This window comes from Burkholderia sp. AU30280, from assembly GCF_020420125.1.
Taxonomy (GTDB): domain Bacteria; phylum Pseudomonadota; class Gammaproteobacteria; order Burkholderiales; family Burkholderiaceae; genus Burkholderia.
In genome coordinates, this window is the sequence record NZ_JAIZRY010000007.1 from 286,506 (window position 1) to 344,033 (window position 57,528).

Below are 57,528 nucleotides of genomic sequence, written 5' to 3' on the forward strand. Positions count from 1 at the left end.
GCCGGCGGCGTGGCTGGGCGTTACGGTTCGAGCAGCCGCTGCAGCCGCAGTTCCTCGAAATCGAGTTCCGATTCGATCCGGTGCAGCACGGCGTCGTCGACCTTGCCGTCGCGATGCAGGTCGAGCAGCGCACGGCGCGACACGCCGACGAGTCCGAGTTCGACCCGCAGCATGCGCGCACGCACGTTGGCCGGTTCGGCGCCGTGGCGATGCGCGCGTTCGTTGAAGGTGACGCGGTTCCGGTATTCGGCGAGCAGGCGCTCGAGCGACGGCCGCTCGAGGGTCGACCCGCGCTTGTCGAGCGCGTCGAGTTCGGCGAGCGCCGCGCCGAACGCATGCGCACGCACCGCATGCTCGGACATCGTGTGCCGCGCGGCCGGGCGCAGCTTCAGCACGCGGATCAGCGGCGCGAGCGTGCCGCCCTGCACGACGAGCGTGGCGATGATCAACAGGAACGTGCTGAACAGGATCAGGTCGCGGCCGGGGAATTGGGCGGGCAGCGCGATCGCGGCCGCGAGGCTCACGACACCGCGCATGCCCGACCAGCCGAGCACGACGGCCTCGCGCCACGACCACGGTGCGTGGCCGGCGCGCGGCGCGCGCAGGCGGCCCGGCAGCCACATCGCGACGAACACCCACACGATGCGCGCGGCGATCGCGGCGGCGGTGGCGGGCAGCGCGACGCGCAGGCCGGCCATCAGCACCGCGCCTTCATGGTTCACGCGTGCGAGGATCGCGTGCAGCGCGAGGCCGATCAGGATGAACACGAGTGCGTCGAGCACGAACACGATCGCTTCCCACGTCGCCTTCGCCTTGATCCGCATGTCGGCGTCGAACACGCGATGCTGGCGCACGCCGAGCACGAGGCCGCAGGTGACGACCGACAGCACGCCCGAGCCTTCGACGGCTTCCGCGATCCCATAGCTGCCCCACGCCATCGCGAAGGTCACGACGATGCCGAGCATCGGGTCGCGCAGGCGCGGAAGTACCCAGCTCATCGCATGGCCGCACGCGAGGCCGACCGCGATGCCGATCAGCGTGAGCGAGAAGAACAGGCCGGTGGCGCTCGCGGCCGTGATCGACACGGCGAGCGCGGCCGACACGGCCATCTGGTACAGCAGCAGGCCCGACGCATCGTTGACGAGGCTTTCGCCTTCGAGCACCGCGACGAGCCGTGAGGGCAGCGGGTGGCGCTGCAGGATCGCCTTCGCGGCGACCGCGTCAGGCGGCGACACGATCGCGCCGAGCGTGAAGCATGCGGCCCATGGCAGCGCCGGGTTCGCCGCATGCACGGCGAGTGCGACCGCGACGGTGGTGAATACCACCGCGCCGAGCGCGAGCGACGCGATCGGCGCAAGCTCCTGCCGGAATTCCTTCCATGCGGTGTAGAACCCGCTCGACATCAGCAGCGGCGGCAGCACGGCCGCGAGCAGCAGCGCCGGGTCCATGTCGGGTACGCGCTTGCCGGCAACCGCGACCACACATCCGCCGAGCAGCAGCACGACGGCCGGCGGAATCGAAATCCGCTCGGCGAGCCACGTGAGTGCACCCGCACCGCAGATCAACAGCAGCAGGTAATGAAACAGCTCGACGTTGGTCATGCGTGGCCGGCGGCGAACGATTGCGTCATGACGGCTTGCGATCGTTCGTGGTGCCGCCGGGCAGCGCGCCGAACATGTGCCGGCTGCATTGTGCATCGCGCCAAGCGGCGGTCAGGCGATGGCCCGCGAACATCCGGCGCGCGACGGGCAGGATCTGTTCGCCGGCCAGCATGCCAAGCAGGCCGGTGAGCGCGATGAGCGGCGGCGCCGGCGAATTCACGCGGAGCGCGCCGTAGATGGCACCGGCGAGGATGCCGGCAAGCAGCGACAGGCAATACGGTTTCATGGCGGGCGACCCGGGATGGCAGGCGAGCGGCGCGGTGCGCGCCGTCAAGATTGCGAAAGCGTATCGGGTTTGCGCGAAGAAAAAAAGCGCGGGGAGCCCCGAACCGGCATCGATTCCGTTTCCCGGGTGTTTGCGCCGTGCGTTTGCGGATTAAATATTTCGAGCTGGATGACGATCCGGCGCTGACATACCTCCGGCTCCTGCCGTTTCGACGGTCGCGGCAGGCCCGTCTTTTTTTCGTTCACGGGACACCTTGCGCCATGAGCAATCCGAAGCGCGTGTGCAGGTGCTCGCGTATTCCGACGAGATGCTGATCGTGCGCTGCGCTCGGGCCGCTGCGTGCTGTCCGGCGAGAAGATCATTTGCGGCGACGCCGTTTTCAGCCCGCGCGGGCGGGCGCCGTTCGAACCGAATGCGATGATCCTGGCGGCGGTGCTCGACCGTCCGCGCGCGTCGACGGTCTGCCCGCACGGTCAGGTGCTCGCGCGTTCGGCCCAGTTGCTGGTCGTACGCTGGTTCGAACCGGGCCGCGCGCACTTTGGCGAGCAGCACTGGAAACCCGGGCGGGCACGGCAGGCCGGGGTCTGCGTGCTGTCCGGCGCACGGATCCGCGTGCGGGGACGACGTATTCCGCCCGAGTGGTCGGCCGATGCCGCCGAATGCACGCGCGATGATTCTGGCCATCGCACTCGATGGCGCCGGGCCGAAGTACGGCGGGTGACGCGGCGCGCACGTGCTTGCGTTCGCGTTTATGCCATGACAAAGGGCGGCCGAAGCCGCCCCTTGCCGTGTCGTGGCCGGCAACGCACTCGCCGGTGCGTTGCCGCGTCGCTCCGCCGTTACAGGTTCGGCGACAGTTGCAGCGCGTTCGTCAGGTCGCCCATCGGCTGCCCGCCGTTCGCCTTCAACGCGTCGTCGCGCTGTTGCAGGCCCGCGAGGCGCGGCAGCGAGAAGCGGCGCGTGATGAAGCGCAGGATCGACGCGGTGTCGTATTGCGTGTGGTCGACGAAGCCCTTTTTCGAGAACGGCGACACGATGAGTGCCGGAATCCGCGTGCCCGGGCCCCAGCGGTCGCCCTTCGGCGGCGCCACGTGATCCCAGAAGCCGCCGTTTTCGTCGTACGTGACGACCACGACCATGTTCTTCCACTGCGGGCTTGCCTGCAGGTGGGCGAGCACGTTCGCGATATGCTGGTCGCCGCTCGCGACGTCCGTGTAACCCGGGTGCTCGTTCAGGTTGCCCTGCGGCTTGTAGAACGCGACCTGCGGCAGCGTGCCCGCGTCGATCGCCTTGATGAATTCGCTGCCGTCGGTGCCGCCGTCGAGCAGGTGCTGCGCGCGGTTCGCGCTGCCCGGCGCCTGGTTCGCGTAGTAGTTGAACGGCTGGTGGTGCGGCTGGAAGTTCGGCGCCGTCATGTTCGGGCCGTAGATCACGTTCGCCGTGCCGCTCTGTGCGGCTTGCAGCGCCTGGTTCCACGCACCGCCGTACCATGCCCACGACACGCCCGCGTTGGTCAGCAGGTCGCCGATGTTCTGTTGCGACTGCGGCGGCAGCGTCGTCGCGGCCGACGGATCGGCGAGGTTCGGGTCGCCGCCCGATGCGGCCTTGTTGCCGCTCGGCTGGTACGGCGGCTGCATCGTGTTGATCGCGTAGAAGTCCGGCGTCAGGTTGCCCGAATTCACGAACTTCGGCACGCCGTCGAGCGCCGAGGCCGGCGAGTTGCTCGCGAGCTGCAGCGACTTGCCGTCCGCGGCGACGGCCGAGATCGACCCGGCCGCGGGGCTCTTGTTCGCGTTCGCGTAGAACGGCGCGCACGCGCAGATCAGGTACTGGTGGTTCAGGAACGAACCGCCGAACGCACCCATGAAGAAGTTGTCGGCGAGCGTGAACTGCTGCGCGATCTTCCACAGCGGCAGCTTCGTCGCGTCGGGCGTGTAGTGGCCCATCACGAGGCCGCCCGAGTCGGCCCACGCGGCGAACATGTCGTTCTTGCCGCCGTTGATCTGCATCTGGTTCTCGTAGAAGCGGTGATACAGGTCGCGCGTCGTCACGCTCATCGGCGTGTTGAAGCCTTTCGGGTCGTCGATCGCGAACGGCGCGTTCGGCAGGTTGGCCGTCATCGCTTCGGTCACGGCCGGCGTGACGCCCTTCGCCGTCAGGCCGCCCCAGGCCTTCGGCAGCGTCGCGAGCGGCTGGCCGTTGCGGTCCTTCTGCTGCGCGCTTGCCGCAGTCACATTCTGCAGGCCGTTCGCGCCCGGGAAGTTGCCGTACAGGTTGTCGAAGCTGCGGTTTTCCGCATAGATCACGACGACGTTCTTCACCGTCGACAGGCCTTGCTGCTGCACGTCGTCGCCGCCGCAGGCGGTCAGGGCGGCGGCCGCGGCAACGGCGATCGGTGTAAAGCGAATCCAGGCGTGGTTTTTCATCCGTTGTACTCTCTATCTCTCTTGTCGCGTGGGAAACCGGCGCATTCGTGTACCGCCGGTTCGCGAGGGGAACCGTGGCATGTCCGGCTGTAAGCATTTTGAGGGGGCGATTTGACAGCCGGGTGTAGGCGTCCTTTCGATTGCCTGTCGATCGGCCGTCATGTAACGGTCATGCGGCTGACATAAACTCCGGCCGCTCCTGAACCCACTTCCCGACGAATCGATGAAGCCTCGCCAACCGACAGCCGGCGCGTTCGCGCGTTCGTGGCTGCACCTGACCGGCGCATTCGCGCTGGCCACCACGCTTGCAACCCTTGCCGGCTGTGACGGACAGCCGGGGGCGGGTGCGCCGCCCGCGCAGTCCGCGCGCGCGGCGAGTGCGCCGGGCGCCGCGAACGTGGTTGCGTCCGCAACGGTTGCCGCCAGCGGCGCGGTGGTCGAGACGAACCGGCCGCAGACGCGGGCACAAGTTTACGAAGGCGTGCGCCGGATGACGGCGCTCGGCAAGCAACTTTTCTTCGACCCTGCGCTGTCAGGTTCCGGCAAGCTCGCGTGCGCGTCGTGCCACAGCCCCGATCACGCGTTCGGTCCACCCAACGCGCTGGCCGTGCAGTTCGGCGGCGACGACATGAAGCGCCCCGGTTTTCGCGCGGTGCCGTCGCTGAAGTACCTGCAGGGCGTGCCGCAGTTCACCGAGCATTTCCACGATTCCGACGACGAAGGCGACGAGAGCGTCGATGCGGGCCCGACGGGCGGCCTCACGTGGGACGGCCGGGTCGACACGGGCGCTGAGCAGGCGCGCATTCCGCTTACGTCACCGTTCGAGATGAACAGCTCGCCCGCGAAGGTGGCGCAGGCCGTGAAGGCCGCGCCGTATGCGGAGGAGTTCCGCGCGGTGTTCGGCGTGAAGGTGCTCGATGACGACGCTGCCGCGTTCAAGGCCGTGCTGCGCGCGCTCGAGACCTTCGAGCAGACGCCCGAACTGTTCTCGCCGTACACGAGCAAGTACGACGCGTATCTTGCCGGCCATGCGCAGCTCACGCCGGCCGAATTGCGCGGCCTGCAGTTGTTCAACGACGAGAAGAAGGGCAATTGCGCGAGCTGCCACATCAGCCAGCGCGCGCTCGACGGCACGCCGCCGCAGTTCAGCGATTTCGGGCTGATCGCGATCGCGGTGCCGCGCAATCGCGCGTTGCCCGTCAATCGCGACCCGCGTTTCCACGATCTCGGCGCGTGCGGCCCCGAGCGTACCGACCTGAAGGGCCGCGACGAATTCTGCGGGCTGTTCCGCACGCCGTCGCTGCGCAACGTCGCGCTGCGCAAGACGTTCTTCCACAACGGCGTGTATCACACGCTGGATGACGTGATGCGCTTCTACGTCGAGCGCGACATCCATCCGGAGAAGTTCTATCCGGTCGTGCACGGCAAGGTGCAGATCTACGACGACCTGCCCAGGCGCTACTGGCCGAACATCAACCGCGAGGCGCCGTTCGATCGCAAGCGCGGCGAGCAGCCGGCGCTGAACGCGGCCGAGATCAAGGACGTGATCGCATTCCTGGGTACGCTGACCGACGGATACCAGCAAACGGCCGCGCCGGCCGGCCACTAGCGCCAGCGCAAGCCCGTCATTCGCGTGAACAGGCCCTAGCAGGCGGCGCGAACGGCACGCATGCTATCCTCGCTCGCTGACAGGCGCAGTGTGCGTGCCGGTTCGCCGGCATGCACGGCGCCGTTCGATCGAACATCCAAGGAGAACAACATGTCGATGCGTGCATCCCTTTCCGTCGTCACGCGCGTGCTGGCCGGTGCCGCGTGCGCAGCAGCGATGCTGCCCGCCCATGCGCAGAACAACCTGAACTTCCTGAACGACACGCCGCTCAGCTACTTCAGCAAGACCGACCGCGCGTCGCTTTCCAAGGCGGTCGTGCAGGTGCGCGACGAAGGCAAGGACGGCGAGACCACGACGTGGCAGAGCACCGGCCGCGGCACGCAGATCGATGCGAAGCTCACGCCGACCACGACCGAGACGGACGGCAAGACCTGCCGTGAAATCGCCACCGAAATCACCGCGAAGGGCCAGACGATGACGCTCAAGCCCGTCTACTGCAAGAGCGACGCGGGCAAGTGGCAGCTGCAGAAACGCTGAGCGCGCGCGTGATGAAGCGGGGCGGCGCGGCGCGCACGGTGTCGTGCGGCGTCGTGATCCTCGATGGGGCCGGTCGCGTGTTCCTCGCCCACGCGACGGATACCACCCACTGGGACATCCCGAAGGGGCAGGGCGAGCCGGGAGAGTCGCCGGTCGACGCGGCGCTGCGTGAACTGCTCGAGGAAACGGGCATCGCATTCGCGCCGGCCCGGTTGCTCGATCTCGGGCGTTTTGCTTACCGGCACGACAAGGACTTGCACCTGTTCGCGGTGCAGGTGGCCGACGGCGAGATCGATCCCGCGCAGTGCATGTGCACGTCGCTGTTTCCGAGCCGTCGCGACGGCTCGATGATTCCCGAGATGGATGCGTATCGCTGGACCGTGCCCGGCGACATCGACGCATATGCAAGCCGCAGCCTCGCGCGGCTGTTTCGCACGAAGCTGTCGCTGGTGGCGTTGCATCGGCGGTTGACGGGCGGGTGAGTGAGCGCGGCGGCTTGCGCTGCGTCATGACGGCGCTTTCGCTTCGCAGCACGCAATAAAAAACCGGCCCTGGGGCCGGTTTTTTTATGGTCACGCGACGGCGGCTTGCGAAGCCGCGCGCGGAGCATGCCGTTACGCCGGCTTGCCCCAGCTGTCACGCAGCCCGACGATCCGGTTGAACACGGGCTGGCCCGGCTTCGAATCGACCCGGTCGGCCACGAAGTAGCCGTGACGCTCGAACTGCAGGCGCGTTTCCGGTGCGATGTCGCCGTTGCCCGGCTCGAGGTACGCCTGCACGATCTTCTTCGAATCGGGGTTCAGCGCCTCGAGGAAGTTCGCGCCGCCCGCGTCCGGATGCGGCTCCTTGAACAGGCGGTCGTAGATCCGCACTTCGGCCGGCTGCGCATGCTTCGCGCTGACCCAGTGGATGTTGCCCTTGACCTTGTACGCGTTCGCGCCTTCGGTGCCCGACTTGCTGTCCGGGAAGTAGTTGCAGTGCACGGCCGTCACGTTGCCTTCGGCGTCCTTGTCGAAGCCCGTGCACTCGATCACGTAGCCGTAGCGCAGGCGCACCTTGTTGCCCGGGAACAGGCGGAAATAGCCCTTCGGCGGGTTCTCGACGAAGTCCTCGCGCTCGATCCACAGCTCGCGCGAGATCGGGAACGTGCGCACGCCGCGATCCGGGTGGTGCGGATGCACGGGCGCCGTGCACGCTTCTTCGAGATCTTCCGGGTAGTTGTCGATCACGAGCTTCAGCGGATCGAGCACGGCGACCGTGCGCGCGGCCTTGTCGTCGAGGTCGTCGCGCAGCGCGCCTTCGAAGATGCTCATGTCGATCCACGAGTCGATCTTCGTCACGCCGATCCGCTCGCAGAACAGGTGGATGCTCTCCGGCGTGAAGCCGCGGCGGCGCACGCCGACGATCGTCGGCATCCGCGGGTCGTCCCAGCCGTCGACGTGGCCTTCGGTGACGAGCTGCAGCAGCTTGCGCTTGCTGGTGATCGCGTACGTGAGGTTCAGTCGCGAGAATTCGATCTGTTGCGGCAGCGGACGCGTGAACACGCCGGCTTCTGCGAGTTCGTTCAGCACCCAGTCGTACAGCGGCCGGTGATCCTCGAATTCGAGCGTGCACAGCGAATGCGTGATGCCTTCGAGCGCATCCGAGATGCAGTGCGTGTAGTCGTACATCGGGTACACGCACCATGCGTCGCCGGTGCGGTAGTGGTGCGCGTAGCGGATCCGGTAGATCACCGGGTCGCGCATGTTCATGTTCGGCGAAGCCATGTCGATCTTCGCGCGCAGCACGTGCTCGCCTTCCTTGAACTCGCCGGCCTTCATGCGGCGGAACAGGTCGAGGTTTTCTTCCGGCGTGCGATCGCGGAACGGCGACGGCTTGCCGCCTTCCGTCAGCGAGCCGCGGTTCGCGCGCATTTCATCGGCGCTCTGGCTGTCGACATACGCCTTGCCGCGCTGGATCAGCAGCTCGGCGAACTCGTACAGCTTGTCGTAGTAGTCGCTCGCGAAGTACTGGTGATCGACCGCGTCCTTGCGCCAGTCGAAGCCGAGCCAGCGCACCGCGTCGACGATCGAGTCGACGTACTCGACGCTTTCCTTTTCCGGGTTGGTGTCGTCGAAGCGCAGGTGGCACACGCCGCCGTAGTCGCGCGCGACGCTGAAGTTCAGGCAGATGCTCTTGGCATGGCCGATGTGCAGATAGCCGTTCGGCTCGGGCGGAAAGCGCGTCTCGACGCGGCCGCCCCATTTGCCGGTGCGGTTGTCGTCGTCGATGATGTTGCGGATGAAATTGGAAGCCGCGGGGGCGTCGTTGCGTTCGGTGCTCATGCGGATAGCGTCAGGTTGTGTCGGCGCGTCGCGCCGGTTTAATCCCGTGATTCTACCTGACCGGGGTCCGTCCCGCGCGGCTTGCGGCATGGCGGGGGCGGGTTTCGAGCGATTATCTCGATATTGTGTCGGCTGTAACACGACGTAAATCGGATTGCCCGGGCCGTTTGGCGTTGCCTATGATGGCTGCACCGATTCAATGCCGCCGCTCGGATTCCCGCGCGGCGGGAGGAAACCAAAAATCATGATGAAGAAGACCACGTTTATCGTTCGTACCGCCGTGATCGTCGCGGCCCTGTCGCAACTCGGCGCATGCGCGATGACGCATACGCAGCGCAATGCCGGCATCGGCGCGGCCGCGGGCGGCGCACTCGGCTATCTCGTGACGGGCGGCCCGCTCGGCACGGTTGCGGGCGCCGCGGCGGGCGGCATCGTCGGCGCGAACGTGCGCTGACCGACAGACATGACGCGAGCCGCCTGCAACGCGGCTTGCCGTCCGGTCGCGACGCCGCGCTCAGCGCGTCCCGACCCCACGCACATCCTTCCGGTATTAGACAGGCGGCATCAGGGAGGAACGGGTGTGCGACACTGCGTCGACGCAACATAACGATTTCACGCGTCGACGCACTTTCCATGAGCCGATTCTCCGTTCGATTCCCCGTTCTCGTCCTGCCGGGCTACGCCAATTCCGGCCCGCTCCACTGGCAGAGCCGCTGGGAGCGTGCCGATGCACGTTTCTCGCGCGTCGCGATGCCCGACTGGGACCGGGCGTTCCGCAACGGCTGGTGCCTCGCGCTCGATCGGGCTGTTGAAGCCGCTCGCGGGCCGGTGCTGCTTGCCGGCCACAGTCTCGGTACGCTGACCGCCGCGTGGTGGGCGACGCGCTATGCACGCCCGGCCGCGCTCGCGAAAGTGCGCGGCGCGTTGCTGGTCGCGCTGCCCGATCCCGACGGTCCCGCGTTCCCGGCCGATGCACACGGCTTCGGGCCCGTGCCGTACGAACGGCTGCCGTTTCCGACCTGCGTCGTCGCCAGCAGCGACGATCCTTATGGCTCGCTCGCGTTCGCCCGCACCTGTGCGAACGCGTGGGGCAGTGCGTTCCACGATATCGGCCCGCGCGGCCACATCAACGCGGACGGCGGGCTCGGCGACTGGCCCGAGGCGCGCGCCTGGCTCGACGCGCTCGCCCACCGCGATTGACGACGCGGGGTGGTGGTCGAGGCCGCCGCCACGCGCCTGCCCGCACACGCGCCGGCCACCGCTTTCAGATTGCCTGTTTCGCCCGCAGCGCGGCGATCCTCGCATCGTCGTAGCCGAGCATGTCGCGCAGCACGTCGTCGGTCTGCGCGCCGAGCAGCGGCGGGGCCGTGCGCGCCTCGGGCGGCGTCGCGCTCATCCGGATCGGGTTGCGCACGAGCTTCGCGTCCGCGCCGCACGGGTGCGGTAGCGACACCTGCATCCCGCGCGCGACGACCTGCTCGTTGTCGAATACCTCGTCGAGATCGTTGATCGGCCCGCACGGCACGCCGGCCGCTTCGAGCGCACCGATCCAGTCGGCCTTGCCGCGCGTCTTCACCATCTCCGCGAGGATCGGCACCAGCGTGTCGCGGTGGCGCACGCGCGCCGGGTTCGTCGCGAAACGCTCGTCGTCGGCCAGCCCGGGCCGGCCGCCGGCCTCGACGAACTTGCGGAACTGGCCGTCGTTGCCGACCGCGACGATGATCCAGCCGTCGCGCGTCTGGAACGTCTGGTACGGCACGATGTTCGGATGCGCGTTGCCCCAGCGCACCGGCGGCTTGCCGCTCGCGAGGTAGTTGGTGTTCATGTTCGCGAGCAGCGCGACCTGCACGTCGAGCAGCGCCATGTCGATGTACTGGCCTTCGCCCGTCCGGTCGCGGTGTGCGAGCGCGGCGAGCACCGCGATCGTCGAGTAGAGGCCGGTCGCGAGGTCGGCGATCGCGACGCCGGCCTTCTGCGGGCCGCCGCCCGGCTCGCCGTCGCGCTCGCCGGTGATGCTCATGAAGCCGCCGATCCCCTGGACGATGAAGTCGTAGCCCGCGCGGTGCGCGTACGGGCCGGTCTGGCCGAAGCCCGTGACCGAGCAGTAGACGAGGTCGGGCTTCACCGCGCGCAGCGAGTCGTAGTCGAGCCCGTATTTCTTCAACTGGCCGACCTTGTAGTTCTCGAGCACGACGTCGCTCTGCGCGGCGAGCTCGCGCACGATCTGCTGGCCTTCGGGCGTCGCGATGTCGACCGTCACCGAGCGCTTGTTGCGGTTCGCCGCGAGGTAGTACGCGGCCTCGGCGGTATCCGCGCCGTCCGCGTCCTTCAGGTACGGCGGCCCCCAGTGGCGCGTGTCGTCGCCGGCGCCGGGGCGCTCGACCTTGATCACGTCCGCGCCGAAATCGGCAAGGGTCTGCGCGCACCACGGGCCCGCGAGCACGCGGGTGAGGTCCAGCACGCGGATATGGCTCAGGGCACCCATCGTCGAATCGTCTCCTTTCATGGCCGGCCTTGTCGGGCACGGCCGGTTGGCATGCCGAGCATCTTAAGGCGAATCGGCCCGGCGGGTGGCCCGGCCGGGCCGGCCGGATGGCCGAGCCGCTTTCCGGCGCTTTGCCCGGAAGCCGGCCCCGATCCCGTATAATCGATCGTTTCCGAATCCATGCCGCCGCGCGCTCCGCCAAGGGCGCCGGCGTTTGAAGCCGTCTTTGCCAGACTGTCCCCGCACGCCATGAAAGCTGCCGAAATCCGCGAGAAATTCCTCAAATTCTTCGAATCGAAGGGCCACACGATCGTCCGCTCGTCGAGCCTCGTGCCCGGTAACGACCCTACGCTGATGTTCACGAACTCGGGCATGGTCCAGTTCAAGGACGTGTTCCTCGGTACGGACCCGCGTCCGTACTCGCGCGCCACGACGGCGCAGCGCAGCGTGCGCGCGGGCGGCAAGCACAACGACCTCGAGAACGTCGGCTACACGGCGCGCCACCACACGTTCTTCGAGATGCTCGGCAACTTCTCGTTCGGCGACTACTTCAAGCACGACGCGATCAAGTTCGCGTGGGAACTGCTGACCACGGTCTACCAGCTGCCGAAGGAAAAGCTGTGGGTCACCGTGTACCAGGAAGACGACGAGGCATACGACATCTGGGCGAAGGAAGTCGGCGTGCCGACCGAGCGCATCATCCGCATCGGCGACAACAAGGGCGCGCGCTACGCGTCGGACAACTTCTGGACGATGGGCGACACCGGCCCGTGCGGCCCGTGCACCGAAATCTTCTACGACCACGGCCCGGACGTGTGGGGCGGCCCGCCGGGATCGCCTGAAGAAGACGGCGATCGCTACATCGAGATCTGGAACCTCGTGTTCATGCAGTTCAACCGCGACGCGCAGGGCAACATGACGCGCCTGCCGAAGCAGTCGGTCGACACCGGCATGGGCCTCGAGCGTCTCGCCGCGGTGCTGCAGCACGTGCACAGCAACTACGAGATCGACCTGTTCCAGAACCTGATCAAGGCCGCCGCGCGCGTGACCGAGATCAGCGACCTCACGAACAACTCGCTGAAGGTGATCGCCGATCACATCCGTGCGTGCTCGTTCCTGATCGTCGACGGCGTGATTCCCGGCAACGAAGGCCGCGGCTACGTGCTGCGCCGGATCGTGCGCCGCGCGATCCGCCACGGCTACAAGCTCGGCCGCAAGGGTTCGTTCTTCCACAAGCTGGTGGCCGACCTCGTCGCCGAGATGGGCGTCGCGTATCCGGAGCTGAAGGAAGCCGAACAGCGCGTGACCGACGTGCTGCGCCAGGAAGAGGAGCGCTTCTTCGAGACGATCGAGCACGGCATGTCGATCCTCGAAGCCGCGCTGGCCGACGTCGAAGCGAAGGGCGGCAAGGTGCTCGACGGCGAACTCGCGTTCAAGCTGCACGATACCTACGGCTTCCCGCTGGATCTGACGGCCGACGTGTGCCGCGAGCGCGGGATGACGGTCGACGAGCCGGCATTCGACGACGCAATGGCGCGCCAGCGCGAGCAGGCGCGCGCGGCCGGCAAGTTCAAGGCCGCGCAGGGCCTCGAATACACGGGCGCGAAGACCACGTTCCACGGCTATGAGGAAATCGCGTTCGACGATGCGAAGGTCGTCGCGCTGTACGTCGACGGTTCGTCCGTCAACGAAGTGAAGACCGGCCAGGACGCGGTGGTCGTGCTCGACCACACGCCGTTCTATGCGGAATCGGGCGGCCAGGTCGGCGACCAGGGCGTGCTCGCGAATGCCGCGACGCGCTTTGCGGTGGCCGACACGCTGAAGGTGCAGGCCGACGTGATCGGCCACCACGGCACGCTGGAGCAGGGCACGCTGAAGGTCGGCGACGTGCTGCGCGCGGAAATCGACGCGCATCGCCGTGCCCGCACGCAGCGCAACCACTCGGCCACCCACCTGATGCACAAGGCGCTGCGCGAAGTGCTCGGCGCGCACGTGCAGCAGAAGGGTTCGCTGGTCGACGCGGAAAAGACCCGTTTCGACTTCGCGCACAACGCGCCGATGACCGACGACGAAATCCGTCGCGTCGAGCAGATCGTCAACGACGAAATCCTCGCGAACGCGCCGGGCATCGTGCGCGTGATGCCGTACGACGAAGCGGTGAAGGGCGGCGCGATGGCGCTGTTCGGCGAGAAGTACGGCGATGAAGTGCGCGTGCTCGACCTCGGCTTCTCGCGCGAACTGTGCGGCGGCACGCACGTGCATCGCACCGGCGACATCGGCTTCTTCAAGATCGTCGTCGAAGGCGGCGTCGCGGCCGGCATCCGCCGTGTCGAGGCGATCACCGGCGACAACGCGGTGCGGTACGTGCAGGAGCTCGACGCCCGCGTGAACGAAGCCGCGGCCGCGCTGAAGGCGCAGCCGTCCGAACTCACGCAGCGTATCGCGCAGGTGCAGGACCAGGTGAAGTCGCTCGAGAAGGAGCTGGGCGCGCTGAAGTCGAAGCTCGCATCGAGCCAGGGCGACGAGCTCGCGCAGCAGGCCGTCGAGATCGGCGGCGTATACGTGCTGGCCGCGACGCTCGACGGCGCCGACGCGAAGACGTTGCGCGAAACGGTCGACAAGCTGAAGGACAAGCTGAAGAGCGCGGCGATCGTGCTGGCGGCCGTCGAAGGCGGCAAGGTCAGCCTGATCGCGGGCGTCACGCCTGACGCGAGCAAGAAGGTCAAGGCCGGCGAGCTCGTGAACTTCGTCGCGCAGCAGGTCGGCGGCAAGGGCGGCGGCCGTCCGGACATGGCGCAGGCAGGCGGCACCGAGCCGGCGAACCTGCCGGGTGCGCTGGCTGGCGTGAAGGGCTGGATCGAAGCGCGGCTCTGATCGTCCCGACCGAGGCGATGCCGTCTCGTTGCGGCATCGCGTGAAATGAAAAAGACCCGATCGGCTTGCGCCGGTCGGGTCTTTTTGTTGGTACGCCGGGACACCGTGTGCCGGCTGCCTGACGATTCAGGCCGGCGTGGCGACCGGCGGCTTCGCCGTCCCGTCCGGCTGTCGTGCGGCCTCGGTGAGCATGTCGCGCAACGCGGCCAACGCGGCCGACGCATAACCCTGCCGCCACGCGAGCAGCGTTTCGATGCCTTCCAGTGCGGGGATCACGTGCGCGGTGATGTTGCCGGTCTCGGGCTGCAGGTCGAGCACCGAACGCGGCGCGACCGCGATGCCCGCACCTGCCGCGACGCACGCGACGATCGCATGATACGACCCGAGTTCGAGCACGCGCGCCGGCTTGACGCCGTGCGCCGCGTACCACTGTTCGACGTACTTGCGATACGAGCAGCCGCGCTCGAACGCGATCAGCGTCGGCAGGATCACGTCGCGCGGCGTGCGCACCGGCGGGTGGCCGCGTGGCGTGAGCAGCGCCAGGTCCTCGCGGAAGATCGGCACCGTCTCGAACGTGTCGGGCAGCGTGTCCGGCGCGGGCGGGCGCGCGAACAGCGCGGCGTCGATCTCGAAGTCGCGCACGCGGTCGATCAGGCAGCCCGTCGTGCCCGTCAGCAGTTCGAGCGACACGTCGGGCCACGCATGGTGATAGCGCGCGAGCACGGTCGGCAGGCGGCTCGCGGCCGTGCTTTCCATCGTGCCGAGCCGCAGCCGCCCGCGCGGCGTGTCCTCGCGTACCGCGTCGCGCGCCTCGTCGGCGAGCGCGAGCAGGCGCTCCGCATACGGCAGCAGCGTGTGCCCGGCCGGCGTCAGTACGAGCCGGCGGCCGTCGCGCACGAACAGCGCCGCGCCGAGTTCCTCCTCGAGTTGCTTGATGCGCGTCGTGACGTTCGACTGCACGCGATTGAGCTTGGCCGCCGCGCGCGTCACGCCGTTCTCGCGCACCACGGCCCGGAAAATCGCCAGCGCCGCCAGATCCATGATTCTCTCCGAGCGATGAATGGATTCTTAATTATTCATTTTTCAAGAACGTTTGGTCAAGCTAGGATGAATCCATTCCGATTGCCGATCCGGCCGGCGCGTTGAACGCCGGCCCATGCCGCCATGTCACGCTCCGATGCCCCGACCGCCGCCGCCGGCGCGCCTCCCGCCGATCAAGCCGACCGCCGCGCCCGCACGGCCGCACTGGCCTGCATGGTCGGCCTCGCGGTCGTGCTCGGCGTCGGCCGCTTTGCGTTCACGCCCTTGTTGCCGCTGATGCTCGCGGACGGCTCGATCGGCCTGAAGGCCGGTGGCTGGCTCGCATCGGCGAACTACGCGGGCTACTTCGTCGGCGCGGTCAGTTGCGCGGCGCTGCGTGCGGCGCCCGCACGCATGGTGCGCTTCGGGCTCGTGGCCACCGTGCTGCTCACCGCCGCGATGGGCGTCGGCCACCTGCTGCCCGTGTGGCTCGCGGTGCGCTTCGTCGCGGGCGTCGTCAGCGCATGGACGTTCGTGTTCGTGTCGCAATGGGGGCTGCGGCGCTTGGCCGAACTGCATGCGCCGGAGTGGAGCGGGGTGATCTACGCCGGGCCCGGCGTCGGCATCGTGGTGACGGGGCTGATCGGCAGCGCGCTGGCCGGCCGGCACGCGGCGGCAGGCTGGCTCGGTTTCGCGGCGCTGTCGGCCGTGCTGTCGGTCGCGATCTGGCGCACGTTTGCAACGGCCCCGGCGCAAGCCGGCGCGCCGGGCGGCGGCGCGCCGCACGCGGCCGCCGCAACCGCGGCGACGCCGGCCGATACGCACCGCCATCGCGCGGACGCCGCATGGCTCGTCGTGCTGTACGGCCTGCCGGGCTTCGGCTACATCATCACCGCGACGTTCCTGCCCGTGATCGCGCGCGCCGCGCTGCCGGCCGGTTCGCCGTGGCCCGACCTGTTCTGGCCGATGTTCGGCGCGGCGCTGATCGTCGGCGCGATCACCGCCGCGCGGCTGCCCGGGCACTGGGACAATCGGCTGCTGCTGGCCGCCGGTTGCGCGACGCAGGCGCTCGGCATTGCCGCCGGGATCGTGTGGCCGAACGCGGCCGGCTTCTCGGCCGGCAGTGCGCTGCTCGGCTTGCCGTTCACCGCGATCACGCTGTTCGCGATGCGCGAGGCGCGGCGTTTGCACGGCGAGCGGGCCGCCGGGCTGATGGGCTATGCGACCGCGTCGTACGGGGTCGGGCAGATTCTCGGCCCGCTTGTCGCGGCGCCGCTGGCCGCGCGCTTCGGGTCGTTTTCCCCCGCGCTGTGGGGCGCGGCGGCCGCGCTGCTGCTCGGCGCCGCCGGCTTCGCGGCGACGGCCGCACGAGGGCGCCTGCAACCGTGATATCGGCGGGGCCGGATCGTCTGCGGCACGGGCAAACTCGCTAGAATGAAGCCTTTCCCGCGCCGAGCGGGTGCGCGGGCAGCCGGCAGGCGGCCGTCCGGCGCCTGCCAGATCCCCATCGATGACCACCGCCGATTACCGCTTTTGCCCGCGCTGCGCGAGCCCGCTCGCCGAGCGCGCCGATCCCGACCATGAAGGCGGCCGCATTCGCCAGGCGTGCCCCGACGACAGCTGCGGCTATGTCCACTGGAACAACCCGCTGCCCGTCGTCGCCGCGATCGTCGAGCTCGACGGCAAGATCCTGCTCGCGCGCAACGCGGCCTGGCCCGAAGGCATGTTCGCGCTGATCACCGGCTTCCTCGAGAGCGGCGAGACGCCCGAGGACGGCATCGCGCGCGAGGTGTTCGAGGAAACGGCGCTGAAGGCCGAGCAAGTGTCGCTCGTCGGCGTCTACGAATTCATCCGCAAGAACGAGCTGATCATCGCGTACCACGTGCGTGCGTCGGGCACGGTTGCGCTGTCACCGGAACTGCTCGAATACAAGCTCGTCGATCCGCCGTTGCTGCGCCCGTGGCGCGCCGGCACGGGCGTCGCGCTCGCCGACTGGATGCGCGCGCGCGGCCTCGATTTCGAGTTCGTCGACCGGCCGGGGCAGTGAAGGGCCGGCCCGTCGGCAGGGTTGCATCCGCCGTGCCGCGAGCGATCGTGGCGCGGCGCTCCGCTTCTTGCCGGTGCGCCGTGTTCCGCGGCCGCCGCGCGTCGTCCTCGTCGCTTCCATCGTCCTGACCGCCATCGCCATGTCCGACAAACCGCAACCGCGTCCGCGCGACGCCTATCGCCACTTCCTGCCGATCACGACCCGCTGGATGGATAACGATGTCTACGGGCACGTGAACAACGTCGTCTACTACAGCTACTTCGACACCGTCGTGAACGAATACCTGATCCGCGCCGGTGTGCTCGATGTCGAGCACGGGCAGACGATCGGCCTCGTGGTCGAGACGCAGTGCAACTACTTCGCGCCGCTCGTGTTTCCGCAATCGGTCGATGCCGGGCTGCGGGTCGTGAAGCTCGGCACGTCGAGCGTGCGCTACGAGGTCGGGCTGTTCGCGCAGGGCGACGCGGCGCCCGCCGCGCAGGGGCACTTCGTGCACGTGTACGTCGATCGCGGCACGCGCCGGCCGGTGCCGCTGCCCGACGCGCTGCGCGCCGCGCTCGAGCCGCTCGCGGCCTGACTGCGCGGTGCACGCGTTCGCGCTCCAGGCCTTCAACGGCCTCAGCTACGGCTTGCTGCTGTTCATGCTGTCGGCCGGACTCACGCTGATCTTCAGCGTGCAGGGCGTGCTCAACTTCGCGCACGCGAGCTTCTACATGCTCGGCGCGTATGTCGGCTACAGCATCGCGGCCAGCGCGGGTTTCTGGCCCGCGCTGGTGCTCGCGCCGCTCGCGGTCGGGCTGCTCGGGGCGGGCTGCGAGCGCACGATGTTGCGCCGCGTGCAGGCGCGCGGCCATACGAGCGAGCTGCTGCTGACCTTCGGCCTTGCCTACCTGATCGGCGAGGGCGCGAAACTCGTGTGGGGGCTCGCGCCGCTGCCGGCACCCGTGCCGGCGCTGTTCGATGGCGCGCCCGTGACCGTATTCGGCCTCGCGCTGCCGCGCTACCGGCTGTTCATGATGGGGATGTCCACGGCGATGCTGGTCGCGCTCGGCGCACTGCTGCGCGCGTCGCGCATCGGGCTCGTCGTGCGCGCGGCGCTCACGCACCGCGCGGCCGTCGAGGCGCTCGGCTACGACGTGCCGCGCGTGATGACGGCGCTGTTCGGTGCGGGCACCGCGCTCGCGGCGCTGGCCGGCGTGATCGGCGCGCCGCTCGCCGTCATCGAACCCGCGCTGGCTGAAACCGTCGGGTCGGTCGTGTTCGCGGTCGTCGTGATCGGCGGGCTCGGCTCGCTCGGCGGCGCGTTCGCGGCGTCGCTCGCGGTCGGCTTCGCGCAGACCTTCGCGGCTGCGAGCGACACGTCGCTGCGCGACCTCACGGAATGGGCCGGCATCGCGCTGCCCGACAGCGTGGCCGCGGTGTCGATCGCGCAGCTGGCGCCGCTGGTGCCGTACCTGCTGCTCGTCGTGGTGCTGGTCGCGCGGCCGCGCGGGTTGTTCGGCGAGCGTGCCGATGCGTAACCGTACGCTCGCCGGCGTCGCGCGCGGGTCCCTGTTCGCCGCGTGCGTCGTGCTGCCCGCGTGGCTGTGGCCGCATGGCGCGGTGCTCGGCTATCTCGCGCAGACGGCCGCGCTCGTCGTGCTCGCCCTGTCGTACAACCTGCAGCTCGGCACGACCGGGCTGCTGTCGTTCGGACACGCGGCGTTCGCGGGCGTCGGTGCGTTCGCGGCCGCGCACTGGTTCAACCATTTTGGCGGCCCGCTGCCGCTGTTGCCGCTCGTCGGCGGCGTGGCCGGCGCCGGTTTCGGCTTCGCCGCCGGGCTGCTCGCGACGCGCCGTGCGGGCACCGCGTTCGCGATGATCACGCTCGGGCTCGGCGAATGCGTCGCCGCCGCCGCGTGGAGCGTGCCTGTCTGGTTCGGCGGGATCGGCGGCGTGCCGATCGATCGCGCGAGCGGGACGCCATGGGGCGGCTGGCATTTCGGCGCACCGGTCCAGGCGTATGCGGTGATCGCGGCCTGGTGCCTCGCGTCGGCGTGGGCGATGCACGCGCTGACGCGCACGCCGCTCGCACGGCTCGCGAATGCGGTGCGCGACAACCCCGTGCGCGTCGCCGCGCTCGGCACCGATCCGCGCCGCGTACGTCTTGCGATGGTCACCTGCGCGTCGTTCTTCGCCGGCGTCGCCGGCACGCTGACGTTGATCGACGTCGAAATCGCGACGCCCGACAGCGTATCGATGGCGCGCTCGGCGACCGTGCTGATCGCCGCGGTGATCGGCGGCACCGGCGCGTTCTTCGGGCCGGCGGCCGGTGCGGCGGTGCTGACCGCGCTGAGCATCGTCGTCGCGGGCGTGTCGCGCGCGTGGGCGCTGTATCTCGGCGTGCTGTTCGTCGTGATCGTCATGGCCGCGCCGCGCGGCATCGCCGGGATCGTGCCAGCGCTCGCGCATGTGTTGCGGCGCGGCGCGCCGGCGGCCGAACGGTGGCGCATGCTGTGCGCGGTCGGCGCGTGCGTGTTCTGGGGCGTCGCGCTCGTCTGCGCGGCCGAGCTCGGCTATGCGTGGCGCTTCGCGCAGGACGACGGCGCGGGCTTCGCGTTCGGTGCCTGGCGCATCGACGCCGATACGCCGGCCGGCTGGGCCGTCGCGTGCTCCGCGTTCGGCATCGGCACGCTGCTGTGGGGCTGGCGCGCGCGGCTCATGCCGGCCGGCAAGCGGGAGGACGGGCGATGAACGGCAACGCGATCGCGCTTCACGGGGTAGTGCAGCGCTTCGGCGCGCAGACGGTGCTCGACGGCGTCGAGCTGAGCATCGCGGCCGGCGAGCGTCATGCGCTGATCGGGCCGAACGGCGCGGGCAAGTCGACGCTGTTCGGCGTGATCGCCGGTGCGGTGCGGCCCACGCGCGGGCGCGTCGTGCTGCACGGCGTCGAGTTGCGCGGGCGCGGCCCGGTCGTGGCGAGCCGGCTCGGCATCGGTCGCAGTTTCCAGCAGACGAGCGCGTTCGCGCGGCTGACCGTGTTCGACAACCTGCGCTGCGCGGCGCTGCATGCTCCGGCCGAGCGGCGGCGCTGGTGGAACCGGCTGCGCGAATCGGCGTCGGTCGATCTCGCGGCCGAGCGCGTGCTGCACGACGTCGGCCTCGATGCGCACCGCGATACGCCGGCCGCCGAGCTGAGCTACGCGGAACAGCGCGCGCTCGAGCTCGGGATCGCCCTCGCGAGCGGCGCACGCACGCTGCTGCTCGACGAGCCGACGGCCGGCATGAGCCGCGAGCAGGCGGCGCGGATGATCGCGCTGATTCGTGCGACGACGCAGGGGCGCACGGTACTGCTGATCGAACACGACATGGATGCGGTGTTTGGCTTCGCCGAACGCATCACGGTGCTCGTGCGCGGCGCGGTGGTCGCGACCGGCGCGCCCGATGCGATCCGCGCCGATCCGGCCGTGCGTGCCGCCTACCTGGGCGAGGGCGGCCCATGAGCGCGTTGCTCGACATTCGCGACCTGCGCGCAGGGTACGGGCTGCAACCCGTGCTCGACGGCGTCGATCTCGCGCTGGCGCCCGGCGAGACGCTCGCGCTGCTCGGCCGCAACGGCTCGGGGCGCTCGACGCTCGCGAAGGCCGTGATGGGGCTCGTGCGCACGGCCGGCTCGGTGCGCATTGCCGGCGCCGAATGCGTGGGGGCGCGCACGTTCGAGATCGCGCGACGCGGCGTCGCTTACGTCGCCGAAAGCCGCGATGTGTTTCCGCTGCTGACGGTGCGCGACAACCTGAAGCTCGGGCTGCGCGGCGCCCGCGGTGCGGCCGAGCGCGCGGCGCTCGAGCGGCTGTTCGAGCGCTTTCCGTTGCTGGCCGCGCGTGCGGACGTCAAGGCGGGGCGGCTGTCGGGCGGCGAGCAGCAGGTGCTCGCGCTGGTGCGGGCGCTGGCCGGCCGCCCGCGCGTGCTGATCGTCGACGAACCGGCCGAAGGGCTCGCGCCGCTCGCGGTCGATGAGGTTGGCGCGTGCCTCGCCGCATTGCAGGCCGACGGTGTCGCGATCATGCTGATCGAGCAGCGGCTGCAGTTCGCGCCGCGGCTCGCGCGGCGCGTCGCGGTCATGGGGCGCGGACGGATCGTCTACGACGGCACGCTCGAAGGCCTGGGCGGCGAGGTCGCGAACGCATGGTTGAGCGCCGGCTGACAGCGCGCGCGATTGTTCGGAAAACGCCGCCAGTCAATTCGTGTCGAGCCGCTTTATTGCTGCCGCACCGCACAGTAAATTGCCAGTCATGCCGGGTGCGCATCGACGCAACGACGCATCGACGTGGCGTCCGGCACCATCCATCAAGCGTCTTCTGACTGAGGAATGAAATCATGAGCAAGCTGGCAAACAAGGTAGCGATCGTCACGGGCGGATCGAAGGGCATCGGCGCGGCGATCGCGAAGGCACTGGCCGCGGAAGGCGCGTCGGTGGTCGTCAACTACGCGAGCAGCAAGGCGGGCGCCGACGCGGTCGTCGGCGCGATCGTCGAAGCCGGCGGCCGTGCGGTCGCGGTCGGCGGCGACGTGTCGAAGGCGGCGGATGCGCAGCGCATCGTCGATACGGCGATCGACACGTATGGCCGTCTCGACGTGCTCGTCAACAATTCCGGCGTGTACGAATTCGCGCCGATCGAAGCGATTACCGAAGAGCACTACCGCCGGCAGTTCGACACGAACGTGTTCGGCGTGCTGCTGACCACGCAGGCCGCGGTCAAGCATCTCGGCGAAGGCGCGAGCATCATCAACATCAGCTCGGTGGTGACCAGCATCACGCCGCCGGCCAGCGCCGTGTACAGCGGCACGAAGGGCGCGGTCGACGCGATCACCGGCGTGCTCGCGCTCGAACTCGGCCCGCGCAAGATTCGCGTGAACGCGATCAACCCGGGGATGATCGTGACCGAAGGCACGCACAGCGCGGGCATCATCGGTTCGGATCTCGACAAGCAGGTGCGCAGCGAGACGCCGCTCGGCCGCCTCGGCGAGCCGGACGACATCGCGTCGGTCGCCGTGTTCCTCGCGTCGGACGATGCGCGCTGGATGACCGGCGAGCATCTCGTCGTGAGCGGCGGGTTGAACTGACCGGATCACGCCGCGCCGCAAGCAGGGGCGGCGAAATCCGGCGGACGCTGCGGCCGCACCGCGATGCCGATGGCGTTCAACGGGTTCCTGGGCATCGGCTTCTTCGGCTTCAGCCAATGGCTGCCGACGCTGCTCGCCGCTCAGCGCGCAACGGTTGCTACGTGCTCATCGCCAGCGCGTTCGCGCCGACGTGCCACCGCAGACACTCGACGACGAGCGCATGATCGCGCGCGTCGTCGAGCCCCGCGATCGTCATCGCGCCGACGATGCCGGTTCCGGCGAGCCGCAACGGCACGCCGCCGCCGTCGAGCGCATAGTCGTCGTCCGACAGCCCCTGCGACTGCAGCGACCAGCCGGCGCGGCGAAAGCGCTCGCCGACCGCGAGCGAACTCAGGCCGAAGCGCAATACCGTGTTCTGCCGCCGGCGGATCGCGTCGCTGTCGCCGGCGTCGCTGCCGTCGAGCGCGCAGTAGAACAGCGGCACCCGCTCGCCGACGATGCTCACCGCGATCGGCAGCCCGCGGCGCGAGGCAAGGTTGACTGCAATTTCACCGATCCGGCGCGCGATGGCCGCATCGAAGCGCGGCAGCGCCGGGTTCGACGCGTCGTCGTCGAAGGGATGGGGTTCGAGGCGAAAGAGGGTCGTCACCATGGCGGCTCCGTGGCGTCGCCGGCTCTGGGTGCGCGTGCCGGGCGTCGCATCGTCACGGGCCGCGCGCGGGCCCGTCTTTCCATCAGCGCTGCGGTGCGTCGAGCATCCACTCGTGCGCGGGATCGTTCTTGAACGCCCATGCGCGGCTCGGCCCGGCCATCACGTTCAGGTAGTACAGGTTGTAGCCGTGCGGCGCGACGACCGGATGGTAGCCGCGCGGCACCATCACGACGTCGTGGTTTTCCACCGCGCACGCTTCGTCGAGACTGCGGTCGTCCGTGTACACCCGCTGGAACGCGAAACCCTGCGGCGGATCGATCCGGTGGTAATAGGTTTCCTCGAGCGACGTCTCGTCGGGCGCCGCGTCGCGGTCGTGCTTGTGCGGCGGATAGCTGCTCGAATGGCTGGCCGGCGTGACGACCTCGACCACGAGCAGCCGGTCGGCCGCCGGGTTGTCGCCCATCAGGATGTCGCACACGTAGCGCGTGTTGGTGCCTTGCCCGCGTACCGAGCGGCGCATCCGCTCGCCGTCGAGGCGCTGCACGGGCTTGTCGCCGCTCGCGTACGGCGCGGTGCACAGCGCGATTTCCGCATCGCGCGTCGCGACCAGCGTGACCGTCTTGCCGCCCGGCACGTACAGCGCGTCCGGCGACACGTCCTCGAATACGCTGTCGCGCTTGCCGAGCGCATCGTAGGTCGTGCCGTCGACCTCCGCGCGCACCGTGCCGGTGAGCACGACGACGCACAGCTCGCGCGCGCCGGTGTCGAGCGTTTCGGCGTCGCCGGCCTTCAGGCGCAGCGCACGGAAGCCGACATGCTTCCAGCCGGCCGACTCGGGCGTGACGTTGCAGATTTCGCGGTCGGCAGAGGCTTTGACCAGCAGGGGAGAAATCGTCATGGGGTGGGGCTCCGCAATAGGGTAGGGCTCACGCGCTCAACCGGTCGACGATCGCGCGCAGCGATTCGTAGCCCTTCTTCGCATACGCATAGCTCGGCGCGACGGCCGGATCCTGCTCGGCCTCGACGACGAGCCAGCCTTCGTAGCCGGCGTCCTTCAGCGTGCGCAGCGTCGCCTCGTAGTCGAGCGCGCCGTCGCCCGGCACCGTGAAGGTGCCGTTGATCACGCCGTTCAGGAAGCTCCAGCCGTCGTTGCGCGCCTGCGTGACGACCTGCGGCCGCACGTCCTTGCAATGCACGTGAACGACGCGCGACACATGCTTCTTCAGCAGCGTCACCGGGTCGGCCGCGCCGCCGAAATACGCGTGGCCGGTATCGAACAGCAGGAACACCTTCGCCGGGTCGGTCAGCGCCATCAGCCGGTCGACGTCGTCGGGCGACTCGACGTATGCGCCCATGTGGTGATGGTAGGCGAGCTTGATGCCGTACGCGTCGAGCAGGTGCGCGCCGAACGCGTCGAGGCGTGCCGCGTAGCGCCGCCAGGCGGCGTCGTCGACGAAGCGCGGCCGCTTCGCGACCGGCGTGTCGATGTTGCCCTGGATCGTGCCCGCGCATTCGCCGTAGACCACCACCTTCACGTCGTTGTAATGCAGCTTCGTCATGTGCGCGCGGCAGCGCTCGATTTCCGCGGCGACCGCCTCCGCGTCGCTCATGCCCGGCTCGACCTCGGCGAGGAAACCCGAATACCAGCCGGACACGCACACGAGCCCGAACTCGGCGAGCTTCGCCTTCAGCTCGGGGCCCGTCTTCGGAAACTTGTTGCCGAGCTCGAAGCCCGCGTAGCCGATTTCGGCGCCTTCCTTCAGCGCCGTTTCGAGCGGCGTCTCGCCGCCGAGCGACGGCAGGTCGTCGTTCATCCACGACAGGGGATTGATACCGATGCGGACGTTCCAGCTCATGACGTGCTTCCTTGGTTCGAATAGGTTTTTCGCGGGGAGGGGGCAGTGCGCGCGCTCAGCGCCGCTGCCGGGTCTTCGCATCGAGATACGCGCGGTGCGCCGCGTCGACGCCGGCGCGTTCGGACACCTGCGGCACCGCGACTTCCCACCATGCGCCGCCGTCGTCGGTCGTGCGCCGGTGCGTGGTGTCGATCACGAGCACCTGGCTCTTCTTCGCCGCGCGGGCGCGCTTCATCTCACTGCGCAGCTCGCCGATGTCGCGCACGTGCACGGCTTCGGCGCCCATCGCGCGCGCATGCATCGCGAAATCGATCGTCGAGCGCTCGCCGCCTTCCGGCACGCAGTCGTCGAGCATGTTGTTGAAGCTCGCGCCGCCGCAATTCAGCTGCAGCCGCTCGATGCAGCCGTAGCCGCGGTTGTCGAGGATCACGACGATCAGCTTGCGGCCGAGCATCACGGACGTCGCGAGTTCCGCGTTGAGCATCATGTACGAACCGTCGCCGACGATCACGATCACTTCGCGCTCGGGCCGCGCGAGCTTCGCGCCGAGGCCGCCCGCGACCTCGTAGCCCATGCACGAGTACGCATAGTCCATGTGGTAGTTGCCCGGCACGCCGCTGCGCCACAGCTTGTGCAGCTCGGCGGGCAGCGTGCCGGCCGCGCAGACGACGAGGTCGTCGCGCGCGCTGTCGCGGCCCGCGTCCGCAGCGGAGTCGCGCACCGCGCCGATCACTTCCGCGTCATACGGGAGCGTGTCCGTCGGCACGCGCGTGGTGAGTTCGGTCACGCGCGCGTTCCACGCGGCGGCCTGGTCGCGGTTGCTTGCGGTCCAGGCCGGATCGGCGCGCCAGCCGGCCAGTGCGGCCGACAGCTGGCCGAGGCCCGTGCGCGCATCGGCCACCAGTTGATGGCCGCGTTTCTTGCCCGCGTCGAACGGCTGCACGTTCAGGCTCAAGAGCGTCGCATTGCCATAGAGCGCGTGCGAGCCGGTCGTGAAGTCCTGCAGCCGCGTGCCGACCGCGAACACCACGTCGGCCTGCGCGGCCGCGCGGTTCGCGGCGGGCGAGCCCGTCACGCCGATCGAGCCGAGATTCAGCGGATGGTCCCACGCGAGGCTGCCCTTGCCGGCCTGCGATTCGGCGACCGGCACGCCATGCGCATCGGCGAACGCGCGCAGCGCATCCCATGCCTGGCTGTACAGCACGCCGCCGCCCGCGACGATCAGCGGCTTGTTCGCGGCCTTCAGCACGTCGAGCGCATCGGCGAGTTCGAGCGCGTCGGCCGGCGGCCGGCGCATCCGGATCACCGGCGGCGCGAAGAAATCCTCGGGCCAGTCGTACGCGAAGGTCTGCACGTCCTGCGGCAGCGCGAGGCACACCGGGCCGCACTGCGCGGGGTCGGTCATCACCTGGATCGCGCGCGGCAGCGCGACGAGCAGCTGCTCGGGCGACGTGATCCGGTCGAAGTAGCGCGTCACCGGCCGGAAGCAGTCGTTCGCGCTGACGTCGCCCTGTTCGAAATCCTCGACCTGCTGCAGCACGGGGTCGGGCAGCCGCGACACGAACACGTCGCCGGGCAGCAGCAGCAGCGGCAGCCGGCCGACGTGCGCGAGCGCGGCCGACGTCAGCATGTTGGTCGCGCCGGGGCCGATGCTCGACGTCGCGGCCATCATCCGCTGGCGGAAATGCGCTTTCGCGAACGCGACGGCCGCATTGGCCATCCCTTGTTCGTTGTGCGCGCGGAAGGTCGGCAGGCGGTCGCGTTCCGCGTGCAGCGCCTCGCCGAGCCCGGCCACGTTGCCATGGCCGAAGATCGCGAACACGCCGCCGCAGTACGGCAGGATCTCGGTGCGGCCGTCGGGCTGGACGACTTCGGCGCGCAGGGCGGCCAGGTAGCGCACGAGCGCCTGGCTGACGGTCAGTCTTACGGTAGAGGTCATGTCGGTCGGTGAAGAGGGATCGGGTGGATCGTCGCGGGTGTCGCGTCAGGCCGCGGCGGCGCGGGCGGCCGCGGCACGGCGGCCGAGCCACGCGTCGACCAGCTGCGCGAAGTTGCCGGCGACTTCGTCGATCAGCGCCTGGTCGTCGATCCGGCCGGCAAACCAGTTCAGCGATGCATCGGCCCACAGCGTGCGCCCGACCATGAAGCCCTTGACGATCGGGTCGGTCGCCGAGCGGAAGCTGTCGACGAGGTATTGCAACGGCTGGTTCAGCCCGAGGATCACCGCGCCGCGGCAATGCGGGTCGCGCTCGGCGATCAGCGCGGCGAGCCGGGCCCAGCCGTCGGCGCTCAGCGGCGTGAGCTTCCACCATTCGGGCATCACGCCGAGGTTGTAGAAACGCGCGATCGTGCGCAGCACCGCGTCGTCCTCGGTGCCGGCCGGCGTGACCGCGCGCGGCGGAATCATTTCCAGCAGGAGTTCGTTGCCGCTCGCGCGGGTGGCTTCCCACAGCTCCAGCACGCGCTGCTCCTGTTCGACGCGCAGGCCGACCGGGTCGTCCGGGTGATAGTGAACCAGGCACTTCACGACCTGTTCGGTCGGCCAGTGCGTGAGCGACGAGCCGATCGAGCGCGTTGCGTCGAAACGCAGCGGCCGGGAGCCCGGCAACTCGACCGGGCGGCCGACCCACCAGCCGCGTCCGGTGGCCGACGCAAGCGCGTCGCTGCCGTAGCCGCCGCCGTCGATCAGCACGCCGACATGGCCTTCGATATGACGATCGCGCTCGACCTGTTCGACCGCGCGCACGAGCAGGTGCTTCAGCGTCTTGATCCGCGCTTCGTCCGCGCCGGCCTGCATCGCGAGTTCGTAGAACTGGCTGCGATGGTCGAACGCCATCACGCACAGGTCGTCCCATTCGCGGCGCGGCACCGTCACGCGATGCAGGTGCGCGAGCGTGTGGTCGGCGTCGACCACCGGATTGCGGCTGCCGTCGAACCAGTGCGCGAGTTCGGCCGGCGTCGGCATCGCCGCGGAGCACGCATGGCGCGACACGACGATCGCGCCGCACGCGTTCGCGATGCGCGTCGATTCGGCCCAGTCGCGGCCGCGCAGCAGCCCCGACAGCAGGCCCGACAGGAATGCGTCGCCCGCGCCGAGCACGTTGAGCACCTCGACGTGTTCGCCGAGGAAGGTCGGTGCATCGTCGATGCGGGCGGGAATGTCGCCCTCGATCACGCAGCAGCCGAGCGCGCCGCGCTTGACGACCAGCGTCGCATTCGCGATCTTGCGCACCGCCTGCAACGAGCCGATCAGGTCGTGCGGCACGCCGCCCGCGATCAGGAATTCCTCCTCGGTGCCGACCAGCAGGTCGAATTCGCCGAGCGCCTGCTGCAGTTGCCGCGTCACCTGCGCGTCCGGCACGTAGCGGTTCTCGCCCGCACCGCGCGCGGTCAGCCCCCACAGCACGGGCCGGTAGTCGATGTCGAGAATCCGCACGACGCCGTGGCGGCGCGCATAACCGAGCGCGGTCAGCGACGCCTCGCGCGTGCCCGGCGTCGACAGATGCGTGCCGGTGATCGCGAGCGCGCGGCAGCCGGCGATGAAGTCCTCGCTGATCTCGTCGGCGCGCACCGCCATGTCCGCACAGTTCTCGCGCATGAACAGCAGCGGGAACGTGTCGCGATCCTTCAGCCCGAGCAGCACCAGCGCGGTGAGGCGCTCGCGGTCGGTCTGCAGCTGGCTCGTGTCGCAGCCTTCGCGCTCGAGCGTCTCGCGCAGGAACCGGCCCATCTGCTCGTCGCCGACCCGCGAGATCATCGCGGTCTTCAGCCCCAGCCGGGCCACGCCGAATGCGACGTTGCCGGACGAGCCGCCGAGATACATCTGGAAGCTGCGCGCGTCCTCCAGGCGGCTGCCGTACTGCTGCGCATAGAGATCCACGGCCACGCGGCCGAGGCAGGCGAGATCGATGGGGCGGTCACTCGGAAAGTTCAGCAGGCTCATATCACGTGTCACGCTCGCAGCCGGCGGTCGGCGATGCCGGCGGATTAGGGGACCGATCTTCCGGCGACGATCCGCACCGTGTACTGCACGACGCGAGGCTGCCTGCCGCAAGGAATCGGGCTACGGAACGGAGTCTAGACTTTTTGGAAATCCAGTTCCCTAGGTGAAATCACGTAGAAATAAATTTCCAAAATTTCGAGGAAGTGATCTACAGTTTCATCCGGATGCTTCAGTCCCGATCGGACCAGATCGGACTCGGCCCGGCGGCGCGCAACGCGCCGTCTTCCGCCCCCCGGAGATGAGGAGACAGATTGATCATGAAGACCAAGCTGATGGCCGTCGCGGCCGCCGCGATCCTGGCTGCGCCGCTCGCGCATGCCGAGAAGATCGGCGTGACGATGGCGTCGTTCGACGACACGTTCCTGACGATCCTGCGCAACAGCATCGCCGATTCGGCGAAGAAGGACGGCGCGACGGTGCAGATCGAGGACGGCGGCAACGACGTCGGCAAGCAGTTGAGCCAGGTCCAGAACATGATCGCGCAGAAGGTCGACGCGATCATCGTGAACGCGGTCGATACCGACGCGACGCCGAAGATCACCAAGATGGTGACGGCCGCGAAGATCCCGCTCGTGTACGTGAACCGCAAGCCGGTCGATTTCGACAAGCTGCCGGCCGGCGTCGCGGTCGTCGCGTCCGACGAGAAGCAGTCGGGCACGCTGCAGGCACGCCAGGTGTGCAAGCTGCTCGGCGGCAAGGGCGACCTTCTCGTGCTGATGGGCGAGCTGTCCAATGAATCGGCGCGCGCCCGCACGAAAGACATCGAGGACGTGATCGCGACGAAGGATTGCGCGGGCATGAAGATCGTCGACAAGCGCGAAGGCAAGTGGAGCCGCACGCAGGGCCAGGACATCACGATGAACTGGCTTAGCTCCGGCACGAAGTACGACGCGATCATCTCCAACAACGACGAGATGGCGATCGGCGCGATCAACGCGCTGAAGGCCGCGCGCAAGTGGACGCCGAAGACGATCGTCGCCGGCATCGACGCGACGCCGGACGGCCTCGCGTCGATGAAGAGCGGCGAGTTGAAGGTGTCGGTGTACCAGAACGCGGCCGGGCAGGGGCAACAGGCCGTCGCGGCTGCGCTCAAGCTCGCGAAGAAGCAGCCCGTCGACCGCTACGTGAACGTGCCGTTCGAGCTCGTGACGCCCGAGAACATGAACCAGTACGCGAAGCACTGACCGGTGATCCGTTGAACTGCGCGGACCCGGCATGGCCGGGTTCGCGCGCGACTTGTCGAGGAACGTCCATGTTTACAGCCAGAGTCGCGCGCCCGATGGCCGGCGACGATGCGCCGGCCCCTTCGTCAGGCTCGACCGGCGCGTCGGCCCCGCCGGCTTCTTCCGCGGCCGACTGCGTGCTCGAAGTGCGCGGCGTCGGCAAGTCCTTTCCCGGCGTCGTCGCGCTCGACGGCGTGCAGTTCCGCGTGCGTCGCGGCACTGTCCATGCGCTGATGGGCGAGAACGGCGCGGGCAAGTCGACGCTGATGAAGATCATCGCCGGCGTCTACACGCCCGACCAGGGCGAGATCCTGATCAACGGCGAGCCCGTCGTGCTGAACGGCCCGCTCGATGCGCTCGACCGCGGCATCGCGATGATTCACCAGGAACTCAACCTGATGCCGTACATGACGGTCGCGGAGAACATCTGGATCCGTCGCGAACCGAAGAACCGCTTCGGCCTGATCGATCACGCCGCGCTGCGCCGCCAGACGGCCGAGCTGTTCGAACGGCTGTCGATCGACATCGATCCGGAAACCGACGTGCGGACGCTGACGGTCGCGAGCCGCCAGATGGTCGAGATCGCGAAGGCCGTGTCGTTCGACTCCGACGTGCTGATCATGGACGAGCCGACCTCCGCGCTGACCGACAAGGAAGTCACGCACCTGTTCCGGATCATTCGCCAGCTGCGCGAGCAGGGCAAGGGCATCGTCTACATCACGCACAAGATGAACGAGCTGTTCGAGATCGCCGACGAGTTCTCGGTGTTCCGCGACGGCAAGTACATCGGCACGCATGCATCGAGCGACGTCACGCGCGACGACATCATCCGCATGATGGTCGGACGCGAGATCACGCAGATGTTCCCGAAGGAGGAAGTGCCGATCGGCGACGTCGTGCTGTCGGTGAAGAACCTCGGTGTCGAAGGCGTGTTCCGCGACGTGAGTTTCGAGCTGCACGCGGGCGAGATCCTCGGCGTGGCCGGCCTCGTCGGCTCGGGGCGCTCGAATGTCGCGGAGGCGCTGTTCGGCGTCGTGCCGGCCACGTCGGGCGAGATCCGGATCGACGGCAAGCCGGTGCGCATCGCGACGCCCGCGCAGGCGATGAAGCACGGGATGGCCTTCCTCACCGAAGACCGCAAGGACACCGGCTGCTTCCTGAATCTCGACCTGCTCGCGAACATGGAAGCCGCGGTGCTCAGCCGCCGCTACGTGAAGTTCAATTTCGTGCGGCAGGCGCAGCTGAAACGCGACTGCGAGGAAATGAGCCGGATGCTGCGGGTGAAGTCGCCCGGCCTGCACGAGGAAATCCAGAACCTGTCGGGCGGCAACCAGCAGAAGGTGCTGATCGGCCGCTGGCTGCTCACGCAGCCGCGCATCCTGATCCTCGACGAACCGACGCGCGGCATCGACGTCGGCGCGAAGGCCGAGATTCACCGGCTCGTCAGCGCGCTTGCCGGCAAGGGCGTCGCGGTGCTGATGATCTCGTCGGAGATGCCGGAGGTGCTGGGAATGAGCGATCGCGTGATGGTGATGCACGAAGGGCGCATGACCGGCATCGTCGATCGCAAGGACGCCGACCAGGTCCGCATCATGGATCTCGCGTCGCGCTGAGCCGAAACAAGATTGGAGACATAGCAATGGGCAACCTGAACCCGGTCGCGGATGCGCAGACCATGACCGTCAAGACGCGGCACATGAAATGGCCGCCCGAACTGAGCATCTTCCTGGTGCTCGTCGGCATCAGCCTGTTCTTCGAGATCGTCGGCTGGATCGTCGTCGGCCAGAGCTTCCTGTTCAACGCCGAGCGGCTCGAGATCATCGTGCTGCAGATGGCCGTGATCGGCATCATCGCGGTCGGCGTGAACCTCGTGATCATCACCAGCGGGATCGACCTGTCGTCGGGGTCGGTCGTGGCCGCCGCGGCGGTCGTCTCGGCGAGCCTTGCACAGGTGTCCGACTTCCCGCGCGCGGTGTTTCCGCACCTGACCGACCTGCCGATCATCTGGCCCGTGCTGGCCGGCGTATGCGTCGGGCTGCTGGTCGGCCTGCTGAACGGCTCGCTGATCGCGATGACGGGCATCCCGCCGTTCATCGCGACGCTCGGCACGATGGTGGCCGCGCGCGGCTTCGCGAAGTGGTTCACCAACGGGATGCCGGTGTCGATGCTGACCGACCAGTTCGCGGCCATCGGCGCGGGCGCCAACCCGGTGATCATCTTTCTCGTGATCGCCGCGATCTTCCACGTCGTGCTGCGCTACACGCGCTTCGGCAAGTACACCTACGCGATCGGCGCGAACCGTCACGCGGCCGTCGTGTCTGGCATCAACGTCACGCGCCACCTGATCTTCGTCTACGCGATCGCGGGCCTCCTGAGCGGGATCGCCGGCACCGTGACGGCCGCGCGTGCGATCTCGGGCCAGTCGGGCATGGGCGTGATGTACGAGCTCGACGCGATCGCGGCGGTCGTGATCGGCGGCACGTCGCTGTCGGGCGGCCTCGGCCGCGTGACGGGCACAGTGATCGGCGTGCTGATCCTCGGCGTGATGACGTCGGGCTTCACGTTCATCCGCATCGACGCGTATTACCAGGAGATGGTCAAGGGCGCGATCATCGTCGCGGCCGTGATCGCCGACCAGTACCGCAACAAGAAGAAGCGCCGCTGACCCTTCGTGCATTGCCGGACGAGGGCGGCACGTGCCGCCGCCTTCGTCTGGAACCCGCCACCGTCGAGGACTTTCGATGAAGATCGCGCTGGACCCGTACATGATTCGCCACCTGCCGCTCGACCGCCTGCCGCATGCGGTGGCCGAGCTCGGCTACGACCAGATCGAGCTGTCGCCGCGCGGCGACTTTCTCGACTGGTGGGTGATGCCGCGCGCGACCCGCGAACGGATGGCCGCGTTCCGCCAGGCGATGCGCGCGAGCGGCGTCGGCCTCGCGTCGCTGCAGCCGATGTACCGCTGGGCGAGCCCGTTCGACGACGAGCGGCAATGGGCCGTGCGCTGCTGGAAGAAGGCGATCGAGGTGGCGGTCGAGATGGAATGCGCGCTGATGGTGTCGGAGTTCGGGCGCGGCGCGTCGCCCGAGCGTTCGGTCGGCGAACGGCCGGGCGCGAACCCGAAGGAGCTGTGCGAAGCCGCGTGGTTCCGCTCGATGGACGAGCTGCTGCCGATTCTGGAGCGCGAACGCATCGTGCTGTCGGTCGAGCCGCATCCGGAGGACTGGATCGAGCAGCTGCAGCCGGCGATCGACATCGTCACGAATATCGGCTCCCCGTCGCTGAAGCTGTCGTATATCGCGCCGCACACGTTCTACTACGGCGACGACATGGCCGCGATGATCGTGCAGGCCGCGCCGATCCTCGCGCACGTGCGTGTGGCCGATACGTTCGACCACCGCAAGAGCAGCCAGCTGCGCTACATCGTGAACCCGCCCGGTTCGAACCAGATCCGCGTGCACCAGCATCTCGACATCGGGCAGGGCGAGATCGACTGGGACGTGTTTTTCCGCGCGCTTGGCACCGCCGGCTTCGACGGCGTGATGTCGTCGTGCGTGTTCGCGTGGGAGGACCGCGCGGAAGCATCGTCGCGCTACATGCGCGACACCATCCAGCGCTACGTCGATCGCCATTTCGATCGCACGGCGCGCTGACGAATGGCTGACCGGTGCGGCGCGTGCCGCACCGCCAATGAACGAATGGAGACTATTAGATGACCTTGCAAATCGGCGTGATCGGCTGCGGCGCGATCGGCCAGGACCATATCCGCAGACTGACCCGCACGCTGTCCGGCGCGCGCGTCGTGGCCGTCAACGACATCGATCCGCAGCAGGCGCGCGACGCGGTGACGAAGTACGGGCTCGAAGCGGAGATCTACGGCGACGGCCACGAGGTCGTCGCGGCCGCCGACGTGCAGGCCGTGCTCGTCACGTCGTGGGGGCCGACGCACGAAGCGTTCGTGCTCGACGCGATCGCGCACGGCAAGCCCGTGTTCTGCGAGAAGCCGCTGGCCGTCACGGCCGACGGCTGCATGCGGATCGTCGAAGCCGAAGTCGCGCACGGCAAGCGGCTCGTGCAGGTCGGCTTCATGCGGCCGTACGACGAAGGCTACCGCGCGCTGAAGCGCGTGATCGACAGCGGCGAAATCGGCGCGCCGCTGATGCTGCATTGCGCGCACCGCAACCAGTCGGTCGGCGAGCGCTACACGACCGACATGGCGATCACCGACACGCTGATCCACGAACTCGACGTGCTGCGCTGGCTGCTCGGCGAGGATTACACGAGCGCGCAGGTCGTCTATCCGAAGAAGACGCGCCATGCGTCCGCGCATCTCGCCGATCCGCAGATCGTGCTGCTCGAAACCGCGAGCGGCGTGCGCATCGACGTCGAGATCTTCGTGAACTGCCAGTACGGCTACGACATCCAGTGCGAGGTTGTCGGCGAGCAAGGCATCGCGAAGCTGCCCGATCCGCCGGCCGTCGGGCTCAAGCATGCGGCACGGCAGTCGGTCGAGATCATGACCGACTGGAAGGCGCGTTTCATCGCGTCGTACGACGTCGAGCTGCAGGCGTTCATCGACGGCGTGCGGCAGGGCGCGCTGACCGGCCCGTCCGCGTGGGACGGTTACGCGGCGGCGGTCGCGGCCGATGCGTGCGTGCGAGCGCAGAAGAGCGGCGCGGTCGAACCGATCGCGATGGCCGAACGCCCTGCGTTCTATCGCGGCTGAACTGCGGCTGCCTGTCTGCCGGACTGACCGACATGACGATGAAGATGGGTTGCGCACCGTGCTGCTGGGGTGTCGACGACGTGAAGAACCCGCATCTGTCGCCGTGGCGGCAGGTGCTCGCCGAGGCCGCGCAGGCCGGCTACTCGGGCATCGAGCTGGGGCCTTACGGCTACATCCCGCTCGAACTGGACGTGGTGAGCGCCGAGTTCGAGCGGCAGCGCCTGAGCATCACCGCTGGCACGATCTTCGACGATCTCGTGTCGCCGGAGAACCTGCCGAACCTGCTGCGCCAGACCCGCGACATCTGCGCGCTGATCACGCGGCTGCCCAGGCTGCCGACGCAGGACGGCCAGCGCCATGCGGCGCCGTACCTGGTCGTGATGGACTGGGGCCACGAGGAGCGCGACGACGCGGCCGGCCACGGCGATCGTGCGCCGCGGCTGTCGGACGAGCGCTGGTCGACGATGGTCGACCATATCCGGCAGATCGCGACGATCGCGCGCGACGAGTTCGGCGTGCGCGCGGTGATTCATCCGCACGCGGGCGGCTACATCGAGTTCGCGGACGAAATCGACCGGATCGTCGCGGACGTTCCGGCCGACACGGCCGGCCTCTGTCTCGACACGGGCCACCTGTACTACTCGGGCATGGATCCGGAAACGTGGCTGCGCCGTCACGCAACGCGCGTCGACTACGTGCATTTCAAGGACATCGACGCGACCGTGTACGACGCGGTGATGGGCGAGCACATCGCGTTCTTCGCCGCGTGCGCGCGCGGCGTGATGTGCCCGATCGGCACCGGCGTGCTCGACTACCGCGCGATCCGCCACGCGCTCGACGAGATCGGCTACGCCGGTTACATCACGATCGAGCAGGAGCGCGATCCGCGCAACGCCGGCACGAGCCTGCGCGACGTCGCCGCGAGCCGCGCGTTTCTCGCGTCGGCCGGTTTTGCATGATCTTATGAACACGCACCAGGAACACCACCATCATGATTGACGGACAGATTCTCCTTGGACATTCGATTCGCTGGGGCATGGTCGGCGGCGGGCTCGGCAGCCAGATCGGCTACAGCCACCGGTCGGCCGCGTTGCGCGACGGCAGCTTCCAGCTGGTCGCCGGCGCGTTCGACCTCGACCCCGAACGCGGCCGCCAGTTCGGCGTGAAGCTCGGCGTCGCGGCCGAACGCTGCTATTCCGATTACGCGACGATGTTCGACGCCGAGGCGCGGCGCCCGGACGGGATCCGCGCGGTGTCGATCGCAACGCCGAACAACACCCACTTCGAGATCTGCCGCGCGGCGCTGAACGCGGGGCTGCACGTGGTCTGCGAGAAGCCGCTGTGCTTCACGACCGAGGAGGCCGAAGCGCTGCAGCGGCTGTCGGTCGAGAAGAACCGGATCGTCGGCGTCGCGTACGGTTATTCCGGATACCAGATGATCGAGCAGGCGCGCGAGATGATCGCGCGCGGCGATCTCGGCGAGATCCGCATCGTGCAGATGCAGTTCGCGCACGGGTTCCACAGCGAGGGCGTCGAGGCCGCGAGCGCGGCCGCGCGCTGGCGCGTCGACCCGAAGTTCGCGGGCCCGAGCTACGTGCTCGGCGACATCGGCACGCATCCGCTGTACCTCTCCGAAGTGATGGCGCCCGAACTGAAGATCCGGCGGCTGATGTGTTCGCGGCAGAGCTTCGTGAAGAGCCGCGCGCCGCTGGAAGACAACGCGTTCACGATCATGGAATACGACACCGGCGCGGTCGGCTACGTGTGGTCGAGCGCGGTGAACGCGGGCTCGATGCACAGCCAGAAGGTGCGTGTGATCGGCTCGAAGGCGAGCGTCGAGTGGTGGGACGAGCATCCGAACCAGTTGCGCTACGAAGTGCAGGGGCAGCCCGCGCAGGTGCTCGATCGCGGGATGGGCTACCTGCATCCGGCGGCGTTGCGCGAGGATCGGATCGGCGCCGGGCATCCGGAAGGGCTGTTCGAGGCGTGGTCGAATCTCTACGCGCGCTTCGCGCTCGCGATGGATGCGGCCGATCGCGGCGACGCCGCCGCGTTGAAGAACATCCGCTATCCGGACGTCCATGCGGGCGTGGAGGGCGTGCGCTGGGTCGAGAACTGCGTGCGCTCCGCCGATGCGGGCGGCGTGTGGGTCGACTATCGCTGAGCAGGGCAGGCCGGTTGCGCCACGCGCTGCCGTGGCGTCCGGCCTTGGTAGACACCCTGATCTTTACGACGCCGCGAGAGCGTCGGACAATCGCTTCCAGTATCGCCGTGGAGCGTAGGCAAGTGATGATCGAGCGCGTGGGAGCGAGCGTGCGGCGCGGGCCGGGCCGCAAACGTGATTAAATTCGCCCTTCATGCATGTATCCAGGTGAGCCCCGGGCCGCGCCCGCCCGCATCGCGCGCGCATCGGGGCCGTCAACTTCGCGCTATCCGATGAGCTCATCCGAGAAACCTCCCGCCACTGTCGAGCAGTTCCTGCAACACCTGACGCAGGAGTACGACGGCCTCAGCAATCGCCTGAAGGTGATCGCGCGCCACGTGGAAACGCATCGGGACCAGCTTGGGCTGGAAGGCATCCAGTCGCTCGCGGAGGCATGCGGCGTCCAGCCGTCGGCCGTCGTGCGCTTCGCGAAGCACTTCGGCTTTTCCGGCTTCTCCGAGATGCAGCGGCTGTTCCGCGAAGGGCTCGCGCAGCAGATCGCGCCAGGGCGCGCGTACAACCTGCGGTTGCGCGACGTGATCGAAGCGGGCTCGTCGAGCCTGCAGCCCGAACAGATCGCCGACGAATTCATCAAGGGCAGCATCGCCGGGATGCAGCAACTGCGGCAGACGCTCGATTCGCAGGCGCTCGCGCAGGCCGTCGACCTGCTCGCCGACACGCAGGCGGTCTGGATCGCGGGCTCGCGACGCGCGTTTCCGATCGCGGTGTACCTCGACTATGCGCTGCAGCACACCGACAAGCGCATCGGGCTGTTCAGCGCGCTCGGCAGCATGCATCTCGGGCAGATCCGCTCGGTGCGCGCGGGCGACGTGATGATCGTCATCTCGTTCATGCCGTACGCGGAGGAAACGGTGCAGGTCGCGCAGCAGGCCGTGCAGCGCGGCGCGCGGCTGATCGCGATCACCGACAGCCGGATGAGCCCGCTCGCGCGGGAGGCCGAGGTGACGCTGATGGTGCAGGACAGCGCGACGTTCGGCTTTCGCGCGCTGACCGCCACGATGGGCCTCGCGCAGAGCCTGTTCGTCGCGCTCGCGTACCGGCTCGAACTGTCGTACCTGCCGACCGCCGACGGCGCCCACGACACGAAGGCCGGCTGACGCATCCCGCCGCCGCGCCGCCCGCTCGACCGATCCGCGGGCGGCGTGCCGTCAGGCGGTTACTTCGCGGTCGGCATCGCGAATTCGGCGCCCTTGCCGATGCTCGACGACCAGCGCTGCATCACCGACTTCTGGCGCGTATAGAAGCGCACGCCTTCCTCGCCGTACGCATGCATGTCGCCGAACAGGCTCTTCTTCCAGCCGCCGAAGCCATGCCACGCCATCGGCACCGGAATCGGCACGTTGATGCCGACCATGCCGACCTGGATGCGCCGCGAGAACTCACGCGCGATGCCGCCATCGCTCGTGAAGCACGACACGCCGTTGCCGAATTCGTGCGCGTTGATCAGGTCGACCGCTTCGCCGAAATCCTTCACGCGCACGCAGCCGAGCACGGGCCCGAAGATTTCTTCCTTGTAGATGCGCATCTCGGGCGTCACGTGGTCGAACAGCGTGCCGCCGGTGAAGAAGCCTGCTTCGCGGCCCGGCACGCGCAGCCCGCGGCCGTCGACCACCAGTTGCGCGCCTTCGTTCACGCCTTGCTCGATATAGCCTTCGATGCGCTTGAGTGCGTCGCCGGTGACGATCGGGCCCATCTCGACTTCCGGCGACATGCCGTCGCCGATCACCAGCTTGCGCGCGCGCTCGGCTACCAGCGGCACGATCTTGTCCGCAATGTCGCCGACCAGCACCGCGACGCTGATCGCCATGCAGCGTTCGCCGGCCGAGCCGTATGCGGCGCCGATCAGTGCATCGACCGCCTGCTCGAGGTTCGCGTCGGGCATCACGACGAGGTGATTCTTCGCGCCGCCGAGTGCCTGCACACGCTTGCCGGATTGCACCGCGCGCTGCTGCACGTAGGCCGCGATCGGCGTCGAGCCGACGAAGCTGACGGCCTGCACGTCGGGGTGGTCGAGCAGCGCGTCGACCGCGCCCTTGTCGCCCTGCACGACATTGAACACGCCGGCCGGCAGCCCGGCCTGCGTGAGCAGGTCGGCGATGAACAGGGCCGCCGACGGGTCTCGCTCGCTCGGCTTCAGCACGAACGTGTTGCCCGTCGCGATCGCGACCGGGAACATCCAGCACGGCACCATGCACGGGAAGTTGAACGGCGTGATGCCCGCGACGACGCCGAGCGGCTGGCGCATCGTCCAGTTGTCGATGCCGGTGCTGACCTGGTCGGTGAAGTCGCCCTTCAGGAGCTGCGGCACGCCGCATGCGAATTCGATGATGTCGATGCCGCGCGCGACTTCGCCCTGCGCGTCGGAGAACACCTTGCCGTGCTCGGCCGTAATGATCGCCGCGAGTGCGTCGCGGTGCTCGTTCATCAGTTGCAGGAAGCGGTGCAGGATGCGTGCACGGCGGATCGGCGGCGTCTCGGCCCAGGCCGGGAACGCGGCGTGGGCGGACGCGACGGCCTGCTGCACTTCGCTGTCGTCGGCGAGCGCCACGCGGCGCACCGCGCGGCCGAGCGCGGGATTGAGGACGTCCTGGAAGCGGCCGCTGCGGCCGGCGACGGGCGCGCCGTCGACGTAGTGGCCGACGTCGGCGTCGGAGCTGTACGCGGGAACCGGATTCATCGTGTCTCCTGAGGTAATTGGGTGGGGGGTGGACAGCCCCAAGTCTAGGCAAACGCGCAGGGCCGGAGAAGGCCGTGCAGCTTGATTCACTGTTCAGAATTCTGAATAATCACCGGATGAATCAGCAAAATGTCCAGGCGCTCTGGCCGCACATCCATTCGCTGACGGTACTGGCTGCGGCCGGCAGTTTCACGGCCGCCGCGCAGCGGCTCGGCATCAGCAAGGCCGCGATGAGCCAGCGCATCGCCGATCTCGAAAAAGCCGCCGGCGTGCCGCTCGTGCGTCGCACGACGCGCAGCGTGCGGCTCACCGACGCGGGCCAGACGCTCGTCGACAGCACGCGCGACGCGTTCGAATCGATCGGGCAGCACTTCGCGCGCGTGAAGGACCTGGCCGGGGAACCGCGCGGCCTGCTGCGCTTGACGGTGCCGGTCGCGCTCGGGCGCCAGCAGGTCGTGCCGCACCTGCCCGATTTCCTGCGGCAGCATCCGGGCGTGCAGATCGAGCTCGACCTGTCGGACCGGCTGCATTCGCTGACGCAGGAGGGTTTCGACCTCGCGATCCGCCATACGACCACGGCGCCGCAGACCCACGTCGCATGGAAGCTGTGCGACACGCGTTCGCTGCTGGTCGCGAGCCGCGACTACCTCGACGCGCGCGGGTCGCCGCGACACCCGGGCGAACTCGTCGAGCACAGCTGCCTGTGCTACCTGCGCGACAACGAGCCGGCCGCATGGAGCTTCGAGCCGCACGGCCGGCGGCGCGAGCGCGTGAGCGTGCCGGTGCGCGGCAGCTTCGCGGCGAACAACAGCGAGGCGATGCGCGAGGCCGCGCTCGGCGGGCTCGGCATCGCGTTGCTGCCGGATTTCAGCGCGCAGCGCGATCTCGACGCCGGCCGGCTGGTCGCGCTGCTCGACGGCTGGCGGCCGTCGGGCGCGTTCGGCGACCACATCTTCGCGATCCGCCCGTACAGCCCGGTCGTGCCGAGCGCGGTGCGCGCGCTCGTTCGGCACCTGCGCGAACGGCTCGCGGGCGGCTTTTCGGGCGCCTGAGCCCGGTGGTCGCCGGCGCCGGGCTGCCGGCGGCCCGGGCAGGCACGGCGGCGCTGCGGTAAAATCCCGGCTTCTTTCCGCGCCTTGGATGGCGCGACATTCGAAGGTCGACAGCCGATGCAGATTCACAAGGAAGTGGACGCGCGCGGGCTCAATTGCCCGTTGCCGATCCTGCGTGCCAAGAAAGCGCTCGCCGATATGGAAAGCGGGCAAATCCTCAAGGTGCTCGCGACCGATCCCGGTTCGCAGCGCGATTTCGCCGCGTTCGCGAAGCAGACGGGCAACGAGATCGTCGAATCGACGACGCAGGACAAGACCTTCGTGTTCCTGATGCGCCGCCGCTGACGGCACGCATCACGGTGCCGGCCACGCCTGGCGCCGGCCGCACATCGCCGGCCACGCTTCTCTGACAATTCTTAAACCTCGCTTCGTGATCGGCTGCGTATACTGACCCGGCCGGTCGTCCGCTCCCAGCGGATGCGCCGGCCACGGTACGTCGTATGGCAGGCACGGGGGCCATGCCTGACGCTACCGTCGTACAACGGGGAGAGGACATGTCCTTCAGACCAGGGACCATTCGAAGTCCGTCCGGAGCGGAACGCAGCGCATCGGGACTGAGCCGTATCGAGCTTGACCCGCAACAGGATCGCCACGCGCGTGCCGCGTTGGAGGCCTACGCGGATTCGGCCGCGGCCGAGATGCCGTGGCTGGCCGAGTGGCTCGACGAACGGCTGCGCGATGCCGCGCAGGACGACGGCGCGGGCCTGACCTACTGCGGTGCGACGATCGAGCGCGTGTTCGATCTGGCGCAGGCGTGGGCGGCGAGCCAGCCGGACTACGCGGCCACCGCGTGGGAGCGCGTGCGCGGCCAGCTGCAGCGGATGCTGGCACAAGCGGCGCGTCCGGAGCCGCTGTCGCATCGCGTGCCGGACGATGATGTTGCCGAGCAGGTGGCAGACATCGATTAGGCGCTCGATTGCACGGCGGGAAGGATTATTCGAAGAAAAGACGGCAGTCCGCGCAATTTATTGGCGAATTTCATACTACTATGATGAAATCGCCGGTTCGTCCGTGCCCCGTTTTTTGAGATATTTAGCCGGGGTCGCCGGTTTGCGCAGGTGGCGCGAGCGGCGAACGACGGCTCGCCGGCCGGTATCCGGAAGCCGCGCGCATGCTGCGCGGCCGGGTGGGGGCGGGGAGCTGAACTGGACGAATCGATTTCGATTTGCGGGGTGCTATGAGAATTGCTGTACTGGATGACGATCCGGCCCAGACGGATTTCGTCAGTCAAACGCTGACGGCCATTGGCCATACGTGCTATGCGTTCAAGGAAGGCAAGGCCCTGAAGAAGCGCCTGCAGCGCGAGACCTTCGATCTGCTGGTGCTCGACTGGAACGTGCCCGACATGTCCGGCGAGGAAGTGCTGAAGTGGGTGCGCGCCAATCAGACCGAGCACAGCCTGCCGATCATCTTCATGACGAGTCGTGACGACGAGGCGGGGATCACGCAGATCCTCAACGCCGGCGCCGACGACTACGTGGTCAAGCCCGTGTCGGGCCCGATCCTGCGCGCACGCATCGGCTCGCTGCTGCGTCGCGCGTATCCGGTCAACGCCGAGGCAACCGTTCGCGAATTCGATCAATTCCGTTTCGACGTGAACCTGAAGCAGGCCTACGTCGGCGACAAGGCCGTGAGCCTCACGCAAAAGGAATTCGAGCTCGCGCTGCTGCTGTTCCAGCACCTCGACCGGCCGCTGTCGCGCGCGCACATTCTCGATCTCGTGTGGAAGCAGGCGACCGACATCCCGTCGCGCACGATGGATACGCACATCTCGATGCTGCGCACCAAGCTTGGCCTGCGGCCCGAAAACGGCTATCGCCTCGCGCCGATCTACGGCTACGGCTACCGGCTCGAGCGGGTCGGCCAGGGAGAACCGGAGTGACCACGGGAATCATGCAGCGCACCGCGAACCTGCGCACGGTAGCGCTGCGCGCGGCGTGCGCGGTCGCGTTTGCGTTCGCCGCGCAGCATGCGGCTGCCCAGCCGCCCGAGGCGGCGGGCAAGATGGCCGTCTACCGCACGCAGGCGGGCGACACGCTTTACGACGTCGCCACGCGCTACCTGCAGGGCGCGGACGACTGGCAACTGCTCCAGCGGATCAACGGCGTGCCCGCGCCGAAGCATCTGCAGCCCGGCATCGCGCTGAAGCTGCCGGTGGCGCGCCTGCGCAAGGAAAAGCTGACCGCGCGCGTCGTCGCGGTGCAGGGCTCGGCCGAACGTGCGTCCGGCGACGCTTATGCGCCGCTCGCGAACGACGCGACGCTCGCCGAAGGCGATCGCGTGCGCACGGGCCCGAACGGCTTCGTGACGCTCGAGCTCGCCGACGGCACGCACATGAGCCTGCCGCCCGACAGCCAGCTCGCCCTGAAGACGCTGCGCCGCACGGTGCTGACCGGCACGCTCGATCGTGAGTTCGAACTGACGCGTGGCTCGGTCGACAGCGAGGTCACCCATCTGAAGAAACGCGACGACCGCTTCCAGATCCGGTCGCCGTCGGTCGTGGCAGGCGTGCGCGGCACGCACTTTCGCGTGAACTACGACGCGGCCGGCAATGCGTCGACGCGCGTCGAAGTGCTCGACGGCACCGTCGGCGTGGCGGGCGATCGCCGGTTGGCCGATCCGACGCTCGTGCATGCGAATTTCGGCAGCGTCGCGACATCGTTCGGGGCGGTCGGCGCGCCCGTCGAGCTGCTGCCCGCGCCGGCGCTCGCGCATCCCGACAAGGTGCAGGACGAGCCCGACGTCGCATTCGACGTCGCGCCGCTCGCCCAGGCGCATGCATATCGTGTCCAGCTCGCGCACGACGCCGGGCTGCTCGACCTGTTCCGCGAAACGCGCACCGATTCGCCGCGCGCGGTCTTCCACGACGTGCCGAACGGGAACTACTTCGTGCGGGTCGCCGCGATCGATGCGAACGGCCTCGAGGGCCGGCCGCGGACGTACGCGTTCGAACGCCGCGTGATGGGGCTCGACGCGAGCGCGTCGCCCGGCGCCGGCGGCTACGAGTTCCGCTGGTCGCCGAGCGGTTCGGGCAAGGGTGCGCGCTACCGGTTCGTGCTGTCGCGCTCGAAGGATCTGAGCGCGCCGGTCGTCGACCAGGTCGGCCTGCATACGCGCCAGATCACCGTCGCGCACCTGCCTCCGGGCGACTATTTCTGGGCCGTGACCGTCGAGGAGTTCGAAGGCGGCAAGTTCTACGAGAAGACCAGTCCGGTCGGCGCGTTTACGCTGTCGCGCTGATCCGCGGCGCATGAAACCCGATTCCGTTTCCCCGCGGAGGCACCTCGGCCGCCGCTTCCTGATCGAATGGATCGCGATCGGCTGCCTCGGGATCGCGGTGATCCTCGCGTGCGCACTCGGCAGGCTGTCGGCGAGCGTCGACGGGCTGCTCTACGACCGGTTGCTGATGCTGCGCAGCCTGCCGTTGTCACCCGACGTGGTCGTCGTCGACATCGACAACCAGAGCGTGTCCGCGCTCGGCCGCTGGCCGTGGTCGCGCGACGTGCATGCGCGGCTGCTCGACACGCTGGCGCGCGCGCAACCGGCCGCCGTCGTCTACGATGTGCTGTTCACCGAACCGTCGCCGGAAGATCGCGCGTTCGCGGACGCGATGAGCCGCGTGCCGACCTTCCTGCCGGTGCTGCTGAGCCCCGAGCAGGCCGACGGCTCGCGGACCGTCGAGCCGCCGGTGGCCGCGCTCGCCGCGCGCGCGACGGGGCTCGGTCACATCAACCTCGAAGTCGATCCCGACGGCATCGTGCGCAGCGTGGCGCTGTTCGAAAGCGACGGCCGGGTGCGTTGGCCGCAACTGATGGTGCCCGTCTACCGCGCGATCCAGGCCGGCCGGCTGCATCCGGTCGGCGGCGCGCCGGGCGCGAACGCGCACGACCTGTCGCGCGACGCGGCCGACGAAGGGCGCTACCTGATCCCGTTCAGCCGCAATACGCCCGCGTATCCGACGCTGTCGTTCGACGACGTGCTCGAAGGGCGCGTGAAACCCGATGCGCTGCGCGGCAAGATCGTCGTCGTCGGCGTGACGGCGTCGGGCCTGTACGACCGGTTCGCCACGCCCGTGTCCGGCGAATTCGGGCCGCTCGCCGGCGTGTATATCCATGCCAACGTGCTCGACATGCTGGCGACCGGCAGTGCGATCTCGCCGGCGTCGCGCGCGGGGCTGTTCGCCGCGTCGCTGCTGCCGCTCGCCGCGCTGCTGGGCGGCTTCCTGATGCTGTCGCCGTGGCGCGCGCTGCTGCTGACGCTGAGCCTTGCCGCGCTCTCGGTCGTCGCGAGCATGGCGCTGCTGTTCGAGGCGCGCGTCTGGCTGTCGCCGGCGCCCGCGATCTTCGGGCTGATCGCCGTCTACCCGATCTGGAACTGGCGGCGCCTGGAAATGACGATGTCGTACCTGCGCCGCGAACTGCAGCGGCTCGCCGACGAGCCGCACCTGCTGCCCGAGGCGCCGCGCACGCGCGACGTCGGCGGCGACGTGCTCGAGCGGCAGATGGCGCTGATGGCGCAAGCCGCGCAGCGCGTGCAGGACATGAAGCGCTTCGTGTGGGACAGCCTCGACAGCATGCCCGAGCCGATCTTCGTGACCGACCTGGCCGGTACCGTGCTGATCGCGAACCATGCGGCGAAGCGCTACGGGTCGCGGCTCGCGCTGCCGCTGCCGGAAGGGCGGCCGCTGCGCACCGCGCTCGGCGAGCTGACGTTCATGAAGACCGTCGACGGCAACGCCGAACACGATGCGGCGATTCGCGAGCACTGGCCGGCCGTGCTCGACCCGACGCTCGAGGCCGAGCATGACGCGATGGCGCGCGGCATCGAGGTGCGCGACCGCGACGGGCTCGACCATCTGCTACGCTACGCCGCATGCACGAACGCGCAGGGCCGCGTGACGGGCTGGATTGCCGGCCTCGTCGACGTGACCGAGCTGCACGCGGCCGAGCGGCATCGCGAGGAAGCGCTGCACCTGCTGTCGCACGACATGCGCTCGCCGCAGTCGTCGATCCTCGCGCTCGTCGAGATCGAGCGCGATCGCTGCGAGACCGACGCGATGCGCGAGCTGCTTGCGCGGATCGAGCGCTACGCGCACCGTGCACTGTCGCTCGCCGACGAGTTCGTGCAGTTGGCGCGCGCGGAGTCGCAGGCGTACCAGCTCGAGGCGACGAGCCTCGTCGACGTGCTGATCGATGCGAGCGACGAGGTGTGGCCGCAGGCGCAAGCGAAGCACATCCGCATCGACACCGAGGTTGGCACCGACATGTGCTGGGTGCGCGCGGATCGCTCGCTGATCACGCGCGCGTTCGTGAACCTGCTGAACAACGCAGTCAAATACAGTCCGTCTGCGACCGTGATCACGTGTACGCTAGCGGTCGAGCACGCGTCGAAACGGATGTTCTGTACGATTCGCGATCAGGGATACGGCATTGCGCCGGAAGATCAGCGGCATCTGTTCGAGCGTTTCAAGCGATTCCATGCCGGCGAGCGGCCCGAAATCCCGGGTTCCGGGCTCGGCATGGCATTCGTGAAGACGGTCGTCACGCGCCATGGGGGCAGCGTGTCGGTCGACAGCGTGGTGGGTGTCGGCACCGCGGTGACGGTGTCGCTGCCCGCGATCGACGAGCCGTCCGCCTGACAGGGCCGGGCGCGACGGCAGGCATTTGGGGAAAGCCATGAGAAAGGAATGGGCAGCGACCGCGCTGGCGGCGTCGCTGTTGACGGGTTGCGCCGGCGTGACGAGCGGCGTGAGTGCGCTCGGGCAGCCGAACGCGTTCGCATCCGATGCGCACAGCTACGATTTCGTGCGAACGGCCGCGCAGGCCAATGATGCCGAATACCGGCAGGTCGAGGCGCTTGTGCGCGACGAACTCGCGCACCGCGGCTTCGAGGCGAGGCCGCTCGCGGCCGCGCGCTACCGGTTGTCGATCGCGTATGCGACGCAGCCGGCCTCGGTCGCGGCGCGCGCCGACGGGTGCGGCGCCGCGAGCAGCGCATGCGTGACGGTCGACGGGCCGGCGCCGTTTGCGCTGCCGTTCATGGGCCGCGTGTATCGCCATGTGCTGACGCTGCGTTTCGTCGACGCGAAATCGGGCGTCGACGTCTACCGCGTATCGGCCGCGCTGCGCGATCGCGATCCCGGCACGCAGCAGGCCGCGCCGGCGCTCGTGAAGAGCGCGCTCGCGAAGGTGCCGTTCGACGGCAGCGGTGGCTGGCTCGTCAAGACGAAAAAAGACGACGCGGGCGGGATGCCGGGCGTCGTCTCGGTGAAGCCGGCCGACGTGCGTTGAGCGCCGGCGGCCGATGAGGTGAGGGCGGGCTCGCCGGAGTGAGCCCTCGTGCCCTTGCCGCGTTCAGTCGGCCGGGTGTGCGCCGCCGCGTGCGCGCAGGTACGCGTCGAACTCCGCGCCGACTTCCGCGTGCCGCAGCGCGAATTCGACCGTCGCCTTCAAGTAGCCGAGCTTGCTGCCGCAGTCGTAGCGCGTGCCCTGGTACTTGTAGGCCAGCACTTGCTCATCGGCGAGCAGCGCCTGGATCGCGTCGGTGAGCTGCAGCTCGCCGCCCGCGCCGGGCTTCAGCGCGCGCAGGTGCTCGAAGATCCGCGGCTTCAGGATGTAGCGGCCGACCACGCCGAGGTTCGACGGCGCGACTTCCGGCGCCGGCTTCTCGACGATCGCCGACATCTTGACGATCGACTCTTCCCACTCCTTGCCGTCGACGATCCCGTACGACTTCGTCTCCGACGGCGGGATCTCTTCGACGCCGATCACCGAGCTGTGATAGTGGTCGAACACGTCGACCATCTGCTTCATCACGGGCGGGTTGCCGTCGAGCAGGTCGTCGGCGAGGATCACCGCGAACGGGTTGTCGGCCACGAGCTTTTCCGCGCACAGCACCGCATGACCGAGGCCGAGCGCTTCCGGCTGGCGCACGTAGAAGCAATCGACATGGCTCGGCTTGATGCTGCGCACGAGTTCGAGCAGCTTTTCCTTGCCGCGCGCCTCGAGTTCGGCCTCGACTTCGTACGACTTGTCGAAGTGGTCCTCGATCGCGCGCTTGCTGCGCCCGGTGACGAAGATCATCTCGGTGATACCGGCGGCGATCGCTTCCTCCACTGCGTACTGGATCAGCGGCTTGTCGACGACCGGCAGCATTTCCTTCGGGCTTGCCTTCGTTGCCGGGAGGAACCGTGTGCCGAGACCGGCAACGGGGAACACCGCCTTGGTAACTTTCAACATGATCGAACCTTTATTCCTGTAATCGACTTGTCAGACGGTCTATGTTCACGTTGCAATTATAGTGAACGCAAACGACCTTACGGTTTGTTACGCAGGCAACCGATCGAGCTGCGCGCGCAGTTTCTCGAGCGTGCTCTGGAATTCCGCGACGCGCTTTTGTTCCTGTTCGACCACGGCTGGCGGCGCTTTCGCGACGAATGCCTCGTTGCCGAGTTTCGCATTGCACTTCGCGATCTCGCCGGTCAGGCGCGTGATTTCCTTCGACAGGCGCTCGCGTTCGGCCGCGACGTCGATTTCCACCTTCAGTACCAGCTTGTTCGGCCCGACGATCGCGATCGGCGCGCCGTGCGCTTCCTTGTCGAGCGTCGCTTCGTCCGCGAGGATCTGCACTTCCGACAGGCGCGCGAGGGCCTGAACGTACGGCGCGAACGAGCGCAGGCGCTCGGCATCGCCGGCTGCGAGCAGCGGCACCTTGGTGGCCGGCGACAGGTTCATCTCGCCGCGCAGGTTGCGGCACGCGTCGACGATCGCCTTCAGGTCGGCCACCCATTGCTCCGACGCCTCGTCGATCTTCTGCAGGTTCGCGATCGGGTACGCCTGCGTCATCAGCGATGCTTCGCCCTCGGCCTTGCCCTGCGGATAGCGGCCGGCGAGCGGCGCGACCTTCTGCCAGAGTGCTTCGGTGATGAACGGGATGACCGGGTGCGCGAGGCGCAGCACCGTCTCGAGCACGCGCAGCAGCGTGCGGCGCGTCGCGCGCTGCTGTTCCGGCGTGCCGTTCTGGATCTGCACCTTCGCGAGTTCGAGATACCAGTCGCAGTACTCGTCCCACACGAACTTGTAGATGCTGCTTGCGATGTTGTCGAAGCGGTAATCGGCGAAGCCCTTCGCGATGTCGGCCTCCGTGCGCTGCAGCAGCGACACGATCCAGCGGTCGGCCGCCGAGAAGTCGAGGTAGCCGCCCGGGCCGCAATCGCCCGCACCGCAGACTTCCGGCTTGTCGCTGCCGCAGTCGTGACCTTCGCAGTTCATCAGCACGAAGCGCGTGGCGTTCCACAGCTTGTTGCAGAAGTTGCGATAGCCTTCGCAGCGCGCGAGGTCGAAGTTCACGTTGCGGCCGAGCGTCGCCATCGACGCCATCGTGAAGCGCAGCGCGTCGGTGCCGAACGCGGCGATGCCGTCCGGGAATTCCTTGCGCGTCTTCTTCTCGATCGTCGCGGCCTGCTTCGGGTTCATCAGGCCCGTCGTGCGCTTCGCGACCAGCGTGTCGAGGTCGATGCCGTCGACGATGTCGATCGGGTCGAGCGTGTTGCCCTTGCTCTTCGACATCTTCTGGCCTTCCGCGTCGCGCACGAGGCCGTGCACGTAGACGGTGTGGAACGGCACCTTGCCCGTGAAGTGCGTGGTCATCATCACCATCCGGGCGACCCAGAAGAAGATGATGTCGAAGCCCGTGACGAGCACCGACGACGGCAGGAAGTGCTTCAGTTCAGGCGTTTCGTTCGGCCAGCCGAGCGACGAGAAAGGCACGAGCGCCGACGAGAACCACGTGTCGAGCACGTCTTCGTCGCGCTTCAGCGCACCCGTGTAACCCTTCGCGGCAGCCTGCGCGCGCGCTTCTTCCTCGTGGCGCGCGACGAACACCTCGCCGTTCTCGCCGTACCACGCGGGAATCTGGTGGCCCCACCACAGCTGGCGCGAGATGCACCAGTCCTGGATGTTCTCGAGCCACTGGTAATAGGTGGTCGTCCAGTTTTCCGGGACGAACTTGATCTGGCCGCTGCGCACGACGTCGAGCGACGTTTCCGTGATCGACTTGCCGGGATTGAACGTGCCTTCCGGCGCCGGCTTCGTCATCGCCACGAACCACTGGTCGGTCAGCATCGGCTCGATCACGACGCCCGTGCGGTCGCCGCGCGGCACCATCAGCTTGTGCGGCTTCACCGAGTCGAGGAAGCCCTGCGCATCGAGGTCGGCGACGATCGCCTTGCGAGCGTCGAAGCGGTCGAGGCCGCGATACTGCTCGGGGCCGTTGTCGTTGATCTTCGCGTCGAGCGTCAGGATCTCGATCGGCGCGAGCTTGTGGCGCTGGCCGACCTGGTAGTCGTTGAAGTCGTGCGCCGGCGTGACCTTCACGACGCCCGTGCCGAACTCGCGGTCGACGTAGTCGTCCGCGATCACCGGGATCTCGCGGCCCGTCAGCGGCAGCGTGACGAGCTTGCCGATCAGGTGTGCGTAGCGCTCGTCTTCCGGGTGGACCATCAGCGCGACGTCGCCGAGCATCGTTTCCGGGCGCGTTGTCGCAACGGTCAGCGAACCCGAGCCATCGACGAGCGGGTAGCGGATGTGCCACAGGTGGCCGTTTTCTTCTTCGCTGACGACTTCGAGGTCCGACACGGCGGTCAGCAGCACCGGATCCCAGTTGACGAGGCGCTTGCCGCGATAGATCAGGCCCTGTTCATAGAGCGTGACGAACACGTCGCGCACGGCGGCCGACATCTTGTCGTCCATCGTGAAGTATTCGCGCGACCAGTCGGGCGACGCGCCGAGGCGGCGCACCTGGCCGGTGATCGTCGAACCGGATTTTTCCTTCCATTCCCACACGCGCTCGACGAACTTCTCGCGGCCGAGGTCGTGGCGCGACACGCCCTGTGCGTCGAGCTGGCGCTCGACGACGATCTGGGTCGCGATCCCAGCGTGGTCGGTGCCGGGCACCCACAGGGTGTTCTCGCCGAGCATCCGGTGGTAGCGGGTGAGGCCGTCCATGATCGTCTGGTTGAACGCGTGGCCCATGTGCAGCGTGCCCGTCACGTTCGGCGGCGGCAACTGGATCGAGAAATCGGGGCGGGCCGGATCGAAGGCCGGGGCCGCATAGCCGCGCTTTTCCCACTCCGGCCCCCATTGGGATTCGATGGTGTGGGGCTCGAAGCTCTTCGCAAGCGTGTTGTCGCTCATGTTGGAAATCTGCCGAAAAATGCGTGAATTGGATGCTGAATCTGACAATTATAAATGCATCTATATAGATGGTCGGTCGCTGATATTGGCGTATCCATACTGGCCAGCCATTGCGTGCCCTGCGTGTCGGCGTTCCGCGGCCTTCGCAGCATGCCTGCACGATAGCGAACGGCAAGCTTCGCGGCCGACTTATAATGTCGGGTCCGCATTTTTCTCGCCCGTTCGCTGCCGCTCCATGCCCGACCTGCTCGCCAATCTGAACCCCGAACAACTCGCCGCCGTCACGTTGCCGAACGAACCGGCGCTGATCCTCGCCGGGGCGGGCAGCGGCAAGACCCGCGTGCTGATTACCCGCATCGCGTGGCTGATCCAGCAGGGCTACGCATCGCCGCCCACCGTGCTCGCCGTGACCTTCACGAACAAGGCCGCGCGCGAGATGATGGCGCGCCTGTCGGCGATGATGCCGATCGACACGCGCGGAATGTGGATCGGCACGTTCCACGGCCTGTGCAACCGGATGCTGCGCACGCACTGGCGCGACGCCGGCCTGCCGCAGACCTTCCAGATCCTCGATACGGCCGACCAGCTGTCCGCGATCAAGCGGCTGATGAAGGCGGCGAACGTCGACGACGAGAAGTACCCGCCGAAGAACGTGCAGTACTTCATCAACAACGCGAAGGAGCAGGGGCTGCGTCCCGACAAGGTCGACGCGTCCGACAACTTCAACCGCAAGTTCGTCGAGCTGTACCAGGCTTACGACCAGCAGTGCCAGCGCGAGGGCGTCGTCGATTTCCCCGAGCTGCTGCTGCGCTGCTACGAACTGCTCGCGTACAACGCGCCGCTGCGCGCGCACTACCAGGCGCGCTTCAAGCACATCCTCGTCGACGAGTTCCAGGACACCAACAAGCTGCAGTACGCGTGGCTCAAGATGCTCGCGGGCGGCCAGAACGCGATCTTCGCGGTCGGCGACGACGACCAGTCGATCTACGCGTTCCGCGGCGCGAACGTCGGCAACATGCGCGACTTCGAAGACGAATTCCGCGTGCGCAACCTGATCAAGCTCGAGCAGAACTACCGGTCGCACGGCAACATCCTCGACGCGGCGAACCAGCTGATCTCGAACAACGCGCACCGCCTCGGCAAGAACCTGCGCACCGATGCGGGCCACGGCGAGCCCGTGCGCGTGTATGAGGCGAGCACCGATTCGCAGGAAGCCGGCTGGATCGTCGAGGAGATCCGCTCGCTGATCAACACCGGGATGGCGCGCAGCGAAGTGGCCGTCCTGTACCGCAGCAACGCGCAGTCGCGCTCGATCGAGCACACGCTGATGTCGTCGGGCATCCCGTATCGCGTGTACGGAGGCCTGCGCTTCTTCGAGCGCCAGGAAGTGAAGCACGCGCTCGCGTACCTGCGCCTGATCGACAACCCGAACGACGACACCGCGTTCGTGCGCGTCGTGAATTTCCCGACCCGCGGCATCGGTGCGCGCTCGATCGAGCAACTGGCCGACGCCGCGCGCCTGTACGGCTGCTCGATGGCTGCCGCGATTCCATACGTGACGGGCAAGGCCGGCACGAGCCTCGGCGGGTTCGCAAACCTGGTCGCGAAGATGCGCGCCGATACGCAGCACATGAACCTGCCCGATACCGTCGAGCACATCGTGCGCGCCAGCGGTCTTGCCGATTTCTACCAGGGCGAGCGCGAAGGCCAGGACCGTCTCGAGAACTTGCAGGAACTGGTGAACGCGGCCACCGCGTTCATTGCCGAGGAAGGCTACGGGCTCGACACGCCGGCCCGCTCGATCCCGCTGCGCGCAGGTGCGATCGCGGCGCCGGCGCTCGGCACCGCGACGGACGATCCGGCGCTCGACGTGCTCGATCCGGTATCGCCCGCCGACCCGGCACAGAACCCCGACACGATGACGCCGCTCGCCGGTTTCCTGTCGCATGCATCGCTGGAGGCCGGCGACAACCAGGCTCAGGCCGGGCAGGACGCCGTGCAGCTGATGACGGTGCACGCGGCGAAGGGGCTCGAATTCTCGGCCGTGTTCATCACGGGTCTCGAGGAAGGGCTGTTCCCGCACGAGAACAGCGTGCTCGAATCGGACGGCCTCGAGGAAGAGCGCCGGCTGATGTACGTTGCGATCACGCGCGCGAAGGAGCGGCTCTACCTGTCGTTCGCACAGAGCCGGATGCTGCACGGCCAGACGCGCTACAACGTGCGCTCGCGCTTCTTCGACGAGCTGCCCGAACACGTGCTCAAGTGGCTGACGCCGAAGGTCGAGGCCGGTTCGCGCTGGGGCGGCCGGTCGGACAACGCCGGGTACGGTCGCGACTGGTTCGCGCGGCCGGGCGGCGGCAGTCGCGAGCAGATCGTCGACCCGGCCGTGTCCGCACCGCTGCCCGCGTTCGCGGACAAGCAGCGCGCGGCCGATGCCGGTTTCCGGGTCGGCCAGCAGGTGTTCCACACCAAGTTCGGCGAAGGCACGGTCACCGCGCTCGAGGGCAACGGCACCGATGCGAAGGCGCAGGTGAAATTCAAGCGGCACGGCGAGAAGTGGCTCGCGCTCGCGGTCGCGAAACTGCAGGCGGTGGAATGATGGGCATCGACAACTTTGCGACGCCCGTGGCTCGTCCGCTCGGCATTCTGGCCGCGCTGCCTGAGGAACTCGGCGACCTGATCGCCGCGATGCGCGCCGACGGCGCGATGAAGACGGTCACGCTCGGCCGTCGCGATTATCACGTCGGCACCGTGCATGGCGCGGCCTGCGTCGTGACGCTCGCGCGGGTCGGCAAGGTCGCGGCCGCTGCGACGGTCAGCGCGCTGATCCACGTGTTCGGCGTGGCGGGCGTCGTGTTCACCGGCGTCGCGGGTGGCGTGTCGCGCACCGTGCGCGTCGGCGATGTCGTCGTGGCCGATACGCTGCTGCAGCACGATCTCGATGCGTCGCCGCTTTTTCCTCGCTACGAGGTGCCGCTGCTCGGCATCACGCGTTTCGCGACCGACGCAGCGCTGACGGCAAGCCTGCGGGCCGCGTGCGCGCAATTCGTCGAGGAAGAGGGCGCGCAGTTCGCCGCGCGCTTCGGCCTGGCCGGTGCGACGCAGCACACGGGGCTCATCATCAGCGGCGACCGCTTCGTGTCGAGCGAGCGCGAGGTCGTCGCGCTGCGTGATGCATTGCCGGATGCGCTCGCGGTCGAAATGGAAGGGGCCGCGATCGCGCAGGTGTGTGCGGAGCACGACGTGCCGTTCGCGCTCGTACGGACGATTTCCGATACGGCCGACGATCATGCAACGCAGTCGTTCTCGCACTTCCTGTCGGCGATCGCGAGCAGCTATTCGTCCGGCATCCTCAAGCGTTTCCTGACGCTGCATGCGACGACGGCGGCCTGAAGCCGCCGTCGTTTGCTTCACTCCTTCATTCAAGCCATTCGACCGGCCGCGGCGCGCACGCCACGGCCGCCTCGTCACGCTTTCTTGCGCCGGCTGCTTTCGAGGTTAGGCAGGAACACCGTCAGCACGCCGATCAGCGGCAGGAACGAGCACACCTTGTAGACGAACGCGATGCTCGTCGCGTCGGCGAGCTGGCCGAGCACGGCCGCGCCGACCCCGCCGAGGCCGAACGCGAAGCCGAAGAACAGGCCCGCGACCATCCCGACCTTGCCGGGCATCAGTTCCGTCGCGTAGACGAGGATCGCGGCGAACGCCGATGCGAGCACGATGCCGATGATCACGGTCAGCACGCTCGTCCAGAACAGGTTCGCGTACGGCAGCAGCAGCGTGAACGGCGCGACGCCGAGGATCGATACCCAGATCACGTACTTGCGGCCGACCCGGTCGCCCACCGGCCCGCCGATCAGCGTGCCGGCCGCCACGGCCGCGAGGAACACGAACAGGTGGATCTGCGCGGCCTGCACCGACAGGTGGAACTTGTCGATCAGGTAGAACGTGAAATAGCTGTTGATGCTCGCGAGGTAGAAGTACTTCGAGAACACGAGCAGCACCAGCACGCCGATCGCGCCCATCACGCGGCCGCGCGACAGCGTCGGGTGGCCGGCCGCCACGGCCTTCTTCTTCATCGACGGATGCTTTTTGTACCAGTGGCCGATCTGCGTGAGCACGATCATCGCGACGAGCGCGGCCGCCGAGAACCACGCGATGCTGTGCTGGCCGTGCGGAATGATCACGAGTGCGGCAAGCAGCGGCCCGAGCGCGGAACCCGCATTGCCGCCGACCTGGAACACCGACTGCGCGAGCCCGTGCTGGCCGCCCGACGCCATCCGCGCGACGCGCGACGATTCGGGATGGAACACCGACGAGCCGCAGCCGACGAGCGCCGCGGCGACCAGCAGCATCGGGAAATTCGGCGCGACCGACATCAGCAGCAGCCCCGCGAGCGTGAAGCCCATGCCGACCGGCAGCGAATACGGTTTCGGACGCTTGTCGGTATAGAGGCCGATGAGCGGCTGCAGCAGCGACGCGGTGATCTGGTAGGTGAGCGTGATCAGGCCGATCTGCGCGAACGACAGCGCGAACTGGCTCTTGAGCATCGGATAGATCGCGAGGATCAACGACTGGATCATGTCGTTGAGCATATGCGAGAAGCTGATCGCGCCGAGCACCGGGTACACGGTGCGGGAGACGGGGGGCGCGGGCGGCTGGGTGGCGGCTGCGCCGGCGGAGCCGGTGTCGAAGCTGGTTTCCATGTGAGAGCTGAACGAGTTGAGGTGGCGGGCGCGCTCTGCTGGGGATGGGCGCGTCTTGAATCGTTGCTGCGTCAAAGAAGTGTAATGTGGCGTATCGAGAATGTCCGGACAAGTTTTGTCGTGAATCGGACATTCATCCGATGGATCGGTCGGTGCCCGCTTTTTTGGCCGGGTATAACGCTGGCGGCGCGCCTGCCCGTCAGCGGGGCCGCGCCCGGGGCCGGTGCGTGGTTTCCCGGACTCAAGAAACGGCGGTGGCGGCCGTAGAACGACCCAATGACAACAGGCGCGCCGCGCCCGGCGCCGGCTATCCGCCGGTGCGGGCGCAGGACGCGCGGCATGGCCAGCCATCGCGGGAATGCCGGGACCGACCTTTCCGGCTGCGTGATCAATACGGGGATAGTTCGATGAAAGCAGCATCTTTGCATCCACAGCCAGGTGCGGCACCCGCCGCCCCCGACGTTGCCGCCGGTCGCGCCGCCCGGCGCCTGCGGGCGGCGCGTCGCGAGCGCCGGCCGTGGACCGTCAAGGCGACGTTGCGCGCCGCATTCGCGATCCTGCTCGCCGGTACGCTGGCGATCGGCATGTTTTCGCTGTGGCAGATCAGCCGGCTGAATGCGTCGATCGCGTCGGTCTACGAGCAGGGTCACGTCGCGAGCCGCGCGGCCGAGGAGGTCCGGGCCGAAATGCTGCGCGCGAGCCGTGCCCAGAAGATGCTGCTGACTGCGACCACCGCGAAGGAGCGCGACGAACTGGGCGCCGAGGTGAGCGCGGGGCTCGCGTCGATTGGCCAGGCGCTCGGCACGCTGCAGCGCTACGCGGATCCGGCCGATGTCGACGATTCGGCGCGGCTGCGCGCATTCTCGACGGCGGTCGGCACATGGCGTGCGCACCTGCGTGACTTCGTCGAACTCGTGCGCGCGCAGCCGCTCGACCTGTCGCAGATGAACTGGCAGGTCGGCACGCAGGACGTGTCGCTGCTGGTCGAAACCGGCAAGCTCGAGAAACTCGTCGCCGAACTCGTGAAGACGCGCGGTGCGAAGTCGAAGGCGACGCTCGATGCGTCCGCCACCATTTTCTCGTCGTCGTTCGCGATGATCGCGGCGATGACGGTTGCGCTGATCGTGCTCGCGGTCGTGATCGCCGAACGCGTCGTGCGCCGTCTCGCGTCGCAGCTCGGCGGCGAGCCCGCGCACGCGAAGGCGATCGCCGCGGACATCGCGCGCGGCGACCTGACGCGACCCATCGAGCTGGGCCGGCACGACCGCGACAGCATGGTGCGTGCACTGGCCGAGATGCAGACGGGGCTCGCGGCGACGGTCGGCGAAATCGCGGTCAGCGCCGAGGCGATCGCGGCCGCGTCGGGCGAGATCTCCACCGGCAATCTCGATCTGTCGAAGCGCACCGAGCAGCAGGCCGTCGCGCTCGAACGCACCGCGGCCAGCATGGAGCAGCTCACGTCGACCGTCCGGCAGAACGCCGAGAACGCGCGGCAGGCGAGCGCGCTCGCGGCCAATGCATCGGCCGTCGCGGAGACGGGTGGGGAAGTCGTCGGGCGGGTGGTGGCGACGATGAGCGAGATCGACGACAGCGCGAAGAACATTCGCGACATCATCGGCACGATCGAGGGGATCGCGTTCCAGACCAACATTCTCGCGTTGAACGCGGCGGTCGAGGCCGCCCGTGCCGGCGAGCAGGGGCGCGGCTTCTCGGTGGTTGCGGGCGAGGTTCGCCTGCTCGCGCAGCGCTCGGCGACCGCGGCGAAGGAGATCCGCGCGTTGATCGGCGCGTCGGTCGAGCGTGTCGCGAACGGTGCGGCGCTCGCGCACGATGCGGGCCGCACG

At 68.3% G+C, this 57,528-nt stretch carries 47 protein-coding genes (1 of these 47 cut by a window edge); 32 read left to right on the plus strand and 15 right to left on the minus strand.

Annotated elements, in window-relative coordinates:
- Positions 1–20 precede the first annotated feature (20 nt).
- From LGN17_RS18380 to LGN17_RS18400, 3 genes are all read right to left on the minus strand, one after another.
- Positions 21–1,601, minus strand: coding sequence for a cation:proton antiporter (locus tag LGN17_RS18380; protein ID WP_226198049.1), 1,581 nt, complete (start codon positions 1,599–1,601; stop codon positions 21–23).
- A gap of 25 nt (positions 1,602–1,626) precedes the next feature.
- Positions 1,627–1,887, minus strand: coding sequence for a XapX domain-containing protein (locus LGN17_RS18385; RefSeq protein ID WP_226198152.1), 261 nt, complete (start codon positions 1,885–1,887; stop codon positions 1,627–1,629).
- Positions 1,888–2,726: 839 nt separating this feature from the next.
- A complete protein-coding gene (locus LGN17_RS18400; RefSeq protein WP_226198050.1) occupies positions 2,727–4,313 on the minus strand; it encodes an acid phosphatase in 1,587 nt (528 codons plus the stop codon).
- A 223-nt stretch (positions 4,314–4,536) separates the two neighbouring features.
- On the opposite strand from LGN17_RS18400, the gene LGN17_RS18405 reads away from it, so the two are divergent.
- The 3 genes from LGN17_RS18405 to LGN17_RS18415 all read left to right on the plus strand — a co-directional run bounded on the left by LGN17_RS18405 (position 4,537) and on the right by LGN17_RS18415 (position 6,941).
- On the plus strand, positions 4,537–5,922 hold the full coding sequence (locus tag LGN17_RS18405) for a cytochrome-c peroxidase (RefSeq protein WP_226198051.1): 1,386 nt from the start codon (positions 4,537–4,539) through the stop codon (positions 5,920–5,922).
- Between the two features lie 150 nt (positions 5,923–6,072).
- A complete protein-coding gene (locus tag LGN17_RS18410; protein WP_226198052.1) occupies positions 6,073–6,459 on the plus strand; it encodes a hypothetical protein in 387 nt (128 codons plus the stop codon).
- Positions 6,460–6,470: 11 nt separating this feature from the next.
- Complete coding sequence (locus tag LGN17_RS18415; protein ID WP_226198153.1) at positions 6,471–6,941, plus strand: NUDIX hydrolase; 471 nt, start codon at positions 6,471–6,473, stop codon at positions 6,939–6,941.
- 132 nt (positions 6,942–7,073) lie between these two features.
- Here LGN17_RS18415 and LGN17_RS18420 read toward each other — a convergent pair whose 3' ends face one another.
- Positions 7,074–8,783, minus strand: coding sequence for a glutamine--tRNA ligase/YqeY domain fusion protein (locus LGN17_RS18420; protein ID WP_175953036.1), 1,710 nt, complete (start codon positions 8,781–8,783; stop codon positions 7,074–7,076).
- Positions 8,784–9,027: 244 nt separating this feature from the next.
- On the opposite strand from LGN17_RS18420, the gene LGN17_RS18425 reads away from it, so the two are divergent.
- A complete protein-coding gene (locus tag LGN17_RS18425; RefSeq protein WP_011351716.1) occupies positions 9,028–9,237 on the plus strand; it encodes an ornithine acetyltransferase in 210 nt (69 codons plus the stop codon).
- 179 nt (positions 9,238–9,416) lie between these two features.
- Positions 9,417–9,983, plus strand: a complete 567-nt coding sequence (locus LGN17_RS18430) for an RBBP9/YdeN family alpha/beta hydrolase (RefSeq protein ID WP_226198053.1) — start codon at positions 9,417–9,419, stop codon at positions 9,981–9,983.
- Positions 9,984–10,047: 64 nt separating this feature from the next.
- Here LGN17_RS18430 and LGN17_RS18435 read toward each other — a convergent pair whose 3' ends face one another.
- Positions 10,048–11,268 (minus strand): CaiB/BaiF CoA transferase family protein, encoded by a 1,221-nt coding sequence (locus tag LGN17_RS18435; RefSeq protein WP_226198154.1) that lies wholly within the window; start codon positions 11,266–11,268, stop codon positions 10,048–10,050.
- A gap of 249 nt (positions 11,269–11,517) precedes the next feature.
- Between LGN17_RS18435 and alaS the strand changes: the two genes are divergently transcribed.
- On the plus strand, positions 11,518–14,142 hold the full coding sequence (gene alaS / locus LGN17_RS18440; protein ID WP_226198054.1) for an alanine--tRNA ligase: 2,625 nt from the start codon (positions 11,518–11,520) through the stop codon (positions 14,140–14,142).
- 126 nt (positions 14,143–14,268) lie between these two features.
- On the opposite strand, the gene LGN17_RS18445 is transcribed toward alaS, so the two are convergent.
- Positions 14,269–15,183, minus strand: coding sequence for a LysR family transcriptional regulator (locus LGN17_RS18445; RefSeq protein WP_226198055.1), 915 nt, complete (start codon positions 15,181–15,183; stop codon positions 14,269–14,271).
- A 123-nt stretch (positions 15,184–15,306) separates the two neighbouring features.
- On the opposite strand from LGN17_RS18445, the gene LGN17_RS18450 reads away from it, so the two are divergent.
- From LGN17_RS18450 to LGN17_RS18485, 8 genes are all read left to right on the plus strand, one after another.
- Positions 15,307–16,551, plus strand: a complete 1,245-nt coding sequence (locus LGN17_RS18450; protein WP_226198056.1) for a YbfB/YjiJ family MFS transporter — start codon at positions 15,307–15,309, stop codon at positions 16,549–16,551.
- A 121-nt stretch (positions 16,552–16,672) separates the two neighbouring features.
- Positions 16,673–17,209: an NUDIX domain-containing protein gene (locus tag LGN17_RS18455; protein ID WP_175953030.1), complete on the plus strand. Its 537-nt coding sequence runs from the start codon at positions 16,673–16,675 to the stop codon at positions 17,207–17,209.
- 139 nt (positions 17,210–17,348) lie between these two features.
- Entirely contained in the window at positions 17,349–17,786 is a 438-nt protein-coding gene (locus LGN17_RS18460; RefSeq protein WP_175953029.1) for an acyl-CoA thioesterase, read from the plus strand.
- 7 nt (positions 17,787–17,793) lie between these two features.
- On the plus strand, positions 17,794–18,729 hold the full coding sequence (locus LGN17_RS18465) for a branched-chain amino acid ABC transporter permease (RefSeq protein ID WP_226198057.1): 936 nt from the start codon (positions 17,794–17,796) through the stop codon (positions 18,727–18,729).
- Positions 18,722–19,942 carry a branched-chain amino acid ABC transporter permease gene (locus LGN17_RS18470; RefSeq protein WP_226198058.1) on the plus strand — a complete coding sequence of 407 codons (1,221 nt, stop codon included), beginning with the start codon at positions 18,722–18,724 and terminating at the stop codon, positions 19,940–19,942. The genes LGN17_RS18465 and LGN17_RS18470 overlap by 8 nt, the downstream gene beginning before the upstream one ends.
- Positions 19,939–20,691, plus strand: a complete 753-nt coding sequence (locus tag LGN17_RS18475; protein WP_226198059.1) for an ABC transporter ATP-binding protein — start codon at positions 19,939–19,941, stop codon at positions 20,689–20,691. Before LGN17_RS18470 ends, LGN17_RS18475 begins: the two co-directional genes overlap by 4 nt.
- A complete protein-coding gene (locus LGN17_RS18480; RefSeq protein ID WP_226198060.1) occupies positions 20,688–21,392 on the plus strand; it encodes an ABC transporter ATP-binding protein in 705 nt (234 codons plus the stop codon). The genes LGN17_RS18475 and LGN17_RS18480 overlap by 4 nt, the downstream gene beginning before the upstream one ends.
- 173 nt (positions 21,393–21,565) lie before the next feature.
- Entirely contained in the window at positions 21,566–22,312 is a 747-nt protein-coding gene (locus LGN17_RS18485; RefSeq protein WP_175953024.1) for a glucose 1-dehydrogenase, read from the plus strand.
- Between the two features lie 157 nt (positions 22,313–22,469).
- Here LGN17_RS18485 and LGN17_RS18490 read toward each other — a convergent pair whose 3' ends face one another.
- The 5 genes from LGN17_RS18490 to LGN17_RS18510 form a co-directional block, all read right to left on the minus strand.
- Positions 22,470–22,964: a heme-degrading domain-containing protein gene (locus LGN17_RS18490; RefSeq protein ID WP_226198061.1), complete on the minus strand. Its 495-nt coding sequence runs from the start codon at positions 22,962–22,964 to the stop codon at positions 22,470–22,472.
- 82 nt (positions 22,965–23,046) lie between these two features.
- On the minus strand, positions 23,047–23,862 hold the full coding sequence (gene iolB, locus LGN17_RS18495) for a 5-deoxy-glucuronate isomerase (RefSeq protein WP_226198062.1): 816 nt from the start codon (positions 23,860–23,862) through the stop codon (positions 23,047–23,049).
- Between the two features lie 28 nt (positions 23,863–23,890).
- Positions 23,891–24,820, minus strand: a complete 930-nt coding sequence (gene iolE / locus LGN17_RS18500; RefSeq protein WP_226198063.1) for a myo-inosose-2 dehydratase — start codon at positions 24,818–24,820, stop codon at positions 23,891–23,893.
- Positions 24,821–24,875: 55 nt separating this feature from the next.
- Positions 24,876–26,759, minus strand: coding sequence for a 3D-(3,5/4)-trihydroxycyclohexane-1,2-dione acylhydrolase (decyclizing) (gene iolD / locus LGN17_RS18505; RefSeq protein ID WP_226198064.1), 1,884 nt, complete (start codon positions 26,757–26,759; stop codon positions 24,876–24,878).
- Between the two features lie 45 nt (positions 26,760–26,804).
- Positions 26,805–28,763: a bifunctional 5-dehydro-2-deoxygluconokinase/5-dehydro-2-deoxyphosphogluconate aldolase gene (locus LGN17_RS18510; RefSeq protein WP_226198065.1), complete on the minus strand. Its 1,959-nt coding sequence runs from the start codon at positions 28,761–28,763 to the stop codon at positions 26,805–26,807.
- A 317-nt stretch (positions 28,764–29,080) separates the two neighbouring features.
- Here LGN17_RS18510 and LGN17_RS18515 point away from each other — a divergent pair, with 317 nt between their 5' ends.
- The 8 genes from LGN17_RS18515 (at position 29,081) to LGN17_RS18550 (ending at position 38,093) form a co-directional block, all read left to right on the plus strand.
- The gene (locus LGN17_RS18515) at positions 29,081–30,007 is read left to right on the plus strand and encodes a sugar ABC transporter substrate-binding protein (RefSeq protein ID WP_175953003.1); all 927 of its coding nucleotides are present in this window, start codon (positions 29,081–29,083) and stop codon (positions 30,005–30,007) included.
- A gap of 68 nt (positions 30,008–30,075) precedes the next feature.
- A complete protein-coding gene (locus LGN17_RS18520) occupies positions 30,076–31,659 on the plus strand; it encodes a sugar ABC transporter ATP-binding protein (protein ID WP_226198066.1) in 1,584 nt (527 codons plus the stop codon).
- 26 nt (positions 31,660–31,685) lie between these two features.
- Positions 31,686–32,711: an ABC transporter permease gene (locus LGN17_RS18525; protein ID WP_226198067.1), complete on the plus strand. Its 1,026-nt coding sequence runs from the start codon at positions 31,686–31,688 to the stop codon at positions 32,709–32,711.
- 76 nt (positions 32,712–32,787) lie between these two features.
- The gene (locus LGN17_RS18530; protein WP_226198068.1) at positions 32,788–33,699 is read left to right on the plus strand and encodes a sugar phosphate isomerase/epimerase family protein; all 912 of its coding nucleotides are present in this window, start codon (positions 32,788–32,790) and stop codon (positions 33,697–33,699) included.
- 59 nt (positions 33,700–33,758) lie between these two features.
- Positions 33,759–34,772, plus strand: coding sequence for a Gfo/Idh/MocA family protein (locus LGN17_RS18535; protein ID WP_226198069.1), 1,014 nt, complete (start codon positions 33,759–33,761; stop codon positions 34,770–34,772).
- Positions 34,773–34,804: 32 nt separating this feature from the next.
- Positions 34,805–35,731 carry a TIM barrel protein gene (locus tag LGN17_RS18540; RefSeq protein WP_226198070.1) on the plus strand — a complete coding sequence of 309 codons (927 nt, stop codon included), beginning with the start codon at positions 34,805–34,807 and terminating at the stop codon, positions 35,729–35,731.
- Between the two features lie 32 nt (positions 35,732–35,763).
- Positions 35,764–36,936, plus strand: coding sequence for a Gfo/Idh/MocA family protein (locus LGN17_RS18545; protein ID WP_226198071.1), 1,173 nt, complete (start codon positions 35,764–35,766; stop codon positions 36,934–36,936).
- Positions 36,937–37,208: 272 nt separating this feature from the next.
- The gene (locus LGN17_RS18550) at positions 37,209–38,093 is read left to right on the plus strand and encodes a MurR/RpiR family transcriptional regulator (RefSeq protein WP_226198072.1); all 885 of its coding nucleotides are present in this window, start codon (positions 37,209–37,211) and stop codon (positions 38,091–38,093) included.
- A gap of 59 nt (positions 38,094–38,152) precedes the next feature.
- Here the strand turns inward: LGN17_RS18550 and LGN17_RS18555 are convergent, their stop codons facing one another.
- Entirely contained in the window at positions 38,153–39,673 is a 1,521-nt protein-coding gene (locus tag LGN17_RS18555; RefSeq protein ID WP_226198073.1) for a CoA-acylating methylmalonate-semialdehyde dehydrogenase, read from the minus strand.
- A 116-nt stretch (positions 39,674–39,789) separates the two neighbouring features.
- On the opposite strand from LGN17_RS18555, the gene LGN17_RS18560 reads away from it, so the two are divergent.
- The 7 genes from LGN17_RS18560 to LGN17_RS18590 all read left to right on the plus strand — a co-directional run bounded on the left by LGN17_RS18560 (position 39,790) and on the right by LGN17_RS18590 (position 47,075).
- Entirely contained in the window at positions 39,790–40,725 is a 936-nt protein-coding gene (locus LGN17_RS18560) for a LysR family transcriptional regulator (RefSeq protein ID WP_226198074.1), read from the plus strand.
- Between the two features lie 117 nt (positions 40,726–40,842).
- A complete protein-coding gene (locus LGN17_RS18565; RefSeq protein ID WP_006402122.1) occupies positions 40,843–41,070 on the plus strand; it encodes a sulfurtransferase TusA family protein in 228 nt (75 codons plus the stop codon).
- A 209-nt stretch (positions 41,071–41,279) separates the two neighbouring features.
- The gene (locus LGN17_RS18570) at positions 41,280–41,693 is read left to right on the plus strand and encodes a peptidase (RefSeq protein WP_226198075.1); all 414 of its coding nucleotides are present in this window, start codon (positions 41,280–41,282) and stop codon (positions 41,691–41,693) included.
- Positions 41,694–41,962: 269 nt separating this feature from the next.
- Positions 41,963–42,667 (plus strand): response regulator transcription factor, encoded by a 705-nt coding sequence (locus LGN17_RS18575; protein ID WP_027784223.1) that lies wholly within the window; start codon positions 41,963–41,965, stop codon positions 42,665–42,667.
- Positions 42,664–44,025 carry a FecR domain-containing protein gene (locus tag LGN17_RS18580; protein WP_226198076.1) on the plus strand — a complete coding sequence of 454 codons (1,362 nt, stop codon included), beginning with the start codon at positions 42,664–42,666 and terminating at the stop codon, positions 44,023–44,025. The genes LGN17_RS18575 and LGN17_RS18580 overlap by 4 nt, the downstream gene beginning before the upstream one ends.
- Before the next feature lie 10 nt (positions 44,026–44,035).
- Complete coding sequence (locus LGN17_RS18585; protein WP_226198077.1) at positions 44,036–46,423, plus strand: CHASE2 domain-containing protein; 2,388 nt, start codon at positions 44,036–44,038, stop codon at positions 46,421–46,423.
- Positions 46,424–46,460: 37 nt separating this feature from the next.
- Positions 46,461–47,075 carry a DUF4136 domain-containing protein gene (locus LGN17_RS18590; RefSeq protein ID WP_226198078.1) on the plus strand — a complete coding sequence of 205 codons (615 nt, stop codon included), beginning with the start codon at positions 46,461–46,463 and terminating at the stop codon, positions 47,073–47,075.
- 63 nt (positions 47,076–47,138) lie between these two features.
- Here the strand turns inward: LGN17_RS18590 and galU are convergent, their stop codons facing one another.
- Positions 47,139–48,023 carry a UTP--glucose-1-phosphate uridylyltransferase GalU gene (galU, locus tag LGN17_RS18595; RefSeq protein WP_226198079.1) on the minus strand — a complete coding sequence of 295 codons (885 nt, stop codon included), beginning with the start codon at positions 48,021–48,023 and terminating at the stop codon, positions 47,139–47,141.
- Positions 48,024–48,110: 87 nt separating this feature from the next.
- Positions 48,111–50,978 carry a valine--tRNA ligase gene (locus tag LGN17_RS18600; protein WP_226198080.1) on the minus strand — a complete coding sequence of 956 codons (2,868 nt, stop codon included), beginning with the start codon at positions 50,976–50,978 and terminating at the stop codon, positions 48,111–48,113.
- Positions 50,979–51,213: 235 nt separating this feature from the next.
- Between LGN17_RS18600 and LGN17_RS18605 the strand changes: the two genes are divergently transcribed.
- Together LGN17_RS18605 and LGN17_RS18610 are read left to right on the plus strand one after the other, a co-directional pair.
- Positions 51,214–53,577, plus strand: coding sequence for a UvrD-helicase domain-containing protein (locus LGN17_RS18605; protein WP_226198081.1), 2,364 nt, complete (start codon positions 51,214–51,216; stop codon positions 53,575–53,577).
- Positions 53,574–54,371 carry a 5'-methylthioadenosine/adenosylhomocysteine nucleosidase gene (locus LGN17_RS18610; RefSeq protein WP_226198082.1) on the plus strand — a complete coding sequence of 266 codons (798 nt, stop codon included), beginning with the start codon at positions 53,574–53,576 and terminating at the stop codon, positions 54,369–54,371. Before LGN17_RS18605 ends, LGN17_RS18610 begins: the two co-directional genes overlap by 4 nt.
- Positions 54,372–54,445: 74 nt before the next feature.
- Here the strand turns inward: LGN17_RS18610 and LGN17_RS18615 are convergent, their stop codons facing one another.
- A complete protein-coding gene (locus LGN17_RS18615) occupies positions 54,446–55,684 on the minus strand; it encodes an MFS transporter (RefSeq protein ID WP_226198083.1) in 1,239 nt (412 codons plus the stop codon).
- A 407-nt stretch (positions 55,685–56,091) separates the two neighbouring features.
- On the opposite strand from LGN17_RS18615, the gene LGN17_RS18620 reads away from it, so the two are divergent.
- Positions 56,092–57,528 carry the 5' portion of a methyl-accepting chemotaxis protein gene (locus LGN17_RS18620; RefSeq protein ID WP_226198084.1) on the plus strand. The gene runs 237 nt beyond the window's last position, so only the first 1,437 of its 1,674 coding nucleotides appear in the window; it begins with the start codon at positions 56,092–56,094; its stop codon lies beyond the right edge, outside the window.

Bases quoted from the DNA above. Each gene is read 5' to 3' on its own strand.
- LGN17_RS18380 (WP_226198049.1), bottom strand. From the start codon at position 1,601: ATGACCAACGTCGAGCTGTTTCATTACCTGCTGCTGTTGATCTGCGGT.
- LGN17_RS18385 (WP_226198152.1), bottom strand. From the start codon at position 1,887: ATGAAACCGTATTGCCTGTCGCTGCTTGCCGGCATCCTCGCCGGTGCC.
- LGN17_RS18400 (WP_226198050.1), bottom strand. From the start codon at position 4,313: ATGAAAAACCACGCCTGGATTCGCTTTACACCGATCGCCGTTGCCGCG.
- LGN17_RS18405 (WP_226198051.1), top strand. From the start codon at position 4,537: ATGAAGCCTCGCCAACCGACAGCCGGCGCGTTCGCGCGTTCGTGGCTG.
- LGN17_RS18410 (WP_226198052.1), top strand. From the start codon at position 6,073: ATGTCGATGCGTGCATCCCTTTCCGTCGTCACGCGCGTGCTGGCCGGT.
- LGN17_RS18415 (WP_226198153.1), top strand. From the start codon at position 6,471: ATGAAGCGGGGCGGCGCGGCGCGCACGGTGTCGTGCGGCGTCGTGATC.
- LGN17_RS18420 (WP_175953036.1), bottom strand. From the start codon at position 8,783: ATGAGCACCGAACGCAACGACGCCCCCGCGGCTTCCAATTTCATCCGC.
- LGN17_RS18425 (WP_011351716.1), top strand. From the start codon at position 9,028: ATGATGAAGAAGACCACGTTTATCGTTCGTACCGCCGTGATCGTCGCG.
- LGN17_RS18430 (WP_226198053.1), top strand. From the start codon at position 9,417: ATGAGCCGATTCTCCGTTCGATTCCCCGTTCTCGTCCTGCCGGGCTAC.
- LGN17_RS18435 (WP_226198154.1), bottom strand. From the start codon at position 11,268: ATGGGTGCCCTGAGCCATATCCGCGTGCTGGACCTCACCCGCGTGCTC.
- alaS (WP_226198054.1), top strand. From the start codon at position 11,518: ATGAAAGCTGCCGAAATCCGCGAGAAATTCCTCAAATTCTTCGAATCG.
- LGN17_RS18445 (WP_226198055.1), bottom strand. From the start codon at position 15,183: ATGGATCTGGCGGCGCTGGCGATTTTCCGGGCCGTGGTGCGCGAGAAC.
- LGN17_RS18450 (WP_226198056.1), top strand. From the start codon at position 15,307: ATGTCACGCTCCGATGCCCCGACCGCCGCCGCCGGCGCGCCTCCCGCC.
- LGN17_RS18455 (WP_175953030.1), top strand. From the start codon at position 16,673: ATGACCACCGCCGATTACCGCTTTTGCCCGCGCTGCGCGAGCCCGCTC.
- LGN17_RS18460 (WP_175953029.1), top strand. From the start codon at position 17,349: ATGTCCGACAAACCGCAACCGCGTCCGCGCGACGCCTATCGCCACTTC.
- LGN17_RS18470 (WP_226198058.1), top strand. From the start codon at position 18,722: ATGCGTAACCGTACGCTCGCCGGCGTCGCGCGCGGGTCCCTGTTCGCC.
- LGN17_RS18475 (WP_226198059.1), top strand. From the start codon at position 19,939: ATGAACGGCAACGCGATCGCGCTTCACGGGGTAGTGCAGCGCTTCGGC.
- LGN17_RS18480 (WP_226198060.1), top strand. From the start codon at position 20,688: ATGAGCGCGTTGCTCGACATTCGCGACCTGCGCGCAGGGTACGGGCTG.
- LGN17_RS18485 (WP_175953024.1), top strand. From the start codon at position 21,566: ATGAGCAAGCTGGCAAACAAGGTAGCGATCGTCACGGGCGGATCGAAG.
- LGN17_RS18490 (WP_226198061.1), bottom strand. From the start codon at position 22,964: ATGGTGACGACCCTCTTTCGCCTCGAACCCCATCCCTTCGACGACGAC.
- iolB (WP_226198062.1), bottom strand. From the start codon at position 23,862: ATGACGATTTCTCCCCTGCTGGTCAAAGCCTCTGCCGACCGCGAAATC.
- iolE (WP_226198063.1), bottom strand. From the start codon at position 24,820: ATGAGCTGGAACGTCCGCATCGGTATCAATCCCCTGTCGTGGATGAAC.
- iolD (WP_226198064.1), bottom strand. From the start codon at position 26,759: ATGACCTCTACCGTAAGACTGACCGTCAGCCAGGCGCTCGTGCGCTAC.
- LGN17_RS18510 (WP_226198065.1), bottom strand. From the start codon at position 28,763: ATGAGCCTGCTGAACTTTCCGAGTGACCGCCCCATCGATCTCGCCTGC.
- LGN17_RS18515 (WP_175953003.1), top strand. From the start codon at position 29,081: ATGAAGACCAAGCTGATGGCCGTCGCGGCCGCCGCGATCCTGGCTGCG.
- LGN17_RS18520 (WP_226198066.1), top strand. From the start codon at position 30,076: ATGTTTACAGCCAGAGTCGCGCGCCCGATGGCCGGCGACGATGCGCCG.
- LGN17_RS18525 (WP_226198067.1), top strand. From the start codon at position 31,686: ATGGGCAACCTGAACCCGGTCGCGGATGCGCAGACCATGACCGTCAAG.
- LGN17_RS18530 (WP_226198068.1), top strand. From the start codon at position 32,788: ATGAAGATCGCGCTGGACCCGTACATGATTCGCCACCTGCCGCTCGAC.
- LGN17_RS18535 (WP_226198069.1), top strand. From the start codon at position 33,759: ATGACCTTGCAAATCGGCGTGATCGGCTGCGGCGCGATCGGCCAGGAC.
- LGN17_RS18540 (WP_226198070.1), top strand. From the start codon at position 34,805: ATGACGATGAAGATGGGTTGCGCACCGTGCTGCTGGGGTGTCGACGAC.
- LGN17_RS18545 (WP_226198071.1), top strand. From the start codon at position 35,764: ATGATTGACGGACAGATTCTCCTTGGACATTCGATTCGCTGGGGCATG.
- LGN17_RS18550 (WP_226198072.1), top strand. From the start codon at position 37,209: ATGAGCTCATCCGAGAAACCTCCCGCCACTGTCGAGCAGTTCCTGCAA.
- LGN17_RS18555 (WP_226198073.1), bottom strand. From the start codon at position 39,673: ATGAATCCGGTTCCCGCGTACAGCTCCGACGCCGACGTCGGCCACTAC.
- LGN17_RS18560 (WP_226198074.1), top strand. From the start codon at position 39,790: ATGAATCAGCAAAATGTCCAGGCGCTCTGGCCGCACATCCATTCGCTG.
- LGN17_RS18565 (WP_006402122.1), top strand. From the start codon at position 40,843: ATGCAGATTCACAAGGAAGTGGACGCGCGCGGGCTCAATTGCCCGTTG.
- LGN17_RS18570 (WP_226198075.1), top strand. From the start codon at position 41,280: ATGTCCTTCAGACCAGGGACCATTCGAAGTCCGTCCGGAGCGGAACGC.
- LGN17_RS18575 (WP_027784223.1), top strand. From the start codon at position 41,963: ATGAGAATTGCTGTACTGGATGACGATCCGGCCCAGACGGATTTCGTC.
- LGN17_RS18585 (WP_226198077.1), top strand. From the start codon at position 44,036: ATGAAACCCGATTCCGTTTCCCCGCGGAGGCACCTCGGCCGCCGCTTC.
- LGN17_RS18590 (WP_226198078.1), top strand. From the start codon at position 46,461: ATGAGAAAGGAATGGGCAGCGACCGCGCTGGCGGCGTCGCTGTTGACG.
- galU (WP_226198079.1), bottom strand. From the start codon at position 48,023: ATGTTGAAAGTTACCAAGGCGGTGTTCCCCGTTGCCGGTCTCGGCACA.
- LGN17_RS18600 (WP_226198080.1), bottom strand. From the start codon at position 50,978: ATGAGCGACAACACGCTTGCGAAGAGCTTCGAGCCCCACACCATCGAA.
- LGN17_RS18605 (WP_226198081.1), top strand. From the start codon at position 51,214: ATGCCCGACCTGCTCGCCAATCTGAACCCCGAACAACTCGCCGCCGTC.
- LGN17_RS18610 (WP_226198082.1), top strand. From the start codon at position 53,574: ATGATGGGCATCGACAACTTTGCGACGCCCGTGGCTCGTCCGCTCGGC.
- LGN17_RS18615 (WP_226198083.1), bottom strand. From the start codon at position 55,684: ATGGAAACCAGCTTCGACACCGGCTCCGCCGGCGCAGCCGCCACCCAG.